At 58.5% G+C, this 45,123-nt stretch carries 40 protein-coding genes; 36 read left to right on the forward strand and 4 right to left on the reverse strand.

What is annotated here, in order from left to right:
- From WAW39_RS01890 to WAW39_RS02000, 23 genes are all read left to right on the forward strand, one after another.
- Nucleotides 1-636: hypothetical protein (locus WAW39_RS01890; RefSeq protein ID WP_422315194.1), on the forward strand; the 636-nt coding region annotated here is incomplete at its 5' end.
- 37 nt (nucleotides 637-673) lie between these two features.
- Entirely contained in the window at nucleotides 674-1,792 is a 1,119-nt protein-coding gene (locus tag WAW39_RS01895) for a glycosyltransferase family 4 protein (protein WP_422315196.1), read from the forward strand.
- Nucleotides 1,793-1,795: 3 nt separating this feature from the next.
- Nucleotides 1,796-3,025 (forward strand): glycosyltransferase family 4 protein, encoded by a 1,230-nt coding sequence (locus tag WAW39_RS01900; protein WP_422315198.1) that lies wholly within the window; start codon nucleotides 1,796-1,798, stop codon nucleotides 3,023-3,025.
- Between the two features lie 51 nt (nucleotides 3,026-3,076).
- Entirely contained in the window at nucleotides 3,077-4,294 is a 1,218-nt protein-coding gene (locus tag WAW39_RS01905) for an acyltransferase family protein (RefSeq protein WP_422315200.1), read from the forward strand.
- A 36-nt stretch (nucleotides 4,295-4,330) separates the two neighbouring features.
- Nucleotides 4,331-5,308 carry a glycosyltransferase family 2 protein gene (locus tag WAW39_RS01910; protein ID WP_422315202.1) on the forward strand — a complete coding sequence of 326 codons (978 nt, stop codon included), beginning with the start codon at nucleotides 4,331-4,333 and terminating at the stop codon, nucleotides 5,306-5,308.
- Nucleotides 5,295-6,200, forward strand: a complete 906-nt coding sequence (locus WAW39_RS01915) for a hypothetical protein (protein ID WP_422315204.1) — start codon at nucleotides 5,295-5,297, stop codon at nucleotides 6,198-6,200. The genes WAW39_RS01910 and WAW39_RS01915 overlap by 14 nt, the downstream gene beginning before the upstream one ends.
- Nucleotides 6,201-6,260: 60 nt before the next feature.
- Nucleotides 6,261-7,469, forward strand: coding sequence for an acyltransferase family protein (locus tag WAW39_RS01920; protein WP_422315206.1), 1,209 nt, complete (start codon nucleotides 6,261-6,263; stop codon nucleotides 7,467-7,469).
- A gap of 58 nt (nucleotides 7,470-7,527) precedes the next feature.
- On the forward strand, nucleotides 7,528-8,337 hold the full coding sequence (locus WAW39_RS01925) for an FkbM family methyltransferase (RefSeq protein ID WP_422315208.1): 810 nt from the start codon (nucleotides 7,528-7,530) through the stop codon (nucleotides 8,335-8,337).
- 38 nt (nucleotides 8,338-8,375) lie between these two features.
- Nucleotides 8,376-9,512 (forward strand): acyltransferase family protein, encoded by a 1,137-nt coding sequence (locus WAW39_RS01930; RefSeq protein WP_422315210.1) that lies wholly within the window; start codon nucleotides 8,376-8,378, stop codon nucleotides 9,510-9,512.
- 37 nt (nucleotides 9,513-9,549) lie between these two features.
- The gene (locus WAW39_RS01935) at nucleotides 9,550-10,785 is read left to right on the forward strand and encodes a glycosyltransferase family 4 protein (protein WP_422315212.1); all 1,236 of its coding nucleotides are present in this window, start codon (nucleotides 9,550-9,552) and stop codon (nucleotides 10,783-10,785) included.
- A gap of 6 nt (nucleotides 10,786-10,791) precedes the next feature.
- Nucleotides 10,792-11,778 (forward strand): glycosyltransferase family 2 protein, encoded by a 987-nt coding sequence (locus tag WAW39_RS01940; protein WP_422315214.1) that lies wholly within the window; start codon nucleotides 10,792-10,794, stop codon nucleotides 11,776-11,778.
- 289 nt (nucleotides 11,779-12,067) lie between these two features.
- Nucleotides 12,068-12,490, forward strand: a complete 423-nt coding sequence (locus WAW39_RS01945) for an acyltransferase (protein WP_422315272.1) — start codon at nucleotides 12,068-12,070, stop codon at nucleotides 12,488-12,490.
- A 1-nt stretch (nucleotide 12,491) separates the two neighbouring features.
- Nucleotides 12,492-13,940 carry an O-antigen ligase family protein gene (locus WAW39_RS01950; protein ID WP_422315216.1) on the forward strand — a complete coding sequence of 483 codons (1,449 nt, stop codon included), beginning with the start codon at nucleotides 12,492-12,494 and terminating at the stop codon, nucleotides 13,938-13,940.
- Nucleotides 13,937-15,091, forward strand: coding sequence for a glycosyltransferase family 4 protein (locus tag WAW39_RS01955; protein WP_422315218.1), 1,155 nt, complete (start codon nucleotides 13,937-13,939; stop codon nucleotides 15,089-15,091). The genes WAW39_RS01950 and WAW39_RS01955 overlap by 4 nt, the downstream gene beginning before the upstream one ends.
- Nucleotides 15,092-15,101: 10 nt before the next feature.
- Nucleotides 15,102-16,301: a glycosyltransferase family 4 protein gene (locus WAW39_RS01960; RefSeq protein WP_422315220.1), complete on the forward strand. Its 1,200-nt coding sequence runs from the start codon at nucleotides 15,102-15,104 to the stop codon at nucleotides 16,299-16,301.
- Nucleotides 16,282-16,740 carry a DapH/DapD/GlmU-related protein gene (locus WAW39_RS01965; protein WP_422315222.1) on the forward strand — a complete coding sequence of 153 codons (459 nt, stop codon included), beginning with the start codon at nucleotides 16,282-16,284 and terminating at the stop codon, nucleotides 16,738-16,740. The genes WAW39_RS01960 and WAW39_RS01965 overlap by 20 nt, the downstream gene beginning before the upstream one ends.
- The gene (locus tag WAW39_RS01970) at nucleotides 16,737-17,846 is read left to right on the forward strand and encodes a glycosyltransferase family 4 protein (protein ID WP_422315224.1); all 1,110 of its coding nucleotides are present in this window, start codon (nucleotides 16,737-16,739) and stop codon (nucleotides 17,844-17,846) included. Before WAW39_RS01965 ends, WAW39_RS01970 begins: the two co-directional genes overlap by 4 nt.
- Nucleotides 17,843-19,459, forward strand: a complete 1,617-nt coding sequence (locus WAW39_RS01975) for a VanZ family protein (protein WP_422315226.1) — start codon at nucleotides 17,843-17,845, stop codon at nucleotides 19,457-19,459. Before WAW39_RS01970 ends, WAW39_RS01975 begins: the two co-directional genes overlap by 4 nt.
- Nucleotides 19,460-19,497: 38 nt before the next feature.
- Nucleotides 19,498-20,748, forward strand: a complete 1,251-nt coding sequence (locus tag WAW39_RS01980) for a glycosyltransferase family 4 protein (protein WP_422315228.1) — start codon at nucleotides 19,498-19,500, stop codon at nucleotides 20,746-20,748.
- A 431-nt stretch (nucleotides 20,749-21,179) separates the two neighbouring features.
- The gene (locus WAW39_RS01985) at nucleotides 21,180-22,109 is read left to right on the forward strand and encodes a hypothetical protein (protein ID WP_422315230.1); all 930 of its coding nucleotides are present in this window, start codon (nucleotides 21,180-21,182) and stop codon (nucleotides 22,107-22,109) included.
- An 8-nt stretch (nucleotides 22,110-22,117) separates the two neighbouring features.
- Nucleotides 22,118-23,401 (forward strand): hypothetical protein, encoded by a 1,284-nt coding sequence (locus WAW39_RS01990; protein ID WP_422315232.1) that lies wholly within the window; start codon nucleotides 22,118-22,120, stop codon nucleotides 23,399-23,401.
- 20 nt (nucleotides 23,402-23,421) lie between these two features.
- Nucleotides 23,422-24,090, forward strand: coding sequence for a polysaccharide biosynthesis/export family protein (locus WAW39_RS01995; protein WP_422315234.1), 669 nt, complete (start codon nucleotides 23,422-23,424; stop codon nucleotides 24,088-24,090).
- A gap of 90 nt (nucleotides 24,091-24,180) precedes the next feature.
- Complete coding sequence (locus WAW39_RS02000) at nucleotides 24,181-26,331, forward strand: GumC family protein (RefSeq protein WP_422315236.1); 2,151 nt, start codon at nucleotides 24,181-24,183, stop codon at nucleotides 26,329-26,331.
- A gap of 793 nt (nucleotides 26,332-27,124) precedes the next feature.
- Here the strand turns inward: WAW39_RS02000 and WAW39_RS02005 are convergent.
- On the reverse strand, nucleotides 27,125-27,835 hold the full coding sequence (locus WAW39_RS02005; RefSeq protein WP_422315238.1) for a response regulator: 711 nt from the start codon (nucleotides 27,833-27,835) through the stop codon (nucleotides 27,125-27,127).
- A gap of 615 nt (nucleotides 27,836-28,450) precedes the next feature.
- Here WAW39_RS02005 and WAW39_RS02010 point away from each other — a divergent pair.
- The 5 genes from WAW39_RS02010 (at nucleotide 28,451) to WAW39_RS02030 (ending at nucleotide 36,665) form a co-directional block, all read left to right on the forward strand.
- Nucleotides 28,451-29,089 carry a response regulator transcription factor gene (locus WAW39_RS02010; RefSeq protein ID WP_422315240.1) on the forward strand — a complete coding sequence of 213 codons (639 nt, stop codon included), beginning with the start codon at nucleotides 28,451-28,453 and terminating at the stop codon, nucleotides 29,087-29,089.
- Nucleotides 29,090-30,097: 1,008 nt separating this feature from the next.
- Nucleotides 30,098-30,817 (forward strand): choice-of-anchor E domain-containing protein, encoded by a 720-nt coding sequence (locus tag WAW39_RS02015; protein WP_422315242.1) that lies wholly within the window; start codon nucleotides 30,098-30,100, stop codon nucleotides 30,815-30,817.
- 96 nt (nucleotides 30,818-30,913) lie between these two features.
- Nucleotides 30,914-32,419, forward strand: coding sequence for an exosortase U (xrtU, locus tag WAW39_RS02020; protein WP_422315244.1), 1,506 nt, complete (start codon nucleotides 30,914-30,916; stop codon nucleotides 32,417-32,419).
- On the forward strand, nucleotides 32,416-33,897 hold the full coding sequence (locus WAW39_RS02025; RefSeq protein WP_422315246.1) for a hypothetical protein: 1,482 nt from the start codon (nucleotides 32,416-32,418) through the stop codon (nucleotides 33,895-33,897). Before xrtU ends, WAW39_RS02025 begins: the two co-directional genes overlap by 4 nt.
- Nucleotides 33,898-34,073: 176 nt before the next feature.
- A complete protein-coding gene (locus WAW39_RS02030) occupies nucleotides 34,074-36,665 on the forward strand; it encodes a DNA topoisomerase III (RefSeq protein ID WP_422315248.1) in 2,592 nt (863 codons plus the stop codon).
- A gap of 120 nt (nucleotides 36,666-36,785) precedes the next feature.
- Here the strand turns inward: WAW39_RS02030 and WAW39_RS02035 are convergent, their stop codons facing one another.
- From WAW39_RS02035 to WAW39_RS02045, 3 genes are read right to left on the reverse strand one after another with little or no spacing between them, the layout of a single operon-like run.
- A complete protein-coding gene (locus tag WAW39_RS02035) occupies nucleotides 36,786-37,211 on the reverse strand; it encodes an acyl-CoA thioesterase (RefSeq protein WP_422315250.1) in 426 nt (141 codons plus the stop codon).
- A 1-nt stretch (nucleotide 37,212) separates the two neighbouring features.
- Nucleotides 37,213-38,457, reverse strand: coding sequence for a 4-hydroxy-3-methylbut-2-enyl diphosphate reductase (locus WAW39_RS02040; RefSeq protein WP_422315252.1), 1,245 nt, complete (start codon nucleotides 38,455-38,457; stop codon nucleotides 37,213-37,215).
- Between the two features lie 18 nt (nucleotides 38,458-38,475).
- On the reverse strand, nucleotides 38,476-39,102 hold the full coding sequence (locus tag WAW39_RS02045) for a L,D-transpeptidase (protein ID WP_422315254.1): 627 nt from the start codon (nucleotides 39,100-39,102) through the stop codon (nucleotides 38,476-38,478).
- A 113-nt stretch (nucleotides 39,103-39,215) separates the two neighbouring features.
- Between WAW39_RS02045 and WAW39_RS02050 the strand changes: the two genes are divergently transcribed.
- From WAW39_RS02050 to WAW39_RS02085, 8 genes are all read left to right on the forward strand, one after another.
- Entirely contained in the window at nucleotides 39,216-40,913 is a 1,698-nt protein-coding gene (locus tag WAW39_RS02050; protein ID WP_422315256.1) for a GspE/PulE family protein, read from the forward strand.
- 36 nt (nucleotides 40,914-40,949) lie between these two features.
- A complete protein-coding gene (locus tag WAW39_RS02055) occupies nucleotides 40,950-41,180 on the forward strand; it encodes a hypothetical protein (protein WP_422315258.1) in 231 nt (76 codons plus the stop codon).
- Entirely contained in the window at nucleotides 41,177-41,476 is a 300-nt protein-coding gene (locus tag WAW39_RS02060; protein WP_422315260.1) for a type II toxin-antitoxin system RelE/ParE family toxin, read from the forward strand. The genes WAW39_RS02055 and WAW39_RS02060 overlap by 4 nt, the downstream gene beginning before the upstream one ends.
- A gap of 40 nt (nucleotides 41,477-41,516) precedes the next feature.
- A complete protein-coding gene (locus WAW39_RS02065) occupies nucleotides 41,517-42,752 on the forward strand; it encodes a type II secretion system F family protein (RefSeq protein WP_422315262.1) in 1,236 nt (411 codons plus the stop codon).
- A 66-nt stretch (nucleotides 42,753-42,818) separates the two neighbouring features.
- Nucleotides 42,819-43,271, forward strand: coding sequence for a type II secretion system major pseudopilin GspG (gene gspG, locus WAW39_RS02070; RefSeq protein ID WP_422315264.1), 453 nt, complete (start codon nucleotides 42,819-42,821; stop codon nucleotides 43,269-43,271).
- A gap of 3 nt (nucleotides 43,272-43,274) precedes the next feature.
- Nucleotides 43,275-44,000 carry a pilus assembly FimT family protein gene (locus WAW39_RS02075; RefSeq protein ID WP_422315266.1) on the forward strand — a complete coding sequence of 242 codons (726 nt, stop codon included), beginning with the start codon at nucleotides 43,275-43,277 and terminating at the stop codon, nucleotides 43,998-44,000.
- On the forward strand, nucleotides 43,997-44,410 hold the full coding sequence (locus WAW39_RS02080) for a type IV pilus modification PilV family protein (RefSeq protein WP_422315268.1): 414 nt from the start codon (nucleotides 43,997-43,999) through the stop codon (nucleotides 44,408-44,410). The genes WAW39_RS02075 and WAW39_RS02080 overlap by 4 nt, the downstream gene beginning before the upstream one ends.
- Nucleotides 44,385-45,123: type II secretion system protein (locus tag WAW39_RS02085; protein WP_422315270.1), on the forward strand; the 739-nt coding region annotated here is incomplete at its 3' end. The genes WAW39_RS02080 and WAW39_RS02085, both read left to right, overlap by 26 nt.

Consider the following 45,123-nt stretch of genomic DNA (forward strand, 5'->3'; position numbering starts at 1 on the left):
GGGCCCCCGGCCGATCCCGCCGCCACACAGCGCCTGAAGAAGTACTTCATCATCGGTCTGCCCGCCAACATCACGCACCTGTTTGAAGCCCAAGTGGCCCTGTTCATTGTGGGCTGGTTGGGAAACATCGACAAAGTCGCTGATCTCGGGGCCATCTGCCGCGTCGCATTGATTCTGCAAATCCCACTGGCGGTCGCCTCCGGCATCATGCTCCCCCGCATGTCCACGGAACAGAACATGCAGCGCCTGTGGAAGATGTGGACAGGCAGCAGTCTTCTCTCTGTGGTCATTGGCGTCGTCATCGTGGCCTGCGGCTGGCTGCTGCGCCATCAGCTCCTCTTCCTTCTCGGCCCTGGATACGCAGGACTGGAAAACGAGCTCGTCCTCTATCTCGGCTTTCAGGCTTTCTCGTTCTTCGCCACGGTGACCACCATTCCGATTCAGGCCAAGGGCTGGGTCCGTCACTCCTGGCTGCGTCCGATCGCCGTGTTTGGCTCCCAGGCTCTGGCCGCATTTGTGCTGGATCTTTCCACCGTCAGCGGCGCCATCGGCCTCATGTGGGCGGGCTCGCTGGGCAACATGCTTTTGGACTCCGTCCTTCTCTTCAATGGCTGGCGCGGACGCGCCAGCATCTGACCCACTCCGTCGGAAATATTCAATCCCCGGTTCAATCATGCGCATTGGATTCAACGCTTCTCTCTTTGGTTCCCCCGAAATCCGTGGCTGGACACGCTATGGCCTTAATCTGATCAACGCGCTCGACCGCGAAGGCCACGAGATCACACTTTTCACGCCCTACGCCATCAACCAGGAGATCACCTCGCGGTTGTCTCCAGGCGTCCGGATCGTCCACACCCAGACCCCGCGCTACTGGCGCTGGCTGTCCATCGACCTGCCCAAGCTGCTGAAGCGTGAGAAGATCGAACTCTTTCACACGCCTCATCACTTCGGACTGCCGCTCAACTCCCCCTGTCCCACGGTCGTGACCATCCATGACGCGATCGAAATGCAGGACCGCAAAATGCGCTTCTCTGATCTGCGGCAGATGAGAGTGCTGCCAAACAAGATGGACCATTGGCTGACTGAAAAGGTGGCGCACCAAGTGATCACAGTCAGCCAGTACAGCCATGACCGCATTGTGGAGCAGCGTCCGCATTGGCGTGGCCGGGTGCAGGTCATTCCCAATGCCGCCGATCCGCTCTTCAGCCCTTCCTTCACCCCACTGCCGCAGGAGATTCAGGACAAGTTGAATGAGGCACCTTACTTCTTCTATGTCGGCGGGTTTGAGCAGCGCAAAAATGTTCCCTTCATGCTGAAGGCCTTCGCTGAATCGAATCTGGACAGCACTCGGTTGGTGATGGCAGGCGGCATCGCCACACACGGCTCCACTTTGCAGCCCCTTATCAAGGAGCTGAATCTGGAATCACGCTGCCTGCTGCTGGGACGCGTCGACGATGCATGGCTGCCGGGCCTGTATGCCGGAGCCCTGGCGTTTGTTTACCCCAGCCTCTACGAAGGCTTCGGCCTGCAGATCTGTGAAGCCTTCGCCATGGGCTGCCCGGTGATCGCCGCAGATGCCACCAGTCTTCCCGAAGTTCTCGGCCCAGGAGGTGAGACCTTCAAGCTCGACACCACGCAGCAGCTGTCCGGACTCATGAAGCGCATCGCCTGCGACGAGTCCTATCGTGACGAGTTGAAGAAGCGCGCAGTGACACGCTCCGCGACTTTTAGCTGGGACGAAACAGCGCGGCACACCGCACGAGTCTACTCGAAAATCCTCTCCCAGAACTGAACCATGAAGCTGAAGTACGTCTTCCCTGAGCCTCCCCTTCCCTTCCTGGGGGCCGCTGCACGACTCTCCCATCTCCTCCTTTCGGAGGCCATCCGCCGTGGTGTGGATGTCGAAGCCTTCATCGAGTACTTCGATGAAAAAGACGCCATCGCGATGCGCGAGATGTTCAATGCACCGAACTGCAAGCTGCGCCTCTTCTGCGCCAAATCAGTGCCAAAAAATTTCCTGCGCACCACCCGCAGCCTCTTCTGGCAGGGAGCCTTTCTCTATGACGCAGCCTTCATGGCGGCCCTTGACGAATCCATGCGCGATCCCGAAGCCGTGCTGCATCTGGAAACACATTCCGCCTGCTGGCCCGGCCTCAAACACCTCGACCGCACCGTTCTCAATCTCCACTACCTGCTGAACGCCGACATGCGTTCGGAAAAGCATCATGGACTGCGGGTGAAATGGAATCTCCATCGCGAGCGCCAGATGCTCAAGACCTTCAAATACATGGCCGCTGTGACTCCGGCGCTTGCGAATGAAGTGTCGTTGATCAACCCTGCAGCACAGCTTCATCCCGTTCAATTTGGGCTCGATTTGTCCGGCTACCCGTATGCTGCGCCATCAGCCTCGGAAGGGCGGGCATTGAACATCGGCATGATCGGCAGCTATGCCTGGGCTCCCACCCGTGCCGCCGCACGTCATTTTCTGAAGCTCTGGCCCCGCATCAAGCAGGCGGTGAAGGACGCAAGACTCTTTCTCGTCGGCCGTGGTGCTGAACGCATCCTCGGAGAGGATGCCCGGGCCGCCGATCCTGAAGCCCGCATCGTTCAAAACGTGCCGGACATCATTCCCTACTTCCGCGAACTCGACTGCATGGTCTATGCGCCTGAACATGCCTCGGGAATCAAAGTGAAGGTGCTCGAAGCCTTTGCACTCGGCGTGCCGGTGGTCACCAACCAGCACGGCATCGACGGCATCCCGGTCCGCCATCGCGAACATTGCATCGTCTGCAGCACCGACGCGGAGCTTGTCGAGGGCGTGCGTTATCTCACCGAAAACCCCGAGGCGAAAATACAGATGACCCAAGCGGCAAGGAAGCTCGTCGAGGAAATCTGCGCGCCATCAAACGTCTTCGACCAATGGCTCGCCGTCTATGCGCAGATGAACTCACGCAAAGCGTGCGAGAATGCAAAGCAACACATGCCGGGCGCAGCGGCATCGCCCACGGGACTCGCTGTGACTTGAATCAGCAGTCACGGCACGTTCACACTTTTCACCTCAAGCCATTCCCACATAATGAGCTCCTATCTACAAGACACTGCGGATTGTCAGCTCGCTCTGGAAACTCGCATTCCAGCCGGGGCGGCAATCACCGCTGCTCCGGCCAGCGCGGCCCTGACTTCCCGCCTGCCATCGCTAGATGGCTGGCGTGCCCTCAGCATTCTGATCGTCCTCGGCGAGCATAACATCCACACCAAAGCATTTCCCGAAGAGCATCGTCATCTCTTCACCCAGTTGTTTGACGGGCAGCTGGGAGTGCGGTTTTTCTTCATGATCTCAGGGTTTCTCATCACATGGCTGATGCTCGGCGAGGAGCACCGTACAGGCACCGTGAGACTGAAGAATTTTTATGCACGTCGGGCCCTTCGCATCCTTCCTGTGTATCTGGTCTTTCTTGGGGTGCTGGCTGCTCTCCAGGCCTTCACCCCCTTCCACCAGAGCGCCAGCGCCTGGTTCGGCAACCTCACTTTCACGCGCAACTTTTTCTACGATCACTTCACCAGCAACCACCTCTGGTCCCTGTCGGTCGAGGAACAGTTCTACCTCGTGTGGCCCGCTCTCTTCATCTACGCCAAGCCGCAGTCGAGCTTGAAAAAATGCCTCTCGCTGGTGGTAACAACAATCGTGCTCGCGATGAGCGCCCGCTATCTCTTCAGCTTATGGGATCCAGCCTCCATTGACAAAATGAACCGGATGCAGCGGGCAATGATCGGTCCGTGGTCGTTCTTTAGCAATGCTGACACTCTCGCTATTGGCAGCGTTTTTGCCGTGCTGCTGGCTCGGCAACGTGAACTGATCAGCGAATTCCTGAGCACACGCCCACTGCTGGTTCCCGGCTGCGGCCTGTTTTTGCTCTTCACTCCGGTGCTGCTTCATCTTGAAATCCTGCAGACCATCCCCGATTTCGACCATCTTTGTCAGAAGGTGGATGTCGTCACCGGACGGTCCCTGCAGTCCCTGGGCTTCGCGCTGCTGATGATGCAAAGCGTCGTAGTGCCACGGCTTCCGATCTACCGTATTCTGAATCTTCGCCCGGTCATGCAACTCGGCGTGCTCTCCTATTCCATCTACATCTGGCAGCAGCTCTTCTGCACCAAGCCGGAAAACTACGGTATTCCCGACGCCTGGTGGAACACCTACCCCCTCTGGCTGGCACCAGCACTGCTGGTGGCCGTGGTGTCTTACTACGGACTGGAGCGACCGCTGCTGAACCTGCGCCATCGCTTCCGATGAGTTCATCCTTCTTCACCCTCATTCCCACCCACAACCATGGCACATGAAATCTCAGCTCTGATCATCTGCAGTGACCGCCTCGAGGAAGTCACCCGTTGTCTGGCAAGCCTCTCCAAACTAGGCGATCAGTTGCACGAGGTGCTGCTGCTCAAAAACGCCCCGAAGCAACCCTGGAGGGACAACTGCTTCGATTCCGTGCCTGCCGGAGTTCGCAACCGCCTGCAGATCATTTCCACAGACAAGCAGGTCTTTCCCACCACCGGCCGCAACATGCTGGCGGCGCAGGCCACGGGCTCTGTTTACTTGTTCCTCGATGACGATTCCCTCGTGCTTGAGCGCAAGGGCATTGAAGACGGCCTCCACATCCTGAAAAACGAACCGACCATCGGTTCGATCGCCTACCCGCAGTCCACTGAAGATGGAAAACTGGGGCCCTACATGCAGCCGGCGCCGGTGGAGCACCCATGCTTCACCTGCGGCTTCATGACCTGCGCTGCACTGACTCGCGCAGATGTGTATCATCAGATCGGCGGTTTCCAAGATCTGCTGCAAATGGCGCACGAGGAGAACGAATTCTGCAAACGTCAGTGGGATGCGGGCTTCGCCGTTCTCTATCTTCCAGAGCGCTGCATCTGCCACAACCCCAGCCCCAATGCGCGCAACAGCCGCCAGCGCGCCAAGCTGAACGCTCGCAACATCTGGTATCAGGCTGTGCTGCATGAACCAATCTGGATGCTCACGCTCAGCTTTACACCACGCGTCCTGCAAGGCGCGCGCTATCTCCGCCAGGCGAACGACTGGACCGATGGAGACTGGCAGCCGCTGCTCAAGGAGGCACTGGCTGACCTGTGCCGTGACCTGCCGCTCCTCTGGAAAGCACGCAAGCCACTCAAGCTGCGCACCATCCGCCGCTGGCAGCACATGAAGAAGCATTTCCCGCCTTTTAACACCACCTCCGCCAAATCAAGCCCTTCGAATTCACCCTCCACCCTCATCGAATATGCCCACTGCTAACACTGTTGTTATTGGAGCCATCAATCATCACGAATGGCCCGTGGTCGCGCCATGGATTCGCTCCCTGCGCGGCACAGGCTTTGACGGCCGTGTCGTTCTGGTGGCCTACGAAGACATCAGCGACCACGTCATTGACGCCATGCGTCGTCAAAACGTGGATGTTCGGCGCGCAAAAATGGAAATCTCCGTCAATCGCGGACGCTTCAAGGACTTTGAAACCATCCTGGCCGAGATGCCTCCTGAGACGCTGGTCATTGCCACGGATGTGCGAGATGTGGTGTTTCAAAGCAATCCTTCGCAACTGTCTGAACTTCTCAAGCCTGCCGAGGGTCTCGACATCGCCGTCAGTTCCGAAGGCTGGCGCTACTGCGATTCGGAATGGAATCTGAGCACGTTGCGGAAAGTTTTCCCCAGCTATGAAACCTCGATGCATGGTGAGGAAGTGTACTGCTCCGGAGTGATCGTCGGCACTGCTGGTGCACTGAAGCAGATGTGCACCAGAATCTGGGAGATCAGCCGCACGGCCCCTAGCTTTAATGGCGATCAGGTGGCGATGAACATCATTTTGCGTGAACCTGCTTTCGCACATCGCGTCAATCGTCTGAATGTGCGCGATGGCAGAGTTTTTCACGCACGTGCAACATGGCTCCGCCGCATGCAGGGAGGTTCCGTGACTGGTGAGCCTGTGTTCTCGCTGCTCACCGGCATGGCCCGTCGTGCAGACGGCAGCCTGGTGAGCGTGCTGCACCAGTACACGGAGAGCAAATGGGAGCGTCTGCGTGTCTTGATGCGCTACGACAGCCTCTGGATTGGAATCTGGTACCGGCTGACGCAGCGGTTCCGCTCTTCGGCGAACGACAATGTCTACTGGAAGACCAAGCCTGCCACCTGACTTTTCGTGTGTCGGATCCGGCAATCCAAACAATAAAAATCACCCGTTCTGCAACACTCCATGAGCCCGACAACACTTGCCGAACCACTGGACTTTCCGCCCCAGGCAGAAAAGGCCATCAGAAGCCATGCGGCGCCGGTGGCGGCCAGAGACGCGATTCTGACGCGCCTGCCATCACTGGACGGCTGGCGTGCGCTCAGCATCGTTCTCGTGCTCGGCGCCCACACTGCACTGACCACTGGTTTTCCGGAGCGGCTGGCGAAACCTTTCCATCATCTGTTCGACGGTCATCTCGGCGTGCGGTTTTTCTTCGTGGTCTCAGGACTGCTCATCACCTGGCTGATGCTGGGTGAGGAACGCAAGACGCAGAAGGTGAACCTGCGCAACTTTTACGCCCGGCGTGCGCTGCGCATTCTGCCAGTTTATGTGGCGTTCCTGATTGTGGCGGGTGTCATCCAGTATTTCACCATCTGTGACCATGATCTTACAACATGGATCGCCAACCTGACCTTCACGCGCGATTTCTACCCGGGTGGAAACAACCTCAGCAACCATTTCTGGTCCCTCGCTGTGGAGGAGCAGTTTTATCTGATCTGGCCGTTTCTGTTTGTTTCGCTGGCTCCGGCAGTGCGCACGCGGATCATGCCTTTTTTAGTAGTGGCCGCCATCGTGGTGGCCTTCATCAACCGCTGCTTGTGGCAGTTCCCCTACTCCGACGCGCCGCTGTGGAGAAATCTGTTCCATGAGTGGTCCTTCTTCAACAATGTGGACTCGCTGGCGATCGGCTGCATGGCGGCCATCTGGCTGGCTGCGGACGAGCGCGGGCTGCGATCATTTCTCACCTCACGGCCACGTCTGGTGATCGCAGCCAGCGTGCTCATGCTGGTGGAGCCGTATGTCATGCACTGGATCACCGACCGTGCCTGGATGCCGGCTGGGCTGAAGAGCCTCGGCTGGGCAAGTTGGGCGGGTCTGGGCCGGACCTTTCAGTCCTTCGGCTGCGTTGCTCTGGCATTGCAAAGCATCATGCTGCCTTCGTGGGGCCTCTACCGTTGTCTCAACTGGCGCCCGGTGGCCGCGCTCGGCATGCTCTCCTACTCCATCTACGTCTGGCAAAACCTCTTCTGCGCGAAGCCTGAAAAGTTCGGCCTCACTGATCCCTGGTGGATGACCTACCCGATGTGGCTGGTCCCCACCTTCGCGGCCGCCATCCTCTCCTATCACTTCCTGGAGAAACCTTTTTTCAAGCTACGTCACCACTTCCGCTGATACACCGGCGGCGCAATCCCCCCTCTGTCAATCACCCTCATAAACAAAACAAACGAACATGAACACACTCAAAAAATCAGTCAGACCCGGACTCCGCCACTGGTGCCTTAACACCCACCCCAAAGAAATTGGAGCATGCGTGAAATGGGCGCTGCGCACCCGCCGGGTGGAAACGCAGATCGAAGACAACGGCGTCAAACTCTGGCTGGATCCCATCAGCCCGCTGGCGGATGCCCTGGCACAAGGCAAGTATGAAGAGAAGCTGGAAGAGTGGCTCAGATCCACTCTCGACTCCACCGGCACCTTTCTGGATGTGGGGGCGAATGAAGGCTACTTCTCCATGTTTGCCGCCACCACTCTGAAGGCTGCACGAGTGATCTGCGTGGAGCCCAACGCGGCGCTGTGGCCTGTGATCCTGCGCAATGTGCAGCTTAACCGCAGCAGCACCTGCACACTGGCTCCCTTCGCCATTGGTGATTTCGAGGGCAGTGCGAACTTTGTCGTCCAGCCCTCCACCAACAGCGGTGCCTCTTCGCTGTGCACCCGCCCGAGCCGGCTTGACCGCTTCCGCGAACGCCGCAGTGTACCGGTGGTCACGCTGGACTGGCTGATCGAGTCCAACGGCCTGAAGGAAGTCTCCGCCATCAAGGTGGATGTGGAAGGTTTCGATGAGAAGGTCATCGCAGGCGCACGGGAAAGCCTGAAACGCCGCATCATCAAATCCATCGCGATCGAGATGCACAACACGTCGGAAAGAACGCTGGAAAAGGCTGCCGACGACATCCGCAAGATGATGGCAGAAGCAGGCTACACTGAGAGACCGTCGGACAATTTCCGCTGGATCTACTTTGACCGGCCCGCCGCCTGATATCCTCCACATCAAACTTCCTTCAGACCCTTGCAGCCATGAAATCCAACGATAGCAACGACCGTTTCCCGCAACTTGATGGACTTCGTGGCCTGCTGGCTGTCTATGTGGCGTTCCACCATCTCATCATGTTTTGCGGCATTCCCTTTCTGGGCGTTGCCGCCCTGCTGGGACGCGGTGAAAAGGCCGTGCATGTTTTCATCATCCTAAGCGGCTTTGTGATTTTCCATCTGCTTCACAAATCCGGCATAGGGTGGTGGACATTCATGGTCCGCCGCTTTTTCCGCCTGTGGCCCCTGCTCGCCGTGGCGGTCATCCTTGCTTCATTCGTGGCACCGCTTGAAGTCCAGGTCTGGCAGCATGGCCCGCCGGAAACCGCCTATCGGCAGGAACGCATCATCCATTTCATGGATCACCCCGCTGCGTTTCTGACATCCACCCTGATGATCGTTCATGGGATGATTCCTGAGTTTTGGCTCCCGAACGCGCATGCAAACATTCTGCCACCGGCCTGGAGCATCGGTCTTGAATGGCAGTTCTATCTCATCGCGCCCCTCTGTCTATGGATGGCACGCAGCGGCAGGACGTGGCTCCTGGTTCTGGGCATCCTTGTGCTGGCGCTGGGGGCGGCTGGTGGCGAGCGCTGGAAGGCATGGAATGATGCCTTTCTGCCAGCCTACACCGGCTACTTTGCCATCGGTGCCTTTTGTCATGCCGCATGGTGCCAGATGCAAAAAAACATGACCTCCGCCACGCTAGGAACCGTGGCGTTCATGCTGGCGGCCATCGTCTGGTCCAAGGACACAGCGCTCATCTTATGGTCCTTCGCCCTGTTGTCCGCCCTGCCTGCCGGTCATGCCTTTGACGCTCTCATCCGGCCGCTGCGGAGTCTTCTCGCCAGCCGCTGGCTGGTCTGGATTGGTGACAGGTCGTACAGCATCTACCTGCTCCATTGGCCGCTCATGATGGTGTGTGTCTGGTGTTTGCAGGACGCCGCATGGGCTGCCCATTCGAAGTGGGCCTTGTTTGCGGTTTCAAGTCTCGTCGCGGCTCCGGTGGTGCTGATCGCGAGTCATTTGACCTACACCTTTGTGGAACTCCCGTTCATCCAACTCTCGCGCAAACTGACGCGGCGTCCTGCGGCCATTGCGGGTGCCGCAGTCACGACAACCTAGAAGAAGACTCGCACCGGGCAAATCACTCTCGAACTCCATGAAAATCGCCGTCAGCGGATATGTCTCAGCCCAGGAGGGCAGCGTGGCTTCGGCCAATGCTCTGCTGCTTCGTTCACTTCTTGAAGACGGGCACGAGGTGGACTTCTTTTCGAAGCCCTCGTTTGTGGATCCCCGCCCCTGCGTGGGCGAGCATGAGCGCTTCCACTTTGTCTGCACGGACAATGTGGGCCCGGACCGCTTCCGCGCCAGGGTGCAGAAGGTGCCGGCTCTGGGCTTCATGGCCTGCCGTGTGGACTGCGCCACCTATGAACATCTGCTGCTGAAGAAGATGCGCCAGCAGCATGCCACACGCCATTATGACCTCTGCCTCTGGCTCGGTGACTATGCCCCGGGCCGTGTGAGGAATCTGCCGATGATCAGCTTTGCCCAAGGCCCGCCCGGTACGGATGCGCGGTCCATTGTGTCCCGCTTTGCTGAGATCAAGAAACTCGCAGGTCCGCGCAAGGCGCTGCAATGGCTGATGCTGGCGCGCATCCGCCTGTCGTCCATCGGCCTGCCAGGATTGAAGTACTCGGACCACATCATCGTGGGCAGCCAGCAGTCGAAGAAAACGCTGACTGAAGTCTATGGCATCGAGGAAGAGCGCGTGGACACGCTGCCCTACCCGATTGATTTGAACATGTTCCGCCCGGCAGAGGAAACGCCGGCCACGAAAGCGGAACTGCGCGTGCTGTGGCTGGGCCGCATCATCCCACGCAAGCGGCTGGATCTTTTCCTGCGAGGTCAGGAGCTGGCCATCCGCCAAGGGCTGCATGTGCGCGCCACCATCGTGGGCGGCACGGGCTTCGTGCCCGGTTATGAAAAACTGATCGATTCCTTCCCTTTCCCCGACCGCCTGAGCTGGATCAAATCCATGCCCCGCACGGAGGTGCCCGCGCTGCTGCGCCAGCATGATGTGCTGGCCCAGCCAAGCGACGAGGAAAACTTTGGCTCCTCTGTGGCCGAGGCGCAGGCGTGCGGACTGCCCGTCATCGTCGGCCACACGAACGGCAACGCCGATTATCTCTGCGACCGCGACATCCACCTGGCAGACGACCGACCGGAAACTTTTGCCAGCGCGCTGATGCGCCTCGGCCAGCACCTGCCTGAGGCGCCAGTCAAATCCCGCACGGTGGCCGAACGGTATTTCGATCTTGGCCGCGTGACCAGCCAGATCACCACGATTCTCGAGAACGCACTGCGCTCCCCTTTCAAGAACCTTTCACCCGCCTGATCCATCATGGAAAAAATCGACGTCATCATCCCCACCCTGAAGCGGCCCGACCACCTGCGCCGGTGCCTGGAGGCACTGAAACTGCAGGAGAAGCAGGCAGACCAGATCGTGGTAGGCGTGCGCGCTGATGATGATGTCACGCGTGCGGTGATCGAAGAATATGAGGCCGTGCTGCCGGTGCGTGCCGTGGAGGCGCGCGGTGTGGGCGTGGTGGGCTCGATGAACTCCAGCCTGAAGGAATGCCAGGCGCCGTGGATCGCCCTGCTGGATGATGATGTGGAGATCCCTCCGCACTGGCTCAGCACGATGCTGGCGCATGTGAAGTCCCGCCCGGACGTGGTGGCGGCAGGCGCCCGCGACATGCTGATGGACTACCCGGAAATGCGCAGGACCGAACCGCTGGAAGAGGACGTGGGCAATGTGCACTGGTTTGGCCGTGTGACGGGCGGACACCACCGTGGCGGCGGCAAGGCAAGGCTGGTGCAGGTGCTGCGCGGCTCGAACTGTCTTTTCAAGGGTGACTTCCTGCGCGGCTGCGGCTTTGAGAGCGGCCTGCGTGGCAAGGGCGCGCAGGTGAACTGGGAGCTGGCACTGGGCCTGCAGGCGAAAGCCCAAAACCTGAAGATGATCTTTGATCCCACCGTGCAGATCATCCACAACGTGGCTCCACGACATGATGGCGACACGGTGCATCGTGGCATTTTCAATTTCGAAGGCACGAGTGACATCGCCTACAACGAAACGTTTGTGGCGCTGAAGCATGGCACCGGTCTGGTGCGCTGGACGATCCCTTTGTGGCAGGCGCTGATCGGCAGCCATGTGTGCCCTGGACTGGCCCGCGGAGTGGATTTTGTGCTGCGTCCGAGCTCGAAACCGCGCCAGCGATTTGCGGCCACCCTTACCGGACGCCTAGGCGCCTTTAAGGCATGCCTTAGCCGCACTCAGACAACGGAGAGGTTAATGTCTGAGCAGGCAGCCACGCCAGCCCCTTGATGGGGCGTGTGCAGGGTGTCTGACCAGACTTCGGTTTTCCTACATCCCTATGCTCGCCTATCTTTTTCAAAACCGGCTCAAGCCCCGGTTCCTCAGCCCTACATGGGTGAAGACCTGGCTGAAGCGTGTGTGGACGCTGCCGAGCCTGCTGGGCTACAGCTGGCAGTCGCTGCGCTGGACCCTGAAGGGTGCGCGCATCGCACCTTCCACGGTGATCTCCAACCTGACGCTGCATGGCGAGGCTTCGAACCTGAGCATCGGCAAGGGCTGCAGCATCGGCATCACCCGCATGCAGGCCCATGCGGAGATCAAGATCGGCAACTGCGTGGTGATCAATGACGGAGTGCGGCTGATCACCGGCTCCCATGACATCAACTCCCCCACCTATGATCACGTCTTTGCGCCGATCGTGGTGGAGGACTACGCGTGGGTGGCCACGGATGCCATGGTGCTGAAAGGTGTGACCATCGGCCGCGGAGCGGTGGTGGCAGCCGGGGCGGTGGTGGTGAAGGATGTGCGGCCCTTCAGCCTGGTGGGAGGCAACCCTGCCAAGGAGTTCGGCACCCGCGGCATTGAGCGATTTGAATATCTGCCCGCGTCATGGTTTGGCCCCGTGATGGCCTGGACCGGACGCAATCCTGTGACGGCATCCACACCTGCGAAACCCGCCAGTGAGCCTGAGTGCCCGGCCGCAGAACCTCTGCTGCAATAGCATGGAATACTTCATTGCGCTTCTCATCGTGCTGCCAGCCGTGGTGCTGGCTGCGCAGCGCTCCACCTACCTGCTGGACTATGTGTTCTTTGTGTTTTCACTGAACCGCGGCATCCGCCGTCTGGTGGACTACTACATCAATGGCGCGTTCAATCCGCTATCGAGCATCAGCCTCACGCCGCTGGTTGTCAGCGCGATTCTGCTGGTGCCTGCGATGGCACGCTTTGGCCAGCTCACAGCGAGCAGCCGGAATGTGGCCACCCTCATCATGGTGGCGCTGGGCCACGGACTCGTGATCGGCTTTGTGAACGCGGGCGTCGGGGCCTTCTACTCACTGGGAGAATGGATGGCCGGCTTTGGCGCCTTTCTCTACGCGGCAACGGCACCGATCACCTCCCAAACGGCGGACCGCTGGATGAGATCCTGCGGATATGCCGCACTCATCGTGGCGGTGTACGGCTGGTATCAATACTACACGATTCCCGTGTGGGACGCCTTCTGGGTCACCGAGGTGAAGTTCGTCGGCTATCTGGGCCAGCTGAGGCCCACGGAGATGTCTGTCTTCTCCACCATGCATGAGCGCGGACCGTGCGCGAGCTTCCTGGCCTGGGCGGCGATACCGATGATCCTGAACGCCCGCTGGCGCATCATTGGCAGCTGGGCCACCGTGCTGCTGCTGCTGTCCGTGGTGGTGCTGACGCTCACGCGCAGCATGTTCATCATCGTGGGTTTGGTGGCCATGCTCCAGCCTGCACTTTCCAAAGGCAAGGGCATCGGCCGCGTCATTGTCCTGGCCGTGCTGCTGGGTGTGGGTGCCACCGTGGGCCTGCAATACATGCCGGGATCCGAGCGCATCACCAAGCGCTATGACACGATGAAGGACATGCAGAACGACGGCTCCTTCAAAGGCCGCATGAGCATCCTCACCACCGGCCTGCCCTGGGTGGTGCAGCATCCGCTGGGCCTGGGTCTGGGCAGCTCCGGCTTTGGCGCGGGGCGCATCGGCGGCGCTGGTGGGGAAAAGGAAGGCTTTTGCGACAGCGGCTACATCGAGGTCTTCAGTCAGTTTGGCTGGATCGGCGGACTGGCCTTCTTTGCCGCCATGGCGCAGATCTGGAGCGAGCTGAGCCGCCGCATCCGGCTGGGAGGGCATGACCCTTTCCTCAACACCGGACGAGTGGTGCTGGTGGGCTGTCTCGTCTTCCTCGCGGTGGGAAATGTGTTTGGCGGATTTTCCCTTTTCTGGGTCTTCCTGGGGCTCTCGCTGAACAACATGACACTCCCCTTCTCCACTCCGCAGTACTGGATGCCGGAGACCTACCAGCCCGAGTTCCAAGATCCCATGCAGGCTTGGGAAACACCTGCTCCCGGTCTCCCACCCACTGCCGAGCGTGCCACGGCTGCCGGACAAGATTTTCACTCTTCAAACCCTCACTTCCGAATCATATGAAAATCGCCTACGCCATGATCAACTGCAACCGCCGTGATGGCAGCGCGCGCGCGGTCAATGAAGTCGCTGAACGACTTGCCAAAAAACATGAGGTGCATCTCTATGCGCGAAAAGCGGAAGATCTGGACCTGTCCAACATCGCGTGGCATCGCGTGCCTGGAGTGAACTGGGCGGAGGTGATCGACTTCGGCAGCTATTACTTTGAAGTGAACCGGCGGGTACGTCCGGGACAGTTTGAAATCGTCCACACGATCGGCTGCAACACGCAGCGTGGCAATGTGGTGACGATTCAAAACATCCAGCCTGCAAAGAAGCTGATCCTCGACCGGCTGGGGCGCTCCGAGAAAGTATCGCCAGCACGCCGGCTCACGCGCTGGATGTATCTGAACGCGACGTGCGCGGCGGAAAAGCGGCTGTATCAACACAGTGAGGGGCACAAGGCGCCGATGTTCCTGCCAGTGTCACGTGGCGTGGCTGCCGAGCTGAAGAAGCATTACAACATTGGTCCGGCGCAGGTGCGCATCGTCCCCAATGCGGCGGACACTGTGCGCTTCAAACCGCTGAGCGCCGAGGCACGCAGCGCATGGCGTACGAAGCACAACGTGCCTGAGGACCGCATCATGGCGATCTTTGCGGGTGGCGAGTGGGCGCGCAAGGGACTGGACTTTGCCATCCAGGCGATGGGGCATCTCAAGGATGTGCCGCTGACGTTGTTTGTGGCGGGTGATGACCCTGACCGTGCGAGATTCACCCAGATGGCACGTGATTCGGGCGCTGCCGATCACATCGTCTTTGGCGGTTTCCGCAAAGACATGCCTGAGGCCCTGGGCTCAGCGGACTTCTTCCTGTTTCCAAGCTGGTATGAAGCCTTCAGCCTGGCGACCATCGAAGCGGCCGCGTGCGGCCTGCCGGTGGTGGCAACGCGCATCAATGGCACGGAAGACTTCATCTCCCCCGGTGAAAACGGGGACTTCATCGAGCATGATGCCGCGCAGGTGGCCACGGTGCTGCGGCGGCTCTGTGAACATCCACACCACCTCAAGATCATGGGCGCGAACGCACGTGAGCGTGTGGAGATGAACTACACGTGGGACCGCATCGCGCAGATGACGGAAGACGCCTACCTCGCCCACCTCAACAGCTCCAACTGATTTCAAAGCCATGCATATTCTCATCGTCAGTCATTCCTCCGCCACGGCCCTGAACCAGGAAGTGTATGCCCGTGTCCAACGTGAGACGGGCTGGAAGATCACCCTCGTGGTGCCGGACAACTGGCACGACGAATTTGGCAACGCGCTGCGGCAGGAGCCCTGCAAGGGGCTGGAAGACGCCGTGATCCGCTGCGCCGTGTGGAAAAACGGCAGCATCATTTTCCACGTGTATCGCATGCGGTGGCAGCGCTTTCTGCGCGAGCTGAAGCCGGACGTGATCTACATGAACCACGAGCCGTATGCGCTGGCCACGGCGCAGGTCTGCCACGCGAACAACCGATCGATCCGGGTGCCGTTTGGCTTCTACTCATGCCAGAACATCAACAAGAAGTATCCGGTGCCGTTCTCATGGCTGGAGAAGATGGTGTACGACTCATCGAGCTTCGCACTGCCTATCACTGACCGTGTGGCGGAGGTGCTGCAGGCAAAGGGCTACCGTGGCAGGCAGACCGTGTGCGCTCTGCCGCTGGATCCTGAGCGCTACCATCCGCGGCTGAAAGCCACGCCGCCGGAACGCTTTCCGCAAACCAACGTGCCGGTGATCGGCTATGTGGGCCGACTGATCGAGCCGAAGGGCCTGCGCACTCTTGCTGCGGCGCTGGGCCGTGTGCGTGATCTGGACTGGCGCATGGTGCTGGTGGGCACGGGTGAGTTTCAGGCGGAGTTTGAAAAATTGCTGACGGATGAAGGCGTGCGTGACCGCATCTACTTCGCGGGCTATGTGCCGCATGATGAAACGCCCCGCTGGCTGGCCTCCATGGACATGCTGGTGCTGCCGTCCGAAACCCAGCCGAACTGGGAAGAGCAATTTGGACGAGTGATCCCCGAGGCGATGGCCTGCGGCGCGGCGGTGATCGGCTCTGACTCCGGCGAGATCCCGCATCTCATTCGCCAGAGTGAAGGCGGACTGATTTTCACGCAGCGTGATCCGGCGGCGATGGCGGTGCTGCTGCGGCAGCTGATCAGCGGACCGAAGCTGCGCCGCCAGCTGGCGGAAAATGGCCGCCACTGGGTGGAGCGTGACATTTCAATCCCTGCGGTGGCGCAGAAGATGATCGAAGCATTCACCGCCGCAGCGAAGAACCCGCAGGCCGGGCAGGTGGAAAAACAACCGTCGTTTAACTCAAGCCATGCGTTTGCACAGTCCTGAACTGCTCTGGAAGTGGAGCCGCGGCCTGCTGCGCCGCGGCTGGAAACTTCCTGCGCGCATCGTGAAGACGGTGAACTTCACGCTGCACAAGTGCCTGCTGCCCGCTGAGGCGGAGGTGGGTGACGGCGTGATTTTGGAGCATTATGCGATGGGCATTGTGATGCACCCGCAGGTGCGGATCGGCAAACGGTGCCGCATCTACCATCATGTGACACTGGCGGCGGAAACGTGGATCGGCTCTCCGCACTTCATCACGCTGGAGGATGATGTGACGATCGGTGCGCACAGCATCGTGGTGGCGCGGCCGAACACGCCTCTGACGATCGGCCAAAAGTCGGTGCTCGGCGCGGGCTCGGTGCTGACAAAGACCATTCCTCCCTTTGAAATCTGGGCCGGCAATCCGGCACGCAAAATCGGCGACGTCGCCCAAGCATCATGATTGCACAACTTGGCATGAATTTGAAGGCCTCCGCAGGCGGTGTGGACCGCTACTTCAGCGGGCTGAACAACGCGCTGGTGCGCCAGGGTGTGCGCGTGACGGCGTATGGCTTTGGTGATTCCGAAAAGGCGGCCTGCCTGGGGCCGGCGAACAAACCGCTGATGCAGCGCTGGAAGGCGGTGCGTGAAGCGGTGGTGCCACGGCGTGGCAGGCTGCTGGCGTCTCACTTTGCGCTCTATGCGCTGCCTGCCCTGCTGGGCCGACGCTGGGACGGACATGTGGTGCATTTTCATGGTCCATGGGCCAGCGAATCCCAGCGTGAAGGCGGCAAGATGCATACGGTGATGTGCAAACGCATGCTGGAGCGTGCGGTGTATCACCGTGCGGATCGATTCATCGTGCTCTCCAAAGCGTTTCGTGATCAGCTCTGCCAGGGTTATGGAGTGCCGGCTGACCGAGTGCACATCATTCCAGGAGGTGTGGAGACAAATGCCTTTCAACCGCTGGATGTGGTGGAAGCGCGGCAACGCCTGGTCTGGCCGCAGAAGCAGAAAATCATTGTCTGCGTGCGCAGGCTGGCGCGCCGCATGGGACTGGAGACATTGATTGAAGCCTTTGGACAGGTGACTCAGCAGCATCCTGATGTGAAGCTCATGATCGGCGGCCAGGGTCCGCTGCGTGAAGAACTGGAGCAGCAGGTGCTGCGTGCAGGCTTGTCCAAGCGCGTGGAGTTTCTCGGCTTCATCCCGGAAGCCACGCTGCCGACGGTGTATGCGGCGGCGGATCTTTCGATCGTGCCGAGCTCCGCCCTGGAAGGCTTTGGATTGATCTCGCTGGAATCGCTCGCATGCGGCACACCGGTGCTGGTGACTCCGGTGGGTGGACTGCCTGACACGGTGGAAGGGCTGGGTGAAGACCTGGTCTTGAAAGGAACGAGCACCGAACACATCGCCGATGGACTGGGCCGATGGCTGGACGGGACGCTGCGCCTGCCAACACGCGAGGCCTGCCGTGAGCATGTGATGAAGAGCTTCACCTGGGACAGGATCGCCAAACAGGTGTGTGAAGTGTACCGCGAAGCAGGATGGCGCCCCCAAACATCATGAAACGAAACGCACGCATTGCACTGCTGCTCATGCTTGCCGCTGGACTGTGGCTGGCGCTGAAACCGACGCTGGGAAACCGGCGCTTCACGTTTCTGCCTTTCAGGTGGTCTGAGTACATCGACCTCATGGATTTCTGGCTGAATCTGGGTGCCTTCGGCATTCTGGGCATGACGGTGTGGCTGGCGTTTGGCACGCTGAAGAAAGCTTTCAGAAGCGTGTGGCTGATGACAGGATTCATCACGCTGCTGAACATTCTGCTGGAGGTGATTCAACCTTCGATCCCGGGCCGGGCGATGGACATGGCGGATGTGTGGGCGGGTTTTTTCGGCTGTGTGGGAGGCATCTTTTTCGGCATGGTGCTGCAGCTGCTGAGCATCCGGAAAAAGACTGAGAGCAAGGAGCCGCAGGTGCTGTTTCTTGATCAAACGGGACGCCTGGGAGGTGCTGAGCTGATGCTGCTGGACATCGCCGCTGCACGCGCGGCGGACAGCGAGGTGATCTTGTTTCAAGACGGGGAGTTTCGCACGGCCCTGGAAAACGTGAGCGTGAAAACGAGCGTGATCGAACTGGGGGATGAGGCATCGACGGTGGACAAGCAGGCGGGATTGAAACGTGTGCTGCGCTCCATCCCGGGCATTCTGGAACTGATGCTGCAGCTTGTGAAAGCGGCGCGGTCCTTTGATGTGGTGTATGCTAACACCGCGAAGGCTTTGATCATCGGCGGGCCTGCGGCGCGACTGGCAGGACGCCCGCTGATTTTTCATCTGCATGACATCATTGCGGACGGCCACTTCAGCGTGCTGAACCAGCAAGCGCTGGTGCATTGCGCGAACTTCTGTGCGCAAAGTGTGATCGCGAATTCTGAAGCGACGAAGGCGGCCTTCATTGCGTGTGGGGGACGCGCAGAGCTGTGCGTGGTCATTCCGAACGGGTTCCGCATTCTGGCAGAACGATCGGATAAAGCCAAGGTGGAAGGCTTGCGTGAGAGTCTTGGCATTCCGAGTGGCGCATGGACGGTGTTAATGGCAGGACGGCTGGCGCACTGGAAGGGACAGCATGTGCTGCTAGAGGCTCTGAAAGCGGTGCCTGCGGCGCATGCGGTGCTGCTGGGAGATGCGCTCTTCACGGATGAGGACCGCCAGTACGCGCTGCAGCTGTATGCGCTGGCGGATGCGCCGGAGCTGGCTGGCAGAATTCACTTCGCTGGATTTCAAAAGGAGACGATGCCGTATTTTGACCTGGCTGATGTGGTGGTGCATGCCTCGGTACATGCGGAGCCTTTTGGCCGTGTGATTGTGGAAGGCATGCTGGCGGGCAAGCCGGTGATCGCAGCGCGCGCCGGTGGTGCGGCGGAAATTGTGCAGCATGAGCAGACCGGACTGCTGGTGGATCCTGGTAGTGCGAGCGAACTTGCAGATGCCTTGAAGCGCCTGCTTAACGATTCCAAATTTGCGCACGACATCGCCCGGCAGGCGCAGCAGACAGCGCAGGACACTTACGCACTGGGAGCAGTGCAGGAAAAAATCGAATCTGTGATTCAGAAGACAGCGAGCCGTGAGTTCCGTGAGGAATCCGAGACGGCTGCAAACCACCCCATTCAACAGGCGGCATGAACACTGCCCCAAACTCCCCTACCCCAACAAACACCGTCATGAACAGCTCCCCATCCAAGCGTCGTATCGCCATCGTCCACGACTGGCTTCCTGTTTATGGAGGAGCCGAACGAGTTCTGGAGCAGATGCTCAAGGTGTACCCGGAGGCTGATGTCTTCAGTCTGATCGACGCCCTGGACGATGAGAGCCGGAAATTTCTGAACGGCAAGCCGGTCAAAACATCGTTTGTGCAAAAGATGCCCGGCGGCAAAAAGTACTATCGTCATTGCTTCCCGCTGATGCCGCTGGCGATCGAGCAGTTTGACTTCAGCGGGTATGACATGGTGATCACGAGCAGCTATGCGTTTGCCAAGGGCATCATCACGGGACCGCGGCAGCTGCATCTGTGCTACTGCCACTCGCCGATTCGTTATGCGTGGGATTTGCAGAACCAGTATCTGAAGGAATCAAAGATGGATCGCGGGCCGCTGACGTGGTTCGTGCGCAGCATGCTGCATTTCATCCGCATGTGGGACAGCCGCACGGCTGCGGGTGTGGATGCTTTCATGGCGAATTCACGCTTCATCGCGCGCCGCATTGAAAAGGTTTACCGCAGAGATGCGACGGTGGTTTATCCGCCGGTCAACATTGAGCGGTTTGACACCTGCCATGAGAAGAAAAATTACTATGTGACGGCATCGCGCCTGGTGCCCTACAAGCGGATGGATCTGATCATTGAGGCTTTCAACGGGATGCCTGAGCGCGAACTTGTGGTGATCGGCGACGGGCCGGAACTGCCGAAGCTCCGGCGTCTTGCGGGACCGAATGTGAAGGCGCTGGGATGGCAACCGCAGGCGGTGCTGAAGCAGCATCTGGAGCAGGCGCGTGGATTTGTGTTCGGCGGCGAGGAAGATTTTGGCATCATTCTGCTGGAGGCACAGGCTTGCGGTACGCCCGTCATTGCTTATGGACGCGGCGGTGCGCTGGAGACGGTCGTGGAGAATAAAACCGGACTGTTTTTCGGAGAGCAGAGCGTTGAATCGTTGCAGGGTGCCATTGCTGAATTTGAAACACGTGAGTGGAACGCAGTCACCTGCAGGAGCAATGCGGAGCGTTTTAGCACAAAGATTTTTCGTGATCGATTCCAACAGTTCGTCGAAGGCGAGTGGGAACGGTTTGCGGCGGCGTCCACAGCGGTGGATTCCGAGGCTGAAGGACATAGGGACTGGCGGCAAAGCATGCCGCAGGAAGAGATGTTCGACGAAGTGCCCCAGGTGGTGAGGAGACAGCAGCAACTGCTGCCGGCCTGAGCGGAACGAAGGAGATGCGCTCTGCGGGCAGGCGGCTGACGTTTGCTGCGCATGGCATGACTGATGGCGGAGCCATGCCATCGAGGGATAGAATCGACAAGGAGTCCCCGGAATAGAGAATGCAGCAATTGCTGTCATTCTAAAAGGAACGGAGAGGGACTCGCCCCTGGTGGCGGCGCTGCCAGAACTGGTAAATAGAGAGCAAATGATGGCGGAGCCATGCTCTAATTCCTAGAGGCTCAGTCTATTACTTTGGATTTATTTGGTCCGGGCCTTCTCAGAAGAAGGGGCTGTCAATAAGCATAGCCTTAACCAGATTTAAGCCACGCAAGCGTCTCTATGGAGATTCCTGTGCTTTATAGTTCATGATGATTCTAAACAATCGTGTTTTCATGGCAAATGACAAAGCTGAGCCGGGCACCCACCTGATAATGCAGCGTCATCCTCTTTCTTTGTGCTGGCTGCTGGTATTTCTTACTGCGGGATCGCTCCTGGCGCAGCAAGGCACCCATGTGTCGGCGCGGTTTGCGGCGGTTAAAGGAGTGGTGATGGTGTCCATCGGCGGCCTGGGTGAAAAGCAGGTACATAAGGGTGACAGTGTCCGATCTGGAGCAGTCATCACCAGTGGTGCTGAATCCGGGGCTTCGCTGAAGCCACTGGCAACGCTGCATGTGGTAATTTATCCCGACACGAAAGTGCGGTTTGACGGAGCGGACACCAATTCCGATGGCGGCGGCAGTGTGATGTGCACCATCCTTGAGGGGAAAGCCTTGTTTCACATGGACCAAGTTCCGCAAGGCCCGGAAGGAACAGCCAAAGAAACCCAGCCAGCGATCAAAGTGACGGTGGTCACGGATGAAGGTGTGATCGTCAACAAGATGGGCGGGCCGCCGGAACCGAACGACGGCACACAGCCAACGGACAAAACGACCCAGCAGATCACCGCAGCGACCTGGACCGTGCAGCACGATGAAGGCAGAACGGTGGTGGCCGTGGGCGAGGGCCTGAGCCAGGTCAGCATTGGCAAAGGAGCATCGGCCAGCGGTGGCGATGTGGCCGGACAGGTCAAGGTGCCGCAGGGTTCGGTGATCTGGCTGTTCAACCGTGGTGGTAAAATCGAGGCTGATCTGGTGGATACACAGACGGGCAAGGTCACCAGCCTCACCGGTGGCACACCTTCAGGCGATCTTCTGACCCAATCCAAACAGCAGCTGGTCACCCCCTCCTCCAGCGGCACGACGACAACGATTGGCGGAACCCCCACAAACACACCCGGCACGCTTCCGAACAACCCTTCATCGAACCCCGATCTGTCCACCCCGCAGAAACCCCTTCCGGTCGTTTCAGCCGACACCCCCTAACTCAGCCGATGAAAATCAAAAAAACAACATCCCTTCGCCTTTCGGCCGCACTGCTTGTGTGCAGCATGATGCTGCACGCCGTGAACGCTGAAGGCCAGGAGACACTGCGTGATGCAGCCGCCGGCACCCAGGCGTCGCTCGCTTCACCAGCGTCCGAAAAGGTGCTCGACACGCTCGATGAGAATGACTCCGAAGATGTCTTTCTGGATGAGTTCATGAACTACCAGATGAAGCTTCTGAAGAACTGGAAGCTGCGGGTGTTCACCTCCGGCACGTGGCGCTACGATTCGAATGTGTTTCTGCGAAACACGAATGTTGAGAGCGACACGATGTACAGTGTCAGCCCGGGCTTTCAATACTCCTATGGAGATGAGCAGGCCAAGCTGCAAGTGCTGGCGGACTACAATGCGCAATTCAATTTCTACGACAAGTACAGCCAGCAAGACTCGCTGAACCATTTCCTGCGGCTGTCACTGTCCTACCGGATGAAGAAAACTTCGATCAAGCTTTCGGGACTCTTTCATCAAGTGACCGGCGGTGATCTGGACGTGGGCGGACAGGCATCGCGCGTGCAGTTCTCCCCGCAATTGCAGGTCATGTATGAAGTTTCGGAAAAGGTGCGCGTGGGTCTCAACGGACAGCTTCAGCGGACGCACTATGATGCACTGATCTCATCCACCACCTACCGGTTCGGCGTGTTTGCAGACTACTCTTTTTCACCCCGGTTCCGGCTGGGACTGCAGTTCAATGAAATGCTTCAAGAGGTGGACAGGACGGGCAACCAGAGCGGTCAGGATTACCTCGGCCGCCTGGAGTATGAGGCCTCCAAAAAGCTTTCGCTCACGGGTTCCGGCGGGGTGCATGTACTCCACACGACATCTGCGGGTGATGCCACGCTGCCGCTGGGAACGCTGGGGTTCAAGTATGCGGCAAGCCCCAAAACGACCCTGTATGCCAACCTGTATGCACGGGCGCAAAACTCCCCTTCTCTGGGCGGGCAGTACTTTCAGTCTGAAGGTATGCAGATGGGCATCCAGCAGCAGCTGGGCAGCAAAGTCACCATCGGCGCTGACTTCGGCTACGATTTCTCCGCCTATCATTCCTATGTCGCCGGAGTGTCGAGCACACGTAAAGACAATGTCCGATTTGCACGGCCCTGGATCAAGTACGCGCTGCAGCGTCATCTGTCGCTGGAGGTTTTCTATCAGCACACCACGAACGACTCCACCGGCGTCGGATCACAGCCATTTGCGCGTGATCTCGTGGGGGCCGGCATCACGGGCTCCTGGTAAGCGCAAACACCTCAACTTTTATGATCACACACAAGCATCTCTCATTCATTCTTGGCAACGGCTGCCTGCGTGGCCTCTGCCTGGCGCTGTGCTGTGCTGCCGCAAGCCCGGCACTGAACGCACAACAACAGGGCGCCTTTCCATCCAGCGCCCCATCCACTCAATCCTCACAAAAGAGCATCGTACCACCCGACTACCAGATTCGCGAAGGCGACATGGTTCAGGTTTCCGTGTTCGATGAGCCTGAGCTGACCGCAGGCGGCAGGGTGCGGAATGATGGGACGATTCAATGTCCGTTGATCGGTGCCGTGAAGATCCTGGGGCTGAGCCAGACGGCGGCCGCGAGGCTGATCGAGGCGGAATACCGGAAGGACTATCTGGTGCATCCGGAGGTGAACCTGTTCATTTCCCAGTTTTCCGTGCAGCGCATCACCATTCTGGGCCAGGTGCAGCGGCCAGGCTCGCATGAGCTGCAGGCGGAAAAAAACCTGACCATCCTTCAGGTGCTGGGGCTGGCCGGCGGTCCGACACGCATCGCCAATCTCAAGAAGGTGCTCGTGAAGCGCGTGGTGGAAGGCCAGGAGAGAATTTTCAAAGTGGACGTCCAGAGCATGGCGTCCGGAAATCAAACCATGATGTTTTATGTCCGTGAGGACGACGTCATCACCGTGCCTGAAAGCTTCTTTTAAATTATGCAAACAGCCCCCCTATCCCTGCACCAATCACCTCTTGTGATGCCGCAACGTCTGGGACCAGACGCTGAAGCACCACAGTCATTCATGAATCCGGCGCAGCTGGTGGACGGAGTACGCCGTCACAGCTGGATTCCCATCACGCTGGCCCTGTTTGGACTGATCCTGGGCTATGCCTACTTCAAGCGCCAAAAGCCGGTGTATGAAGCCGTCAGCGTGGCACAGTTTGGTTCCGAGCAGAATTCCCTGCTGGGTCTGAACGGCGTGAGCACGCCCGGGCTCGGGGACGAAAAATCCGTCAACACGCTTATCCAGGCCGCGAAAAGCCGTGAGGTGATCGGACGTGTGGTTACCGAACTGAATCTGACCCGGCTCGCCGGGTTTTCAGGCGGGCACCCCAACAATTCCAAAGAAGCCCGGGAAAATGCGATCTCCACCGTGAGTTCCATGGTCCGGATCAGCCTGCGCAAAGACACACGGTTGATCGACTTCACTGTGAGCGGGGCCGATCCGGAACAGGTGGCGTCTTTGTCGAACCAGGCGGTGCTGAGCCTGGTGGCCGAGCTGGAAAGTCAAAAAAGCAAGACCATGCAGGGAGCCGTGCAGGCCTTGGTGGCCGAAGGGCAGCGCCTGCAGGACAAGCTGACCAAGTCAGAGATAGCGATGCATGACTACAAGCGCTCCAACCAGGCCATCTCGCTGGACGAGCGCAAAGACCTCGTGCTTACGAAATTGAAGGAACTGGGTTCTGAGCTGAACCATCAGTCCAAAGAACGTCTGACGCTTGAAACCCAGCTCAAGGCCTGCAAGGAGGAGAAGCTTCCCCGCGATGAACTGCTCAGCCTGCCAACCATCGCCAGCCATCCCAAGGTGTCGGGAATTCTCACGCAGCTCAGCAATCAAAAATCAGCGCTGGCCCTGCTGGCTGAGCGTTACAAACCCAAACATCCCAAGTACGAGTCGGTGCAGGCGGTCATCAACAATCAGGAGCAGCAGCTCACCACCATCCTTGCCGATGCGGTGCACATGCTGGAATCAAGCTGTGAACATGCCAAGGAACTGGAACGCCGGCTGCAGGAGCAGCTCAAAAAGCAGGAGTCCGAAGCACTCGACCTGGAGCAGCTGGCCGTGCAGTACAATGTGCTGAAACGTGAGATGGAGTCTGACCAGGCGGTCTATGAATCGGTCCTGACACGCATCAAGCAGGTGGATGTTTCCAAGGGAATGGAAACGCCTCCCATCTGGGTGCATCAACTGGCCATGGTGCCCGGGGAACCCGTCTCACCGAATGCCAAAAAAGTGGTGGGCAGTTCCACGGCCGGCGGTTTCATGCTTGGCCTGGCCATCATCGGTCTGATTGTCATGCAAGACCGCTCCATCCGCTCTGTGGAAGATGCGCGCCAGAAACTGCGCGTGCCGGTTCTTGGGATGATCGCCAATCTTCCGCATCATCCTGACACCAAAGACCAGCGTTCCAAAGAGCATGATTACTCCCAGGGGCTGACGCCTGCACTGATAGCCCACAAAGCTGTCGCTGAAAGCTTCCGCGAGTTTCGTGCCATCATTGCGCGAATGGCTAAAAGCCCGCAGACCTGCCACATGGTGGTCAGCGCCATTCCCGATGAGGGCAAGACCTTTGTGTCCACGCATCTGGCCGTCAGTCTGGCCAGCCAGGGCTACCGCACGCTGCTGATCGACATGGATCTGCGGCGCTCCCAGCTGGCCCAGGTTTTCGGTATTCCAAGCAGTCGCAAGGGTGTGATTGACCTGCTGCTTGAGGAGGCTTCCTTTGCGGAGGTTTGCCTCAGCGGTGGCATTGCCCATCTTGCCATCATGCCGGCGGGCAAACGTGTGGCCAATCCTGCCGAACTGCTTTCGACCTGCGGCGTTGAGCGGCTCAAGGACATGGCTTTTGCGGCGGGTTTTGACCGCATCGTGATCGACACCGCCCCATTGATCCCGGTGAACGACACGCTGGAACTCGGCGGCCTGGCCGACAGCACTTTCCTGGTGGTCCGGTGCAACCGCACTCCATCCGACATCATTCAGGAGGCGATCCGCAAACTGCAGCAGACGGGCATACCATTGACCGGGCTGATTTTGAACCGCCTCGCCCAGCGCACGCGGAGCTATGATTATTATTACCACCGGTCGTACTACAAGGCGGGTGAGAATGAGGAGTCCGCGCCACTGCGCCCTGTGTCACGTGGGTTTACCCCCCCGCACAAAATGGGCTGAGAGAGGTGTCCATTCGATGTGAACAGACTGTCATGATTTAAGAACGACGATGAAACACACAAGCCGTGTGCGCATTTCCAAATGAGCACACGGTTTTTTGTGCCTGTGCATTGATGCCCGAGGGAGAATGTGATGGTCGAGCTTGGGGAGGCAACGATGCGACGCCTGCGACAAGGCTGGGACTAGCGCGCGATCACCCGCCCCCCTTCAGGGGGGCGAGACCTTGGGTGAGCAGGAGGCGTCATGCATGACCCAGAGCTTGCTCCGCTGCGCCCTGGGCTGAGTCCTGCGGCCCTTCAGGCCGCGATGAGTGGGGCAAGGTCCATCTGCTTCCCATCAAGGCGCGATGATTTAAAAGGCTCCTGGCCTTGTTTGAAATACTTCTAGTGAGTAGCTAGGCGCACAACCCATTCATACTCTTCACTTGGAATGAGCTTCCACTTTTGCTGCAGCAATGTCGAGGTGTTTGCTGCACTTACTGATTTATTATAACTATGTGAAATGATCAACCTGCTGTGGACTTGGGTGCACGTGCACCCTGGGCGCCGCGGCACGAACCCGTGCTGGGGATTTCCATTTGCGGCTTATCGGTGCTTCAAGCCGCAATGCCGGGATATGAATGACGGACAAGGGACTTCCCACCACTCTTGTGCAGTCCTTCAAGCAGAGTGCTGCTTGTGACCTTGCGGCCAGGCTCGTGCGTTTAAACCAAGAGGTTACTCTCAAGCTATCATTGAGAGCAACGCTGCCACTTTACTCCGCATAAAAGATGCGGCGGACTGTCTTAGTTAGTTTAAGCGGCCTGGAAGGCCTGGTTGCCGCCGGCGAGCAGACCGTGCTCAACGCAGTAGCGGGCGATTTTTGCCCCCGAATCAATGCCTGTCTTCTTCCAGATATTGTGCTTATGAACTGAGACGGTCTTGGCGGAAAGGCTGAGATCCAGGGAAATGGCTTTGAGACTTTTGCCGTGGGCAAGCTGGAGAAAAATTTCGAATTCACGGCTGCTCAGCACTTTGTGCAGTTCTTTGCCGCCTGCCGGAAGTCTCACGGCATTTTCAGCAAAGGACTGCGCGACACTGCGTGAGAGGTATTTTTTTCCACGGAGAGCGTAATTGATGGCGGTGACGATCTCACCCGGGGGTGAATCCTTGGCAACGTAGCCACATGCCCCGGCCTTCAAGGCACGTTCAATCCAGAGGGCTTGAATGTGCATGCTGACCACGATGCAGGCAGGAGAAGGCATGACGGCGGCAAAATCCGCCAGCAGTGTCAGGCCAGAGCAGTCGGCCATCTCCAGATCAATAAGAACGACATCAAAGTTATGTCTTGATGACTGTTCGCGTGCTTTTTCCGCGCTTGTAACCACCACAATTTCAAAATCTTTAAACATCAGCCGAAGATATTGACCCAGCGTCTCTGCGAACATGGCGTGGTCATCAACAAGCATGATTTTTTTAGTAGCAGGAGTCATTGTATTTTGAGAGGAGTTGATGCTGATGAGCACCGTGATTTGAAAATAAAGCAATCAGTCTGATTGCTATGGTAGATATATTTATATGAAACATCTTATAATGCCGCTAAATTAAGTTTTATTTATTTAGCTGAACCAAGACTCCTTTTAAGCCAATGTTTAAACAGAAACACCTTCTGGATGAGGGATGGTTTAATGGGAGTTTAGAACTCCTTCGCGAAAAGTCGAAATGCTCGACTGGCTAGAAATTCACTACTCTCATAAATATTTATAGGGGAGCCTGACGTGATTCTTTGGCCCCCAGTTTATTAAGCCTCCGCTTAGGCGATTACAAGAGTGGGCTTTAATGACCAAGAAACATGGAAGTCATAGTATGTGATTGCTTTTCGAATGGTCTGAGGCAGGCCGACAACCGTGAACAACGCATGCATGCGAACCTGCTTCAGTCCCCGCACATTCCTGCCTTCCCTTGCTTATCCCATGCCTCCCTGCGTCACGAATATTTCACCCATGGCAGGCATGAAACTTTCAAGCATTCCAACTGAACATGAGACCAACCAACCCGAAAGCCATCCAGCCACTTTCACCTGAATCTGCCCCCATGGAGTCAGCCATGGGCATGATGGCAGATGAAGAGTCTTTACCCTCATGAACATGCCCAACTGTGTACTTTTTCATCCGAGCGAGTTCACGCGTTCGAGCTGGAAATTATTGCTGAAGAAAATTTTGCCTGAGTGTAAAACGACCGAGGCTTCCAATGTGGAAGAAGTCAGGCAGGCCACACACCACGGTCTGGTGAGCCTGCTGATGATGGAATTCCACCCGCGAGACATGGAGCATGGGCTGGAGGCATTGAAATCCGTGATCGCGCTGACGGGAGGAAAGCATCTGATGCTTATTTGCGGACCGCCTGCGCCGGTGACGACGAGAACAGCAATGCAGGCAGGTGCCAACGTGTGTCTGGGCTGCAATGAGTCCGTGGAAGAATTGAAGCGTGCGCTGCAAGCCGCGCTGGAAGGCGTGCCTTACATGTCGAGTGAGCTGGCCTCTGTAATGGCCAGATCCATCACTCCCGCCGGTGGCTTGCATGAGGAGGATGAGGCCTCGCAGTATGCCCTCTCCCTCCGAGAGGAAGAGGTTCTCGACCTGCTGGTTTCAGGATTGCGACCCAGCCAGGTGGCCAGCCGTCTGGGGCTGAGCATGAAAACGATCTCAAGCCACAAACGCAATGCCCTGGGCAAACTGGGGGTGTCGAACATTCTGGAAGCTGTGAGAATCTGGATCTGAACAAGCGGACAGCCAACCCATGACGGCTCATCAGGATTGCGATGGAGTTTTGGTGCGCGGTTTAGACCTGTGTTGGGATTTATAGCGGTTCGCAAAACTCATCTGCGTTTGGCAGGCTGTTTCTTGACAGAGGATCATGGGCTTCCCTTTTGGCTTTCCTGCGTCGAGTTGCAAAGGACAGGTCGACGGGGGCTGGCTGAGAAAAGAAGGCGCCACCTGCGCTGGAGATGAGAGTGCCCAGCGCAAGGTGGGGTGGATTGTCCTCAAGCCGCCGCTGAGCGTCTCCACGCTGGCATTCCGGTCTCAGTTTCGCAAAACGCTACACGCAGCAGGCTGACACGATCCGCAATCCCATGTCGAGCGTGGCAGGACCAACTTGCGTTTTGTCCTTTGAGCGGGGCTCCAGGGAAGTGGTGATTTTCACCTCAACGGATGGAATGCTGCAGAGATTGTTTCCTATTCATGCCATAGACGGCACTTCAGCCGGCACCACCGGCTGCATCTGGCTGACAGTGTGACTCATGGAACATCATCCGACATGTGAAGGCGGCGTGCTGCTTTCTTCACCCAAGTTACGAGGGCCGACACGCTCTCTGAGGCCTGCGTTATCTGAGTGCATGGGCTGCTCCACGAGAGGGCGAAGCAGCTGATTTATCGAAGATTCAAAAAAACATCCCAAGTTGTCCATGCCGCTAAAGGTTTGGCTTCTATTCGTTAAGTTTAAAACTTCCAAGCTACTGCATATTTTTGCAATAAAGCCAAGGGGCGAAACTTGAACTGGCGGTGTTAGAGGCCACGTGAGCACGGGAAAAAACTGATGCGGTTTCGGCAGGAAAATGATGTGCGCAAAAGGCGCGTTTCTCTGGGCAAAACCGTTGTTTTTAGCACCTTTTGAAAGCGTGCTTACTCGGAGCAGAAATCCTCTGTTTCCACAGTAAACGACCTATAAGGCTACACTTACCAATAGTGATTTGTTTCTTTCTTCTTCTTGTCGATTGTATGGCCGTTATGAAAATAATCTCTGCTCTACTCATACTTACCTTCTCAACGGCTCTCACCTGCAGGGCTGATGTCATCTCACAAACCGTCGATTTTGGCACCGTCACTGGCGGCAGCCAATTTTACTTCAACCAGTTCAACACGGCTCTGGGGACGCTGACAGGCGTCACGCTGGACTGGACGGTGAACTCCAGCATCTCCACGGCTGAGATCACGAACATGAACGCTGGAACGGTCACGGTGAGCCGAATCAGCTTCACCAACACTGTGGACGGTTTTGTGCCCTCGATCGGCACCTCTGGTGACCTGATCGCTGAAGTGGCCAAATCCAAATCAGTGACACCCGCCGGTGGCACGGTGACTCTGACGAGCGGCGAGTCCTACACCGTCAACAACATTACCTTCAGCGGTTTCACTCAATCGGACAGCTATACTTCGGCAGACGCGAACTTCTCTGCGTTTCAAGGAACCGGAACGGTGCCACTTTATCTGGCCAACACCTTCGGCGCCACGCCGACGGCCTCGGGCTCAGGCAGCACCACCTCATGGCTGACGAGCATCACGGGCAGCACCACGGGGAATCTGCAGGTCACGTATACCTACACTGCGGCCCCGATCGCACCGGTGCCTGAGCCTCCTTCCATCCTGCTGGGATTTGGCGGGATTCTGGGAATGGCGGGCTTTGCCTTCAAGCGCCGCGCGAAAAACACGCCTGCTGCTGTGGCCTGATTTAACAACTTTTAACACTCCGCTCTCTTGAACTCCCGGAACCCAGCAAAAAGCAGTGCGTTGTGGTTGGTGCCAGCCGCATCGGTTGTCTGCCTTGTGTTTGCCCTTCAAGAGATCTGGATTCGACATCCTGCCAGTCATTTTTTCCCGCTGCCTCTGCTGGCGTGGATCTGGCTGGCGAAACGAGACGGCATGTTCCGGGCCGTCTTGTTTCCGCAAAATCCCACGGCCTTTCAATGGCTGGTCACATGCCACCTGCTGCTGGCGCTCGTCGCGTTCGTTCTGGTCTCCCCTTTCATGGCGGGACTGGCGTTTGTGGTGAGCTCCGCAGCGCTGGCAGTGGCCAAGGGAAAACCCGCAGTGCATGAAGCGCCCGCATGGTCGCTGCCTGCGCTTTCTTTATTTTTCATCCCGCCGCCGATGATGCTGGACCAGCAGGTGCATCAGGTGCTTGCCGGACTGGCGGCGCGGCTCAGCCAGGGATGGCTGGATGCGATGCAGGTGCTGCATGTGGTGCAGGGCACGATCGTCGCGACGCCAGAGAAACGTTTTTTTGTGGATGATGCGTGCAGCGGCACGAACACCCTGATGGTGGCCATGTGCGTGGCTTTGATCATCAGCAGTTTCAACAACCGGTCATGGATTCATGCGATGGTGCTGCTGGTGACAGCGGGACTGATCTCGGTGGCATCGAATGTGCTGCGCATCTGCCTGGTGATCGGAGGTTTGCACTACTGGAGACTGGAGCTGGATCAAGGCGCCGCCCATGAGGCTGTGGGTGTGCTGTTCTTTCTGCTGGATCTGCTGCTGGTCTGGAGCGCTGACCATGGCTGGCATTTCGCCTTGAACAGCTCGCAGAGCCAACCACGCACATCTCCCTATGGGACAACTGAACCTGCTGCTGTGAGCGGACTGTATGGCAGTCTGAGCCTGGGGGTGGCGGTGATTGGCATGACGCTGCTGCTTGGCCCTGAACTTCTGGCACTGAGCCGTCATTCCAATGCTCCCGTGGCAGCGAATGCACTCGCTGAAGCGGACGAATTTCAACTGCCAGAGGTGCTTGCCGGCTGGGTCCGTGAAGGTGACCAGCCCATGGAAAATTCGATGATCGGGAATCTGGGCGTGCGCAACCAGGTGTGGCGCTACCGCAAAGGCAGGCAGGAAGCGTTTGTGGCAGTGAATTTCCCTTTCCTGGGCTTTCATGACACGCGCCTCTGCTACTCCGGCCAGGGCTGGCAGTTTCAGAAACAGGTGGATGGCTCGCTGCCCGGAGACACGCAAAAGACGGTGCGCTTTCTGGAGATGAACCAGCCGACGGAGCTCGCCCGGGCCCACCTTTGGCTGAGTGTGCTGGATGAAAATGGCACGGCTCAGACATTCACGAGCGAACAGCCGCTGGATCGAATGGCCGAACGCCTGCTCTCACGCTGGTCCAACCCAAGTCCGGTGCTGAACACTTATGTGCTGCAGATCATGTCCGTCGAACCCGAGAACGACGCCCAGGTGCAGGGAGCGGTGACTGAACTGCTCGCTGAAGCACGCAACCGCCTAGCCCAAGCTCTTGTCAACCACAGCCCCCATGCAGGAAAGGAAAGCGAATGACCGGTCACTTCATTCAAGATTTACGTTATCGACTCAACTCCATGCTGGAGGAGCGCAAGCGCATGGACGGGCTGCTGGGACTGCCCGCTTTGTTCACGCTGATCCTGCTGGTGTTCATGGTGCTGAACTCGCGTGACGACTTCAGCCGTGAGCATTTGCTCCGTTTGGAACGGGAAGCGCAGAGCCATCTTGATCAGGGACATTTCGTGGAAGCACGCCTCGCGGCGATGCGGCTGATGCAGGATGGCGAGCAGAACTCTCGGGCCATCCTGATCGAGGCGAAGGCCCTTCGTGGCATGGGGAGAGAAAGCGACGCGCTGCGCCTGCTTTCGCGCATCGCACCCAAAGACGGACCTGGCTATGCGCCGGCCCACGTGATCCAAGCCACCATTTTGCTGGCGCAGCAGAAGAATCCTGATGTGCAGGCGGCTTTTGATCACATCAACAAAGCGCTGCTGAGCGACCCTGCGAGCCAGGATGCGCGGGAACTGGCGGCACGCTTTGCTGCGGGACAACGGCGGTGGCAGACGGTGCTGACGCATTTGGACAAAATGGAGCTAAAAAAGCGTCCTGACCTCCTGCTGATGAAGGCGACTGCGCTGCAATTTTCCGGCCAGGAGGCGGCGGCGGTGGAATTCGCCCATGAAGCGGAGATTGCGCTGCGGGGGATGTCTAAATCGGCTAATGCGAATGGCTCCGAGGTGCGCTTTTCGATCGCCGTGAGCCTGAGCCTGCAACGGAAGTTTGAGGAGGCGGTGCAGTGGATCATCGGCTCGACCCATGGCAATCCAACGCAAGAAGAGCGCCAGCTTGTCGGCGGCATTTACTTGTCCTGGAGCCGATATCTCAAGCAGCAGCCGTCCGGCAAGCGCATGGAAGTGCTGAAGCTGCTGGAACAGGGCATCCAGATCAGCCCGGAAAGCCAGGATCTCATCATGGCATTCCTTGGTGACTGTGAGGAGCTGACCAGTGAACCTGAAGAGCGCCAGCGCTACGTGGAACGCATTCTGAGCAACGGAGGGATCTCCACTTCCTTCCTCCACTACTATCTGGGTGTGATGGACTGGAAGCAGGGCAACCGCGAGTCTGCGAAGTCGCATTTTGAGCTCGCCAGCTCACTCAATCCTGGATTTAAGGTGATCGGCAACAATCTGGCGATGGCCATTGCATCGGTTTCCACGGACCGCGCTGAATTGGAGAAGGCGCTGGCGATGATCGATGAACTGCTGAAGGGGGAGCCGAACAATCCGTTCTTCCTTGATACCCGAGGCCATGTGTATGCCAAGCTGGGCAAGTATAAAGAAGCTGTGGGTGATTTCGAGCGTTCGCTGCCCAATGCCCGAGACAAGAAGTCCTGCCACGTCAAACTGGCGGATCTGTATGAACATCTGGGCATGAAAGATCTGGCGTCCAAGCATCGGTCGGAATCTCTGGTCCACATGGACGATGCGCCGGGCGCGAAATCGGCGGCGAGGTAGGCTGATTCGATGAGCGGGAGGCCGGGATCGTGTGGGTTTGTTTGCAGATGAAAGGTAGTCTGAAGTCTGCTGAACAGCGTAACCCATTTGCGGTCTAAAGAGCGCGCACCTTGACATCCGGGGTGAAAGCATGCCCTAAGTAGGCCCATTTTCCGATATAACCTGTTCATACGCACATGCCCAAAGCCCTGATCATTGCCGAAAAGCCCAGTGTCGCAGCCGATCTTGCCCGCGCACTTGCCAAAGCCCCCGGCATGAAGCCCTTCGTCAAAGAGAAGGACTGGTATGAGAATGACACGCATGTGATCTCGTCGGCCGTGGGCCATTTGCTGGAACTCGGCATGCCCATGGTGGACGGAAAGAAGATCGGCTGGGGCTTTACCAGCCTGCCGATCATGCCGGAGCAGTTTGAGCTCAATCCCATCGAGCAAAGCGCGGACCGCTACAAGCTGCTGACCAAGCTGCTGAAGCGCAAGGACGTGGACAGCGTGATCAATGCCTGCGATGCCGGGCGTGAGGGAGAGCTGATTTTCCGCTACATCATGGACGCGAGCGGCTGCAAGAAGCCGGTGCAACGTCTGTGGATGCAGTCCATGACCCAAGGTTCGATTCTCGATGCCTACAAGCATTTGCGCACGAATGAGCAGATGCTGCCGCTGGCTGATGCCGCGAAGTGCCGCAGCGAAAGCGACTGGCTGGTGGGCATCAATGGCACCCGTGCGCTGACCGCGCTGAATTCGCGCCACGGCGGCTTCCGCCTCACTCCGGTGGGCCGGGTGCAGACGCCGACGCTGTCTGTTCTTGCGCAGCGTGAGCGTGACATCGCCGCCTTTGTGCCACGCACCTATTTTGAGGCCATTGCGCTGTTTGAAGTGAAGGCCGGGCAGTATTCAGGGCGCTGGATTGATGAGCGCTTCAAGAAGGACGAGAACGACGAGCACAAGAAAGCCGAGCGTCTTTGGGACCAGGGCACCGCGCAGGCGATTGCCGACCGCTGCAAAGGCAAGCCGGGGATCATCGAGCAGATCACCAAGCCGACGCGCCAGGCCCCTCCCCTGCTCTACGATTTGACGAGCCTGCAGCGTGAAGCGAGCAACCGCTTCGGCTTCTCAGCACGGCGCACGCTGCAGATCGCGCAGGCGCTGTATGAAAAGTTCAAGGTGCTGACCTATCCTCGTACCGATTCACGCCACCTGCCGGAAGATTATCTTGGCACGGTGACGGACACGCTGAAGACCTTTGCCAGCCATGACAGCCGCAAACAGGACGCGCTGCCGCATGAACTGGGCACGCACGCCGCCACGGCGCTGGACAAGAAGTGGGTGAAGCTCAACAAGCGCATTTTTGACAGCAGCAAGGTTAGCGACCACTTTGCCATCATCCCCACGGGGCAGATTCCGCCGAAGGAGCTTCCCGAAGCCGAGCAAAAGCTGTTCGACATGGTGGCCCGCCGATTTGTGGCGGTGTTTTTCCCTGCGGCCGAGTTTGAAGTGACCACGCGCATCACGCGGGTGGGCCAGGATGCGTTCCAGAGCAACGGCAAGGTGCTCAAGGAGCCGGGCTGGCTGGGTGTCTATGGCAAAAAGGCGGCTGAAGAAGCTGCTGAAGGCGGCGAGGATGCCGCCAAACTGCTGGTGGCTGCGAATCCCGGCGACAAGGCCGAGACTCTGGATGTGGAGGTAAACGAGCACCAGACGAAGCCACCACCGCGCTTCACAGAAGCCACGATTCTTTCCATGATGGAAGGCGCCGGGAAACTGGTGGAGGACGAAGAACTCGCCGAAGCGATGAGCGAGCGTGGTCTCGGCACGCCTGCGACGCGTGCTGCGATCATCGAAGGTCTGATCATGGACCGGTACATTGAGCGTGTGCAGAGGGACTTCCACGTCACAGCCAAAGGGCTGGCCCTGATTGATCAGATCAGCGCCATCGGCATTGATGCGCTCAGTTCACCGGAAATGACCGGCCAGTGGGAGTACAAGCTGCGCCAGATGGAGCATCGGGAGCTGGACCGTGCCAGTTTCATGCGGGACATCCGGCACCTGACCAAGCAGGTGGTGGAAAAGACCAAGGCCTACTCCAAAGCGGCCAAGGACAAGGTGTTCCCAGACTTCCAGGCCACCTGCGGCGTGTGCGGCAGCAAGGAAGGCTACAAGCAGACCGAGGAATTCTACGGCTGCAAGAATCCCAAGTGCAAGGTGCGTGTCTTCAAGACCGTGGCCAGCCGTGCGCTGAGCGAGGATGAAATTCGCACGCTGATCGAAACACGCTTCCTCGGACCGCTCGAAGGTTTCCGCAGCAAGAAGGGCAAGGAATTCAGCGCGGCACTGCAGATCAAGGACGACATGAAGATCGCCTTCGTCTTTGGCGACGGTTCAGACCCTGACAGCATCAACTGGGACGAGTGCCCGGTGATCGCTGACTGCCCGGTGTGCGCCAAGAAAGGCCGCAAGGGAGAAAAGATCTACGAAACGGCGGACGCCTACCAGTGCAAAATCAACGCCACGGAGTCATCCAAGTGCAACGCAAGGCTGCCGAAGAAGCTGTGCCAGAAGGACATCACGCCAGAGAATGCGCGCGAGTTCTTCGTCGATGGCAAGACCTCGCTGATCACGGGCATGATCTCCAAACGTGGCCGCCCCTTCAGCACCTTCCTGGTCTGCACGCCCGGTGAGAAGCGCATCATGAGCTGGGAGTTCCCGCCGCGTGAAGCGAAACCGAAGGCGGAGAAGAAGGCGAAGAAACCTGCTGGAGTCAGCGGGCGGTGAGGCCTAGCCGGCCAGAAGAATGGGATCAAGTTGATCCTTCATTTGGAACGGTGGAAGGGGCGGAGCGTGGAGGGATCAAGATGATCCCTCTCCTGCCAGACCAGTTGCGGCGCAACTGATCTACTTTGTTTTTGCCAGGTGCGCGTATTTCGTTTTCCAGTCGTCTGGCAGGCGGGCGGGGCGGCCTTCGGGCATTTGGACGAGGGCGAGGGACTGGCGGCAGGTGATGAGGAGGGCGTTGTCTTCGGCGCGGCGCACTTCGAAGGAGCACCAGAAGCGGACGCGCTCGACGGTTTCGAGCCTGCCGTGAATGATGAGTTCGTCACCGAGTCTGGCTGGTTTTTTATAATCGATCTCGGTGCGCACCACGACGGGGAAGAGCTGGGTCTGCGCCATTTCACGCATTTTCATGCCCATCAGGCTGGCCAGGCGGGTGCGCGCGGTTTCGATCATGCGGAGGTAGGCGATGTTGTGGACGACGCCACCGCAGTCGGTGTCGAAAAACATCACCTCTTCGCGGGTTTCAATGGTCGGAGTGTGCTGCATGTCAGTTCAAATCCAAAGCGGCACGGACAGCGGCCTCATCGACCCCCCGCAACCCAAACACGCGCAGCACGGTGTCCTCAATGAGATTGTTGGGGCAGGAGGCGCCGGCGGTGATGCCGACGGTCACCGGACCATCGCCAGCGAGCTTGGTGGAGTAGCTTTCCTTCTCTGCCTTGAGGTGAAGGTCAAAATGGACGATCTGCTCCAGTGATTTGAGGCAGTCCGCAGTGCGGATGAAGAAGGTGGGGAGCTGCTGCTCGCCGATTTCGACGAGGTGTGTGGTGTTGGAGCTGTTGTAGCCGCCAACGACGAGAAGCACGTCCAAGGGCTGCTTGAGCAGGCCAAAGAGGGAGTCCTGCCGCTCCTGCGTGGCACCGCAGATGGTGTCGAAGCCCTGGAAATTGGTAACGCCGACTTCGGGACCGTGGCGGTCCAGAACGGCCTGACGCAGGCGACGCTGAACTTCTTCAGTCTCCGATTTGAGCATGGTGGTCTGATTGGCCACACCGATGCGGGTGAGGTGCAGATCAGGGTCGAAGCCGTCAGAATGAGCAGTGGCCGGGAAGCGCTTCATGAAGGCTTCTTTGTCACCGCCGTTGCGAATGTAGTCACAGACGTAATCGACATCAGCCAGGGTGAGCACCACAAGGTAGTTGCCCATGCCGTCGTCGCCCATGGCACGGGAGGAGGTGGCGCGGGTTTCTTCATGGCTGGCTTTGCCGTGAATGATGGAGGTGAAGCCGGTCTTGGCATACTGCCGGACACGCTTCCAGACGCTCATGACATCGCCGCAAGTGGTGTCGACCACCATGCAGCCGCAGGCTGCGATGAGCTTCATGAGGCGCGTTTCCGCGCCGAAGGCAGGCACGATCACCACGTCTTCAGCCGTCATGGTGGCGACCATGGCCTCATGATCGACGTTGGGAATGCTCACCACGCCCATTTCGGTGAGCTGGCGGTTCACTTCCTGGTTGTGGATGATCTCACCCAGCAGAAAGACGCGGCGGTCGGCAAATACTTTGCGAGCTGCGTAGGCAAGGTCGATGGCGCGTTCAACGCCGTAGCAGAAGCCGAAATCCCGTGCCAGACGAACGGTAGTGCTGCCAATCTGAATCACGCTGCCTTTGGAGCGGATTTGCTCGACAATATGGCTGCGGTAATGGGTCTCCACCTCGGCCTGCACGCGCTCCATGACCTCCGGGGTGCGAACATTCACACGGCGGGCGGCTGGGGCGGGTGCAGACATGAGATGGAATAAGTTAAATCAATAGTACATTTTGCCCTTGGCGGCGTCTTCGAAGACCTTGTTGCTGTTCATATACGAATCAGGCGGGTCGGCGAGCTTGCTATCATCAAGCACTGGGAGAGTTTTGCCAATGGTGGCGTCTTCAGGCTGGGATGAGGCGATGTTGAGCGGAGTTCCACTCTTGACCATGCTGAAAATCTTCTGTGCAGCCTTGATCGGCAGACGGACGCAACCGTGGGTGCAGGGATAAGGCTTCACCCAGCCCCAGTGCATGCCGTAGGCGGACTTGAACTCCATCCAGAAGGTCATGGGATAGCCGGCGCCGGGGCTGCTGGCACGGCGGCGGTTGGCCACTTTGCTGTAGATGGTGAAGTTACCCTGGGGGGTCGGGGCGCTGGCGGTGCCAACGGAGCATGGGGTCGCGAGCAGCACTTCATTGCCTTCCATCACATACACGCGCTGGGCGCCTGTGCTGAGCTTCACACGCACATTCGAGGGATTTTTCACCGGCTTCGTTACTGGGTCATAGCTCAGGGAGGAATGGCCGCCTGTTTTGCTGCCGGCGCAGTTGCTGAGAGCGAGAGCGAGTCCGGCAAAGGCGAGCACCTGCAAGGACCGGCGGAGAATGGGGAAGTGCGAATTCATAGAGGCTGCGCATGTAGCACATGATTCCCCTCACTCCACCGTTTTTCTTTGTGGATGATCCTGTTGCAGAGAACGCGAAACTTTGCCCTCGTTGCGGCGTTGTATCGCCCCACATGCCCACCCCTACTTTGATCGACGTCCTCGTACGAACCGCCGCCAGCGCAGGATGCGAAGAACCCACCCGGCTGCGCCATGCCCTCGAAGTGGCCTCCGACAACCGCCAGCCGCTCATGGATGCCGTGGTGGACAGCAGCATGGTGGATGAAGACCGATTCTTTGCCCAGCTAGCGACCGGTCTGGGCATGCCGTATGCCGAAGAAGGCGTCGGCGAAGCCGCTGAAGGACTGCGCAACAACTTCCCCGCCAAACTGGCGCTGCGCCACCGCATCTGCCCGATGCATGTGGCGAGTGGTGAGGCGACGATCCTGACCTACAACCCGTTCGACCTCAGCGCACGGCAGGCGGTGGGCCAGGAACTGCGCAAACGCGTGCACTGGCAGATCGCGCCGCGCCACCGCATCCTCGAAGCCCTGCATCAAGGCTACGGCGTGGGTGCGGAAAACTTTGAAGAGCTGCTGGAAGGCCGTGAAGGCGGTGACGAGCACGACGACCTCAAGCAGGAAACCACGGTGCTGGACGAGGCGGATGAAGAGGCCACGGTGCTCAACTTTGTGAACCAGATCTTCCGTGAAGCTCTCAAGGAACGCGCCACGGACATTCATGTGGAGCCGCTGGAGCGCGATCTGCGCATCCGCTACCGGGTGGATGGCAAGCTGCTGGAAGTTCCTGTGCCGCCGAACATGCGACTGCTGCAGGCATCGCTTATTTCGCGCCTGAAGATCATGGCGCATCTCGACATCGCCGAGCGCCGCCTGCCCCAAGACGGACGCATCAACCTCGAACTCGATGGCGAACCCATCGACGTGCGTGTGGCCACCATCCCGAGCGTGAATGGTGAGTCCGTGGCGCTCCGCCTGCTGACGCGCAAAAAATTTGACCTGATGGCACTCGGGCTCGACCCGGCCACGGAGGCGACGATTCGCAAGCTGCTCGCGGCGCCGAACGGCATCATCCTCGTCACAGGCCCGACGGGTTCTGGCAAATCCTCCACGCTGTACACTTTCCTCAAGGAGCTCAACACCAAGGAGCGCCGCATCGTCACCATTGAAGACCCGGTGGAAAACAAGCTGGACGGCATCATCCAGATCGCGGTGAAGCCGGAGATTGATCTGACCTTCGCCGCCGGCCTGCGCAGCATTCTGCGTGGCGACCCGAATGTGATCATGGTGGGGGAAATGCGCGACCAAGAAACGGTCGAGATCGCCATCCGTGGCGCTTTGACGGGTCACCTTGTTTTCTCGACGCTGCACACCAATGACGCCGTCGGCGGCATCTCGCGTCTGCTGGACATGGGCATCGAGCCCTTCATGATTTCGTCCTCGGTGAGGGCCTTCCAGGCGCAGCGCCTTGTGCGTACGCTGTGCGGATTGTGCAAGCAGCCCGCGCATCACGAGGAAAGCCACCTGCGCAGCATTGGTTTCCCCCTGGAGTGGAAGGACAAACTGTTCAATCCCGTGGGCTGCCGCGCCTGCCGCAACACCGGTTTCACCGGACGTCTGGCGATCATGGAAATCTGCCTCATGACGGAAGCCTTGCAGGACAAGATCAACAAACGCGCCAACACCATGGAACTCAAGGCGCAGGCGCTCAAGGACGGCATGGTGCCCATGCGGCAGTATGGATTCCGGAAAGCTTCACAAGGGGTGACGACTCTGGAGGAAGTGATGACGGTGACGGCGGCGACTGAGTAGTGTTGCGAAGCCCCCTCCCATGAATATCCTTTGACCATGACACTCTCCGCCAATCCTCCTATTGAGCTTCCATTGGAAAGCCTTTCCCTTGCACAGAAATGGCAGGTGTTTGACTGGCTGAAAAGCGATCTCGCTGTCGAAGAGATCGGCCCTCAGGAGTGGCATTTCGATGTCCTTGCCGAGCGTGAGAAAATGCTGGCGACTGGAGAGACGGAGCTCATCAGTCTGGAGCAATTCTCCAAAGAACTGCGCGGGGAGCTGTCATGACGGTCCAGGTCGTCCGGGCCGCTAAAGCGGACATAGCCTCCTCTCATAAGTTTTATGAAAACCAACAACAAGGTCTCGGGAACTATTTTGTTGAGTGCATCCTTGCTGACATTGCTGAGCTTGAAACAACGGGAGGCATCCACCGCCAAACTCGCGGTTATCACCACGTGAACTCGAAGCGTTTTCAATCTGTTCTCTATTACCGCATTGTGGATGAGACAGTCATTTTGACCGCCATTATTGACGGCAGAATCAACCCAGCCAAACGCGACCGTATTTTGTCACGGCGTCATTGATCCATTTGGCACCTGCCGCCTGTTTCCGTCACTTCCTCGTATGCCCGCCTTCACCTACACCGCCCTCACCACCACCGGCCAGACCGTCACGGGATCCGTCACGGTCGGTTCGCGTGCGGAGGCATTTCGAAAAATTGAGGCTCAGGCACTGACGCCGGTGAAGGTGACGCAGGATGAAAAGTCCGATGCGGCGAAAGCGAAAATCGCGGCGGCCGCCGCAGTGGGACCGGTGAAGCTGAAGCGCGCCCAGCTTATTTTGTTCACAGAAGAACTCGCGGATCTGCTGGATGGCGGCCTGCAGATCGACCAGGCATTTCGGGTGATGCAGGAACGGCAGGAGTCGGGAACGCTGCGCATCATTGCCAGCACGATGCGGAACGAACTGCGCGAGGGCTCATCGGTGGCGAAAGCGCTGAGGAAAGCTTCGCCAAGCTTTGACGATCTGTACTGCAACCTGGCTGCGGCTGGTGAAGTGAGCGGCTCGCTGCCGAGCATCCTGCGGCGCCTCGCCAACAATCTGGCGGTGATGGCCGAACTGCAGGCCAAGGTGACGCAGGCGATGATCTACCCGGCTTTCCTGATCGGTGCGTGTATCGTGCTCATGGTGGTGTTCATGACTTTCATGGTGCCACAGATCATGGACTTGATGGGCAAGAACGGCCAGAAGCTCCCCGCGGCCACGCAGCTGCTCATCAGCTTCAATCAATTCATGGGCCAGTGGTGGTGGGCCATCGCAGCGGCCATCACGGCAGGTGTGCTGACCTTCCGGGGCTACATCTCCAGCCCGGCGGGCCGGATGTGGTGGGATGAAACGAAGCTCAAGCTCCCGCTGTTTGGGGCCATCATGAGCATGCGCTTTTACGCGCAGTTCGCGCATTCGCTGGGCAACCTGATCACCAATGGAGTGCCGCTGCTGAACAGCATCCGCCTCGTTTCCAAGATTTCTGCGAACGTCTTCATCCAGTCGCTGCTGGCCAAGGTGACCGCCCAGGTCTCCGAAGGTGCCCCGCTTTCCAACACATTGCGCAAGGTCGGCAGCTTTCCCCTGCTGCTGGCGGACATGATCGCCGTGGGTGAGCAGACGGGGCAGCTTGGCAAATCGATGGAAAAATGCGCCATCCGTTACGACAAGGAGCTCGACAAGCGTATCAAACGCATGACCTCGATGATCACGCCGATCATCCTGATCGTGATGGCCGTGATGGTCGGCACGGTGGCGTATTCCATCGTTGCGGCCATCGCCCAAAGCGTCACGGGCATCCGTGGTGGCGGCTAAAGCCGGCGCAACCAACTTCATTTCCTCCTGTTCATCTCTCCATAAATCCTGTTCAATCGTCCCGTCATGAAAATCCGCACATCGAACCCCAAAACACTCCCTGCCGCCGCCTTCACGCTGATCGAAATCGTGATCACGCTGACCATCATCGCCATCCTGGCCTCCGGCTCGATTTACCTGCTCAAAGGCCAGATCGATTCCGCCAAGGACACACGAGTGGACAGCGATTTGCAAGCCATCGGGCTGGCGCTGCAATCTTATGAATCCCGTGCGCTGCGCATGCCGACGACCGAGCAGGGACTGATGGCGCTGGTGGAAAAGCCGACGCTGGAGCCGATCCCTGAAAACTACCGCGCCTTCATGGAAGAGCTGCCCAAAGACCCTTGGGGCCTGCCATACAAGTACCGTTTCCCAGCCCAGAAATCCAAGAAGCCCTATGACCTCTGGACAGCTGGCCCGAACGGGATCGACGGCGACGAAGACGACCTCGGCAACTGGAAGAAGTCGGCGGCGAAATGACCCATGAAACCTGCATGCCGAAGCACGAAGACCAGCCATGACGCGAGTGATGCCCTCACCCTCCGTCAAGGCAGCTTCGTCCGGCATGGGGTGGCGAGCGCACGGGCGTTTACGCTGATCGAAATCGTCATTGCTTTAACCATCGTCGCTGTACTGGCAGCGGCGACGGTGCCGATGCTGAAAGGTTTCCAAGATGAGCGGCTGGCGCGGGAACCCGTCACGGCGCTGCTTAAGCTGGCGCGTGAGGCGCGCATGCGTGCGATGCAGGAGAAGCGGCCCTACCAGGTGGCCTTCCATGCCACGGGATTCACGGCATCCCGCTATTTCAATCCGTACCTGCAGCTCACGGAACTGAACGAATTTCTCGCGGCTGGCGAAGAGGCACCCGCCGTGGAAAGCACGATCGAGGAAGGTGATAAAACGGATATTGACAATGGCGGCCGCTCCAACAAGACCACCGAACTGCCGCTGGCCCCTCCGGCGCCCAAGTATGACGAATACTGGTCTGAAAAATACGAGCTGCCGAAGGAGGTGAAGTACCAGATCCAGCACTGGTATGATGCCGAGCCGACGCCGATCGAGGGTGAGATGGTGAAGCTGTGGGTGTTTCAGCCCAGCGGCGTCTGCCAGCCGCTGAAGATTCATGTGGAGGGCCCGTCCTCGACGTTTGACGTGGAGTTTGCGGCACTAACGGCAGACATCGTGAAGGAAACCGTTGATCTGCGATGAACGCGAAATTCCATCGCCGGCAGCGCCCGGTTTCGCGCGGGTACATTCTCTTCGAGCTGGTGCTGGCGCTGACGATTTTTGCCCTCGCGGTGCTGGGGCTGGCGAAGTCGCTAAACCAGGCGCTGGAGACGGCGAATCTGCTGAAGCGTGACCAGATCATCCGCATCGGCATGCGCAATGTTTTTGAAGAGCTGCGGAACAAGCCGCTGGCCAAGATGAGCACGACCATCTCCGACACGACCTACGGCATCACCTACACGACCAGCACGGAGGCGCTGTCGCTGAAGACCACCAGCGGCGGCATCTTGAGCGACATGTACAAACTCACCATCCACGCGACTTCGTCTTTTGACGGTGTGCCGCAGGAGGACACCCTCGACGTCTATGTTTACAAGCCTGCCCAGCCATAGACGGCGTTCCGCCTTCACGTTGATCGAGGTGGTGATCGGCATCACCATCCTGTCGATGATCACGGCCACGTTGTTTGCGATCATCCGCGGCTCGGTGCGCGGGGCGTCGGAGATCGAGCACATCCAGCGTGAGAGCGATTCCATGAACCGGTACATTGAGCTGTGCCGGCGTACGTTTGCCACGCTGCCGAGCACGGCCACGCTGGCATTGAAACTGGTGCAGGGTACGGACCCGGTGATTCAGGAACTGACCATCACCGGCTCGCCCGACTGCTTTCCGTTTGGCAACAATCCCATCACCTCCAAGGACACCATCCTGAGCCTGCGGCCCTACCCGGATGCGGTGGTGGACGACAATCAAAAGCCACTGCACTACCTGAGCCTGTCGCGTGAGGATTTGATCCCGCAGACCGGGGACATGAAGTCGGGCATTCAACAGTCCACGACGGGAATCTATGCGCCGGACACGGAGGGGCGGTACTGGATGCCGCTGCTGCCGGATGTGGTGTCCTTCAAATGGCGCTTCTATGTGGAGAAGGAGGAGACGTGGTATGAGGAGTGGAGCAAGTCGAACTGGCCGGACCTCATCGAAGGCCAGTTGGTGATGAAGAACCGGACGCTGCCAGTGCGCATGGTTTTCAGCCTGCCAGTGCTGACGCTGATCGCTGGGAGAGCACCGGCCACCAATGGCAATAGCAACAGCAATAATAACA

The sequence above is a fragment of the Prosthecobacter sp. genome (assembly GCF_049294395.1).
Taxonomy (GTDB): Bacteria; Verrucomicrobiota; Verrucomicrobiia; order Verrucomicrobiales; family Verrucomicrobiaceae; genus Prosthecobacter.

Coding starts and splice junctions, on each gene's coding strand:
- WAW39_RS01895 (WP_422315196.1), top strand. CDS start 674: ATGCGCATTGGATTCAACGCTTCTCTCTTTGGTTCCCCCGAAATCCGT.
- WAW39_RS01900 (WP_422315198.1), top strand. CDS start 1,796: ATGAAGCTGAAGTACGTCTTCCCTGAGCCTCCCCTTCCCTTCCTGGGG.
- WAW39_RS01905 (WP_422315200.1), top strand. CDS start 3,077: ATGAGCTCCTATCTACAAGACACTGCGGATTGTCAGCTCGCTCTGGAA.
- WAW39_RS01910 (WP_422315202.1), top strand. CDS start 4,331: ATGGCACATGAAATCTCAGCTCTGATCATCTGCAGTGACCGCCTCGAG.
- WAW39_RS01915 (WP_422315204.1), top strand. CDS start 5,295: ATGCCCACTGCTAACACTGTTGTTATTGGAGCCATCAATCATCACGAA.
- WAW39_RS01920 (WP_422315206.1), top strand. CDS start 6,261: ATGAGCCCGACAACACTTGCCGAACCACTGGACTTTCCGCCCCAGGCA.
- WAW39_RS01925 (WP_422315208.1), top strand. CDS start 7,528: ATGAACACACTCAAAAAATCAGTCAGACCCGGACTCCGCCACTGGTGC.
- WAW39_RS01930 (WP_422315210.1), top strand. CDS start 8,376: ATGAAATCCAACGATAGCAACGACCGTTTCCCGCAACTTGATGGACTT.
- WAW39_RS01935 (WP_422315212.1), top strand. CDS start 9,550: ATGAAAATCGCCGTCAGCGGATATGTCTCAGCCCAGGAGGGCAGCGTG.
- WAW39_RS01940 (WP_422315214.1), top strand. CDS start 10,792: ATGGAAAAAATCGACGTCATCATCCCCACCCTGAAGCGGCCCGACCAC.
- WAW39_RS01945 (WP_422315272.1), top strand. CDS start 12,068: ATGCAGGCCCATGCGGAGATCAAGATCGGCAACTGCGTGGTGATCAAT.
- WAW39_RS01950 (WP_422315216.1), top strand. CDS start 12,492: ATGGAATACTTCATTGCGCTTCTCATCGTGCTGCCAGCCGTGGTGCTG.
- WAW39_RS01955 (WP_422315218.1), top strand. CDS start 13,937: ATGAAAATCGCCTACGCCATGATCAACTGCAACCGCCGTGATGGCAGC.
- WAW39_RS01960 (WP_422315220.1), top strand. CDS start 15,102: ATGCATATTCTCATCGTCAGTCATTCCTCCGCCACGGCCCTGAACCAG.
- WAW39_RS01965 (WP_422315222.1), top strand. CDS start 16,282: ATGCGTTTGCACAGTCCTGAACTGCTCTGGAAGTGGAGCCGCGGCCTG.
- WAW39_RS01970 (WP_422315224.1), top strand. CDS start 16,737: ATGATTGCACAACTTGGCATGAATTTGAAGGCCTCCGCAGGCGGTGTG.
- WAW39_RS01975 (WP_422315226.1), top strand. CDS start 17,843: ATGAAACGAAACGCACGCATTGCACTGCTGCTCATGCTTGCCGCTGGA.
- WAW39_RS01980 (WP_422315228.1), top strand. CDS start 19,498: ATGAACAGCTCCCCATCCAAGCGTCGTATCGCCATCGTCCACGACTGG.
- WAW39_RS01985 (WP_422315230.1), top strand. CDS start 21,180: ATGCAGCGTCATCCTCTTTCTTTGTGCTGGCTGCTGGTATTTCTTACT.
- WAW39_RS01990 (WP_422315232.1), top strand. CDS start 22,118: ATGAAAATCAAAAAAACAACATCCCTTCGCCTTTCGGCCGCACTGCTT.
- WAW39_RS01995 (WP_422315234.1), top strand. CDS start 23,422: ATGATCACACACAAGCATCTCTCATTCATTCTTGGCAACGGCTGCCTG.
- WAW39_RS02000 (WP_422315236.1), top strand. CDS start 24,181: ATGAATCCGGCGCAGCTGGTGGACGGAGTACGCCGTCACAGCTGGATT.
- WAW39_RS02010 (WP_422315240.1), top strand. CDS start 28,451: ATGAACATGCCCAACTGTGTACTTTTTCATCCGAGCGAGTTCACGCGT.
- WAW39_RS02015 (WP_422315242.1), top strand. CDS start 30,098: ATGAAAATAATCTCTGCTCTACTCATACTTACCTTCTCAACGGCTCTC.
- WAW39_RS02025 (WP_422315246.1), top strand. CDS start 32,416: ATGACCGGTCACTTCATTCAAGATTTACGTTATCGACTCAACTCCATG.
- WAW39_RS02030 (WP_422315248.1), top strand. CDS start 34,074: ATGCCCAAAGCCCTGATCATTGCCGAAAAGCCCAGTGTCGCAGCCGAT.
- WAW39_RS02035 (WP_422315250.1), bottom strand. CDS start 37,211: ATGCAGCACACTCCGACCATTGAAACCCGCGAAGAGGTGATGTTTTTC.
- WAW39_RS02040 (WP_422315252.1), bottom strand. CDS start 38,457: ATGTCTGCACCCGCCCCAGCCGCCCGCCGTGTGAATGTTCGCACCCCG.
- WAW39_RS02045 (WP_422315254.1), bottom strand. CDS start 39,102: ATGAATTCGCACTTCCCCATTCTCCGCCGGTCCTTGCAGGTGCTCGCC.
- WAW39_RS02050 (WP_422315256.1), top strand. CDS start 39,216: ATGCCCACCCCTACTTTGATCGACGTCCTCGTACGAACCGCCGCCAGC.
- WAW39_RS02055 (WP_422315258.1), top strand. CDS start 40,950: ATGACACTCTCCGCCAATCCTCCTATTGAGCTTCCATTGGAAAGCCTT.
- WAW39_RS02060 (WP_422315260.1), top strand. CDS start 41,177: ATGACGGTCCAGGTCGTCCGGGCCGCTAAAGCGGACATAGCCTCCTCT.
- WAW39_RS02065 (WP_422315262.1), top strand. CDS start 41,517: ATGCCCGCCTTCACCTACACCGCCCTCACCACCACCGGCCAGACCGTC.
- gspG (WP_422315264.1), top strand. CDS start 42,819: ATGAAAATCCGCACATCGAACCCCAAAACACTCCCTGCCGCCGCCTTC.
- WAW39_RS02075 (WP_422315266.1), top strand. CDS start 43,275: ATGAAACCTGCATGCCGAAGCACGAAGACCAGCCATGACGCGAGTGAT.
- WAW39_RS02080 (WP_422315268.1), top strand. CDS start 43,997: ATGAACGCGAAATTCCATCGCCGGCAGCGCCCGGTTTCGCGCGGGTAC.